Raw genomic sequence first — 57671 nt, 5'->3', positions numbered from 1 at the left:
ACAGGAAACGGTCGACAAGATAGAAGCCGTCACGCGTGAAGATATCTGCCGTGCAGCGGCCCGCATTTTTGCAGGCGCTCCCACGCTTGCAGCCCTTGGCCCCATAGGCCACATTCCGTCCCTGCAAAGCATCAAGGAGACACTGGCAGCATGACGCAACAGCCCCTCGACCTTATTGCCGATCTGGTTGCCCAAGCCCGTGCCAGCGGAGCGGATGCAGCAGACGCCGTTTTTGTCAGCAGCACCGCCGTAGGTGCGGGCGTGCGCAATGGCGTAACCGAAGAGCTTGAACGCTCGGAAACGACAGATCTGGGGTTGAGGGTTTTTGTTGGCCGCAAAAACGCCATTGTCTCCACCACCACCCCTGACCGGGCCAAGCTTGGCGCACTGGTGGAGCAGGCACTGGCCATGGCCCGCGTTCTGCCCGATGACCAGTACGCAGGCCTTGCCCCGGAGGCCATGCAGGGCACGTTCAGCACCAACACGCTGGAACTGGCAGACCCCGCTGAGCCTGATACCACGGCCCTGCTCGCACGCGCCAGAGCGGGGGAAGAGGCTGCTCTGGCCATAAAAGGTGTTACCAACAGCGCCGGCAGCAGCGCATCATGGGGGCGGACAGATATTACTCTGGCAACCTCCGCCGGATTTGCTGGCACTTACAGCCGCACCAGCCATTCCAACTCGGTTTGCGTTCTTGCTGGCACGGGTGATGCCATGCAGCGTGATTATGACTACCACGGCACAGTCTGGCTCCATGACCTCAAGAACGCGGCAGAACTTGGCCATAGCGCCGGGCAAAAAGCCGTGGCCCGCCTTAACCCCGGCCGCCCGGCAACGGGGCGCTACCCTGTTGTGTTCGACCCAAGGGTTGCGGGGAGCTTTCTGGGCCATTTTGTAGGGGCTATCACGGGCACCTCCATTGCCCGTGGCACATCCTTCCTCAAGGACAAAATGGGGCAGGCCATTTTTGCCAGCACCGTTGGCATTACCGATGACCCAACCCGCATAAAAGGCCTACGCTCCCGCCCGTTTGACGGGGAGGGCATGGCTGTGGCCCCCCTCTCCCTCGTGCGGGACGGGGTTTTGCAATCATGGGTGCTCGACAGCCGCAGCGCACGCCAGCTTGGCCTGCAAAGCAATGCCCGCGCAGCCCGTGGTACTGCGAGCCCTCCCGGCCCGTCCGCGAGCAACCTGTTTTTTGAACCCGGAACCCTCTCCCCCACCGCGTTGATGGCTGACATCAAAGAAGGGTTGTATATTACGGAAATGATGGGGTCCTCCATCAATGGTTTGACGGGGGATTACAGCCGCGGCGCCTCGGGCTTTATGATCCGTGACGGACAGATTGCCGAACCCGTTGCTGGCTTTACCCTTGCAGGGAATCTGCTGGAAATTTTTGCTTCCATCACATTAGCGGACGATCTGGTATTCCGTTTTGGCACCGATGCCCCCACATTACGGACAGATGCCCTGAACACCGCCGGGGCGTAACTGTTAGCCGGAGACCAAAATACAGTGAAACCACGTCTGCTGCGATCTGCCTGAGTGCGTTTGTCGGCGCAAGTCTGCTGGTCGGGCCTATGGCCATGCAGGCCGATGCCCGCCCAGGTCAGGGAGGCTCCATGGGAAGCCGGGGCAGCCACACATGGAGTGCGCCACCTGTTACGCGCACAACCCCCTACAGCACCGCCCCCATGGACCGCTCCATAACACCGCGCACAGCACCCACACCGGGTTTTGGCGCACCGCAGATGGCGGCCCCCTTTGCCCGCCCCATGGGCTACCCCAACCGCCACCCGTTCCTGACTGGTCTTGCCGGGGGCTTTTTGGGCGCCGGGCTGTTTGGCATGCTGAGTGGGCACGGTTTTATGGGCGGGATGCATAGCTTCTTCAGCCTGCTGGGTCTGCTGCTCCAGATCGGCTGGTGGTCATGTTTGTCATGTGGCTGGTACGGCGCTTTGGCCGGGGAACAACCGGAAGCAACGGCTTTGGCATGGGTGGTGCTCCGCGTGGTAGCATGCCCGGAGCAGCCCCTTCCCCCACTGCTCCTGCGGGTGGTGGTACGCCAGTCCAGATTACCACGGCGGATTACCAGTCCTTCCAGCAGACCCTGGTGGATATTCAGACTGCGTGGAACCAGCAGAACATTCCGGCCATGCAGCAAATGGCAACACCGGAAATGGTCTCTTACTTCAACGAGCAGCTTGCTACGCTGGCTAGTCAGGGGGCACGCAATGTTGTCTCCGATGTACGCTTCCTTCAGGGTGATCTGGCCGAGGCATGGCGTGAAAATGGCATGGACTACGCCAGTGTGGCCATGCGTTACAGCCTGATCGACCTGACAACCAACGCAACCGGGCAGGTTGTGGATGGCAGTTCCACTACCCCTGTCACCATTACAGAAGTGTGGACATTTGTCCGACCTTCTCGCGGTGGGCGCTGGCTGCTCTCCGCCATCCAGCAGGCCCGCTGAACACCAACCGGGCAGCGCCTCTCTGCTGCCCACAAAAAAGCCCGCCATCCCATAGGACGGCGGGCTTTTTATTATGGTCAGTCATACCACGGGCAAACCCGTAACAAATATCACGACAGCATGGCGAAAACGCTGTCTTACGGGTGCAACAGCGCCAGACCAAACATAATGCCTGCCAGAACAATCATAAACACAACCATACTACGTACCCGCAAGGCCTGGCGCTTTTGCCGCTCAAGCTGCTCCGGGGTGTGGGGCATGGAAACTGTCGTCATGCTCAGTGCATCCATATTTGTAAAAAGTGGTCGCCCAACAAACCACAGAACAGAAAAAAGAGATACGCCAGCGAAAAACGGAAGGATATACGCGCGGCCTTATCCCCCTTCTGGCTTGCACCATTCTGGGCCTGCGGTTCAAGCAATATGCGTACGGCGCAGGCAACAAAGCCAAGCCCCAGCACCACCGCAGTCACTGTATAAAGCCAGCCACTGGCACCGACAAAAGACGGAATAAGCGACACAGCAAGCAGCACCAAAGTGTAGAAAAATATCTGCCAGCGCGTATGCCGCACGCCGCGCACAACCGGCAGCATGGGAATACCCGCACGCCCATAATCCTTGCAGGCATACAGCGCCAGGGACCAGAAGTGAGGTGGTGTCCAGAAGAACACAATACCAAACATGACAACCGGCATGACCGCCATATGGCCTGTGGCTGCGGCCCAGCCGATCATGGGGGGGAAAGCCCCCGCGGCACCGCCGATGACAATATTCTGCGGCGTGGAGCGCTTGAGCCACATTGTGTAGATGACAGAATAAAAGAAAATGGAAAAAGCCAGAATAGCAGCAGCCAGCGTGTTGGTTGCAATCCACATCAGGCAGACAGACAGGCAGGAGAGCCCAACGCCGTAAGCCAGTGCCTCGTTTTGCGGAATGCGGCCCGAGGGAACCGGGCGGGTAATGGTCCGCTGCATGATCGCGTCAATATCGCGGTCATACCACATGTTAATGGCCCCGGCCGCACCAGATGCCAGACAGATGCAGAAGATGGTCACCAGCCCGATAAACGGGTTCAGATGCCCCGGCGCCATGAACATTCCCGCAGCACCCGTAAAAACAACGAGCGAAATCACGCGGGGCTTGAGCAACGCCAGCCAGTCACGCGCCTGCGTACCAACCTGTTCTGTTTGAAAACGGGGGCGTCTGGGCTGCGGGGCAGAAAGACTGGCTTCGCTCATACAACAGCACTCCCTGCCGTACTGGCCTCAGCCACGCCCACACGGCTATCCGGCATGGGAATAGCGCGCTGGAAGCTAATGGCCGCCGCCAGAACAAACACCACTGCCGCCACGCCAAACAGGGCACACCCCAGCACCTGCATGCCAGAGCCAAACACGCAGAGTGTTGCGGCCGCAGTCAGCGCAAAATGGAGTTTGGCCAGAGACTGCGGGTACCAAAAACCACAGGCCTCGCCCCGCCACAGGTAAAAACCACCACAAACCGCATAGAGAGCGCCAAGCTGCAAAGCGGGGTGCAGGCCTGTACCCTGCACAAGCTGCACCACCCAGCCACCAGCCACGACCGCTAAAAATCCCATCCCCCACAACAGCGGTGTGTGGAGAGAAACACGCGCCCGCCACGTACCGGAAAGCCACAGCCCAGCAAGACACACAGCCGACAGGGAACACAGCGCCAGACCAGCATTGCCGATAAGCAGTGCGTTCTGGCTATCGCTCCCATGTGCAAGGCTGCTCTTGGCCCATGCCACCACACCAATGGCGGCGGTTGTCGCCATAATATAAGCAACAGGCCGTGTCTGCACCTGCCCGATCCGCGCTGCCATCTCAAACACAATGCCAAACCCGGCGAGCAGCACAATCAGGCCAACAGGCCCTGCAAAATACTCAGCCCCGACAACCGGGCTGATCGCAGGCCACAGCCACGTACGCAGCACAGCAGCCGCAAAAACAGGAGCGCACAACAGCACAACCGTGGCGGAGAGCATTTCCCCCCAGACAAAGGGGGAGAAGGATGCCTGCGTCCGACTATCCGCACAGCTATCAAAAATTGTGGCCAGCAGCACCATGGCTGACATGAGCGCACCCACCGACCATAATACATGCGCAAAGCGCGCATCGGCCAGTGCGCAGGTCAGCAGAAAAGACAATGCAAGAACAGCAACACCCGCCAGATTCAGCCGCCCCAGCACCATGTGCTCGCGCCCAAGAGCCCGAGGTAGCCAGAGCGTGCCAAAACCGCTGACCAGAGCAGGCACCACCACATAAAGCAGCATCAGTGCCGGGTGTGCCTGCGTCAGCCTGCCGCACAGGTCTGTGGCGGGCAACATGCCCAGACCTGCCAGAACGGACACCCCACCCCCAACAAGCGCCGCAAGGGCTGCAAGCAGCAGGTAGGCTGTTCCGACGGCGGAATCCTGCCGCTGGCTGGGGGTTTTACCCACCGTGGCAGATTGCGGGATAGGCTGGCTATGCGCGGAGATCATGCTCCATGTTCCATATTCTGTGCAGGCTGATGATGGAGAACTGTGAATCCTGCTAGACAAAAAACGACCATATTTTAGCGTTTTATGGCATAAAAACGCCCTACCAAGCCACGCATGTCTAGCGCCCCTGCCAAAACAGGAGCGCACATGTTTACGTTTTCGGCAGGTTTTCCAGCGTTACCAGCGTAAACAGGCCAAACGGTCGCACAGGCTGGATGTAGGCCCGTGCAATATCCTCCTGCGGGAGCAGCGATTCCATTGCAAAATCCGGGTGCCAGCCAAGAGAGTGGGAGGCACGCGCCATGGCGTGTTCCACTGCACCACGGATGCCACCGGGGGCCAGAAAGTGGTTGACGAACAGAATATACCCGCCCGGACGGACAACCCGCTTGAGCTCACGCAGCAGCTTGCGCGGGTGTGGCACCACAGATGCAACAAACATGGCAACCGCAATGTCGAAGGAGTTGTCCTCGAACGAGGTTTCTTCCGCGTCCATTTCGAGCAGAGCGTTTACGTTTGTCAGGTTGTCATGCTGTGCGCGCTCACGGGCTTTGGCCAGCATATCGGTCGAGAGGTCAATGCCGGTAATGGCCTTGGCCTTGGTATAATGGGGCAACGCCAGACCTGTACCCACCCCGACTTCGAGCACATTTGTGCCGGGTAGGCCATTGACCGCATCCACCGCCCGCAGGCGGCCAAAGCGGGAAATACCACCAAAGGCCACGTCGTAAACATTAGCCCAACGTCGATAGGCCTGTTTGACCGCCTCTGCATCAAGCGCGGAACGCGAGGGAGGAGGTACGGGGCTTTCCCCTCCGCCGGAGGGGTATTCTTGGAGAACGTCACTCATGTTGTCTCTCTGCCCGCTGACGGACATTTCTTCAAGAGCCACTATACTCTCTTCCTTCCTGCTTGCAGCACACACCACCAAAGCGCCTTTGTGTGGCAGCATCGTTTTACCGGCATGGCACCACCCAACAGGGCCAGACGGCTCTTATCGGACAGACAGCTTGCGTTCAATACAATCCCATATGCTGGCGGCACCATTGATGCCGTCAAACCGCTCCAGTTCCTGCAAACCGGTAGGTGACGTCACGTTGATTTCCGTCAGATACTGACCAATAACATCAATGCCCACAAAAATCAGCCATGTTCTTTAAGAAACGGCCCAATTGCATCACAAATCTCACGATCACGCGCGCTCAGCTCCACTTTGCACGCAACACCGCCCACATGCATGTTGGAGCGGTGGTCCTCCCCCGAGGGTACGCGGTTGATCGCACCAATCGGCTCGCCATCCACTAAAATAACGCGCTTGTCCCCCGCAGTCACGGCGGGTTCATACCGCTGAATCATAAGAGGCTCGCGGGAGCGGGCAAAATGCATTTCCAGCAGGGCATTCAGGTTCTGGTCATCCGCCTTGATCCGGAAAACGCCGCTGCCGCCATTACCAAACAGCGGTTTGACAATGATGTCTTTCCATTTGGCCCGGAACGCCCGAATCTGGTCGACATCCCATGTCACCAGTGTCGGGGGCATAAGCTGGGGAAAATGCGTGACCAGCAATTTTTCCGGGCAGTCACGCACCCACTGCGGGTCATTGACCACCAGAGCCTGATCAGGGCCTGTGCCATGAATATGGTCGAGCATATGCGTGGCGGTAATATAAGCCATGTCAAATGGTGGGTCCTGGCGCATGAGCACCACATCCATGGACCGCAGGGAATGCCGTACGGGTACGCCAAATGTAGCGTGCCGCCCTTTTTCCCGCCGGACGGTTACCGGGCGCATCAGCGCGGTAACGTCCGTGCGCGTGGGGCCTCCGGCTTCTACCGTGCCTTCATCAAGGGCCATGGAGTTTACTTCGTACACAAACAGGCTGTGCCCGCGTGCCTGTGCCTCCAGCATCAGGGCAAAGGTTGAATCCCCATCAATATTGACATGCTCAAGTGGGTCCATCTGGACCGCCACAAGCCGTGGAGAGGCCATAAACTCGGGTTCCTGTTCTGCTGCTGGAGCGATTGTTGGGCTATCCTGCCTTTTTTCAGGTCAACACGCAAACACCCAGACCTTAACGCCCCCGACCGGGCAGAAATGCCGCACCATAGACCTGCCCCGGAGCCGGGCAGCGCAGGCGTACATGGAAGAGTGCGTAGGTGTCGGCCACAATACCGCCGCGCGTACGCGCCTGCTCCGGCAGTGTCTCAAGCACCTCAAACAGATGGTCATCTGGCGGGCCTGCACGCTTATGGCTCAGCACAAGATAGGCCTGTGTGCCACAAGCTGGATGCGGCAGACTGAACAGCCGCCAGCGGGGTTCGGCCCCCAGCACCACACGCTCAGGTGCGTAAAACGCCAGTTCGGACGCAAGGCCGTATTCATCCGCAACCAAAGGCGCGCCTTCAGGCACACGGGCAGAAACAGAACGGGCGAAATCCGGCCAGCCCCCCATCTGCCGTAAGGTCATGTCCAGATGCGGGGAGAGGCGTAAGGGCATGAACGCCGCCTGCACGCCAACCACACCTGCCAGCCCAATGCCGACAAAACCTGCACTCCGCCACCATGGCCATGCCACCTGTGCTGCGGCCAGCGACAGAACAGGGTACAGCACCACCGGCCAGTTGGCCTGCACCCGCGCGCCCAGCGCATGCTGCGCAAACACGACTGCGGGCAGCGCAACCATGCACAGCAGCAGGATGGCAAAACTGCTCCGCCGCTGCCACAACAACCAGACCGCACCGACAAAAAAAACAAACACTAAAGGGGACGCAAGCCCCACCTGCCCGCCCAGCAACTCCCCCATAAAAGCCAGAGCATGTGCGGGGTTCCAGTCCCCTACCCGGCTACCCTGCTTGGCAAAACTGGCCCACGCATGCTCGGCGTTCCACCAGATCACGGGTACGGTGCACACGAGCGCAAGACCAGCGGCGTAGTACGGCCACGGCGTGCGCAACCACGACCGCCCTTCTTTGGTAGCAAGCAGCCATAAGCCCAGACCGGCCAGCGGCAAGAGCATGGTATATTTGCTGTCAAACCCCAACCCGGCAGCCAGACCGGCAAGCAGCCACATGCGCCGCTGCCCCCCGATGCAGGCACGCACCAGCCCCCACAGCAAAAGCGCCACAAAAAACAGCAACGGCGTATCCGGGGTCATGACCAGCGTGCCCAGGCCAACACTCAGCGTGCCATTAAACAGCAGACCTGCGCGCAGCCCCCCTGCACGCACCTGTTCCGGCGTTACCTGCCCCTGTAACCAGCACCACGCGGACTGAACAACCAGCACCGAGGCCAGACAGGTGGAAACAGGCCCCAGAAGGCGCACCCCCAGAGCGGTATCCCCAGCAAGGAGCATACCCATACGCGCCCACAGCGCCACCATGGTGGGTGATCAAGGTATCCGCCAGCCGGAGCCAGCGCCCATATCCGGTAATAAGCCTCGTCCGGTGAGAGTGGAATACTGGCAGCCAGCACAAGGCGTACAAGGGTAAGGCAAGCAAGCCCCCACCACCAGTACGTGCAGGGTGCCAGAGCGGCCCGCAATGTTAGCGGGACCGCCAGATAATGGTGGAAGACATGGTGTAATTCCAAACCACAGCCAGCACAGCGCCCGCCAGACTGGCCTCGTTAATCCGGTAACTCTGCGCATACATCATATGCGCCACACCCACATCCGCCAGCGCTCCAACTGAGCAGACCAGCATGAACACCAGCAGCCCCCACACGCAGCGCCGACCATGCAGGCGACGGTCCCTGTAGGTAAAATTATTGTCCAGATAAAAGTTCACACCCATTGCCGCTATGGTGCCTATGGCCTGCGCTGTGGAAAAACTGCCCCAGAACAGCCGCACCAGATGCATGACCCCCAGATTGGCCCCTACCCCGGCAAGCCCAACAAGGCAGAATGCCACAAAGCGTAACGGCACCAGACCACGGGAGAATTTTTCTAAAAGCAGGGCCGCAAACTGGATCATCACCAACGTGTCCAGCTTGCTCTCACCCGCCACGCGGGGGCGGAAGCCACAGGCGATTTCCTGCACTTTGAGGGGCTGTTTTGAGGACAGTAGCAGGTCCAGCAAAATCTTGAACCCCGCCCCGGACAGGCGCGGCGCTATGGCCTCGAACGTCTGTTGCCGCAAGGCAAAAAAGCCGCTCATGGGGTCACTCAGCCTGACCGGCAGAAAACGCTGTGCCAGCCATATGCCCCCATCAGAGAGAGCATGCCGCCATGCATTGGCCAGCCCTTCGTTACTACCACCCTCAACATGGCGGCTGCCCACGGCAATGTCGCACGCGCCGCCACCAACGGCATCTATCAGCGCAATCAGGCGGCTTTCATCATGCTGGAGGTCACCATCCATGACCGCCACAATCTGCGCGGAGGAGGACAACGCCCCTTCAATAACCGCTGTGGACAGCCCTCTGCGGCCAATCCGGCAGATGCCACGCACATACGCCTTCTGCCGTGCCAGCGCACGGACTGCGTCCGTTGTTTTGTCGGGCGAATTATCATCAACAAAAATAACCTCCCACCGCCTGCCTTCCAGTGCTTTTTCCAGCATAGCAACAAGTGGGGCTACATTGGCAACTTCGTTGTAACACGGTACAATAATACTGATATCAGGGCTGCCTGCTGGCACATGACTCTCCAAAACATCTGAACCGGGCATTACTCCGGTGCCCCCTCCCTGATGAGCGGCAACGGCACACCCTCACGTTCCAGACTGGTGCGGATGGTTTGCAGGGTCTGCACCCGAATAACGTGGGAGGCCTCCGTCAACTGCCGCGTCAGGGCGTTTTCATGCGCTGCGTCACGCGCAATCAGGCGGACAAGAAAATCCCCACCACCCCGGATCATGTGGCACTCACGCACCTCCGGCCATTCGGCAAGCTGGCGCTCAAAAGCCGAAAGCACTGTCTCTTTCTGGCTATCCAGCCCGATCAGGGCAAAAAATATAATCGGCCAGCCAAGGGCCGTGGCATCCGGCTGGGCATGGTAGCCACGAATAATACCCTCCTCCTCCAGCCGCCGTACGCGCCGGAGACAGGGCGGGGCCGAAATGCCAACACGCCGGGCCAGTTCGACATTGGTCATACGACCATCATCCTGCAGCTCGGCTACGATACGAAGATCAACAGCGTCCAGATCCGTCACCTTATCCGACCCATCCTGTGCAAGATGCAACTCCCAGAAAAGAGTGGCGAGTATATGCCACGCTCCCCGCCATGCCGCAAACTCCTCTCTCAACACTTGCTCAACGCAAACGCACCCGTCATATCCTTTTCTCCAACGTAATCGGAACCACGCCTGCGCGGCATAACTGCACCCGCACTTCTTGCTTTGGGGAACTCTTCTGGCATGACTGAAACCATCACAACCGACCTGCTTGTCATTGGCGCAGGCCCCGCAGGCTATACCGCCGCCATTTACGCGGCCCGTGCCAACCTCTCCCCCGTTCTGGTGGCGGGGCTGCAACCGGGCGGGCAACTGACCATTACAACCGACGTGGAAAACTACCCCGGTTTTGCCAAGGCCGTGCAAGGCCCCTGGCTGATGGAGCAGATGGCCGAACAGGCGCAGAATGTTGGCACCCGCATTGAATACGACATTATTACCGAGGTGGATTTCAGCTCCGGCTCACCCTTCCGTCTGATAGGGGATTCCGGCACGACCTACATCGCGCGTGCCGTCATTATTGCCACGGGCGCACAGGCCCGCTGGCTTGGCCTGCCGAGTGAAAAGCGCCTACAGGGTGGTGGCGTATCCGCCTGCGCAACATGCGATGGTTTTTTCTATCGTGGCAAAAAAGTTGCCGTGGTTGGCGGCGGCAATACGGCCGTGGAAGAAGCCCTGTACCTGACCCACCACGCAGCCCACGTGACCCTGATCCACCGCCGCGACTCCCTGCGTGCGGAAAAAATCCTGCAGGACCGCCTGTTCAACCACCCCAAAATTTCGGTCATATGGAACAGTGAGGTTGCCGATATTCTGGCCACCGGCACGCCAGAAGTGGTCTGCGGCGTGCGCCTGCACAACCTTGTGGACCAAAGCGAAACCACCATTGATATTGACGGCCTGTTCATTGCTATTGGCCATGCCCCGACCACTGGTATTTTCCATGGGCAGATCACCCTCGACGCCGAAGGTTACATTCAAACCACCCCCGGAACGACCCGCACATCCGTACCCGGTGTTTTTGCTGCAGGCGATGTACAGGACAAAATATACCGTCAGGCGGTAACGGCTGCGGGCAGCGGGTGCATGGCAGCCCTGGACGCGGAGCGGTATCTGGCAGAACTGCCCAAAACGTAACGCTGCCCATACCTTGACCACGTGCAGTAATTACTGCACGTAGTAGCTTCGAAAGCATGGTATTGTGCTTTTGTAATTTCAGTCAATTTAGCAGGAGGCGTGCGTGGACTGGGACAAACTCCGGGTTTTCCATGCCGTAGCGGAAGCCGGTTCCTTTACCCACGCGGGGGATGTGCTTAACCTAAGCCAGTCTGCCGTATCCAGACAGATTTCTGCGCTGGAAGATGTTCTTCAGGTGCCCCTATTCCACCGCCATGCGCGTGGATTGATCCTGACTGAGCAAGGGGAAACCTTGCACAAAACGGTTCGGGAAGTGTTCTCCAAACTGGAGATGACACAGACCTTGCTGACGGAAAGCAAGGAAAAAGCCGCAGGCCGCCTACGGGTTACAACCACAACCGGATTTGGTAACTGCTGGCTTATGCCACGACTCCATAAGTTTATGGAGGCCAACCCCGAGATTGATATCTGCCTTATTCTGGAAGACAATGATCTGGATCTGGGTATGCGTGAGGCCGATGTGGCCGTGCGCATGCATGCTCCGCGCCAGCCGGACCTGATCCAGCGCCATCTGGCGGACTTCAATCTGCCAATTTTTGCAGCGCCTCAGTATATTGAGCGCCATGGCATGCCATCCAGCCTGGAAGACATTAAAAACCACCAGTTGGTTCTGTTTGGTGAGCACCACCCGCCGGTAGCCCATATCAACTGGCTGGCCGAAGCAGGGCAGACCAACAACCATAGCCGCCCGGCACGGCTGGAGGTCAACAGCATGGCAGCCATGGCCTCCGCCATAGCTGCCGGTCTGGGCATTGGCTCCATTCCTTCTTATGCTGCCAGCAAATTTCCGGACCTGGTACAGGTTCTGCCTGAAATTACGACCCCGACGGTCGATGCCTATTTTGTCTACCCCGAGGAACTGCGCAGTTCCAAACGGGTAGCCGTCTTCCGTGACTTCCTGATGAGTGAACTCGGCATCCGTTGAGTTTACTCTAACGGTATTTGAAAAACCCCGGCTTTTTCCATACAGGAACAGGCCGGGGTTTTTCTTTTGATACGTACTATACTGTAAAAGCAAACCTGATATTCCCAGAATACAGTTCTTGCAAATAACGAAATATCCTGAAAAATCAGCACTCTATTGCAATATGGCTTTGAACTTTTCTCAAGTCTGGATTGCAAAGATCACAATATTATCAACAAATTGTTATAACCAGAGAAGACATCACTTCAGAATACGCCCCCTTTTACAGATGCAGATACTCGTTTGAACAATGATCGTATATTATTAACCAAATATTACGAATAATTTATACAATTTTATCTCAATATTGAAAAAATCGGCAGGCCATTACGGCACTTTATACCACTCCGGTCTTATTTTTGCTTTTTTGTATATTGGCAGTTCACAACGATTAAATAATTGAGTATGGTTCTTATTATTCACACTGAATTTTTAATTAGGCCTGCCATGAGTGAGATCCAGAACTATTCGCCTCTCCTAGATCTTGTATCCGAGATCGTGTCCGCGCACGTCTCCAACAACCAGACGGACCCTGCTACCATTCCGGCTCTGATCAAGGACGTTTCCAAGCTCTTAAAACGGCTGACCAGCCGCAGAGCGAGCCTGAAAAGCTCCAGCCGGCTGTGCCCGTCAAGCGTTCGGTTTTCCCGGACTATATCGTCTGCCTTGAAGATGGTAAAAAGCTGAAGATGCTCAAGCGGCACCTCCAGAGCGCTTACGGCATGTCCCCCGAGCAGTACCGCGAACGCTGGAACCTGCCTGCGGACTACCCCATGGTTGCCCCCAACTATGCGGAACGTCGTTCCACCCTTGCGCGTGAAATCGGCCTTGGCCGCAAAATCCATGCCGCAGGCGATGAAGACGATACGTCCGGTCGCGCAAAGCGTGGTAAAAAGGCAGCTGCAGTCTAAGATAACATCCTATGCTCTGACGTGTCTGGTATTCTTACCAGACTGTCAGGCATTTTTATCTTGACGCCCTGCCGTGGAGCGCGGAATGCTTGTATCTGTCTGGTACAGATTCAGCCAGACCTCCTATCTCTACCCTAATCGGCAGGGGGCTCCATGACGCGGTCTGAACTTATTGCCATTCTGATTGAAAAAAACCCGCACCTTCAGCTTAGAGAGGCTACGCTGCTGGTGAATACGGTTTTTGGCGGCATAACAAGCAGCCTGGCAGCAGGGAACCGCGTTGAGTTGCGAGGGTTTGGTGCTTTTTCTGTTAAGGAACGGGAGCCACGCCTGGGCAGGAACCCCAAAACAGGGGAACAGGTTCAGGTCAGCAAAAAACTCGTTCCATTTTTCAAAACCGGAAAAGAGCTTCACCAACGCCTGAACAAGGCGGGCTTGGCCTAGCCCGCCTTTATTCTTCCGTAGCGCACTGCTCTGCCTGACCAATGTAATTGGCAGCCAGACGTAAATCCTCCACAAATCGTGCATATTCTCTCTGTCGACTTGCCTCATCTGGCAATCGCAGCAAGTAAGACGGATGCACAGTCACCAGCCCTTGTGTCTCCCCTTCCAGATGGAACAGGCGCGAGCGGGTGGCAGAAATTGTAACCGGCTTTTTTAGAACGCTTTGGGCAGCGGTTACCCCCAGCATAACCAGCAATGCGGGCCGGACCAGACGGCGCTCCGCATCCAGCCATACACGGCAGGCGGCTACATGCTCTGCCTGTGGCTTCTGGTGCAGACGGCGACTCCCTTTCCATACAAAATGGAAATGCTTGACCGCATTGGTGACGTAAACCTGATGGCGCTGCAACCCGGCATCCTGCAGGGCCTTATCCAGCACTTGCCCGGCAGGCCCAACAAAAGGCCGCCCCTGTAGGTCTTCCTGATCGCCCGGCTGTTCACCCACCAGCATGAGCGCAGCGTTTTGTGGCCCCTCACCAAAAACCGTGCGCGATGCAGGCTCCCACAAGGCACAGGCCCGGCAATCCATAGCTCGGCACCCAGCAATGCCAGATTGGGAGCCATGTCCACATCCTTGCGTTGGGGTGGTACTACACTCAGGGCGTAGCCACGCCAGATGCCAGTGCCATCCACCTGCCACTGCACGGCAGCCTCATCCCGCACAACGTCTGTCCCAGCGGCAAAACGCAGCGTATCGCCTGTCCACTCCATACGTCGGTAGGGGGTCACAACCTGCCACGGCCGCACATTACGCTGTGTGCAATAGCGGGCATTCGCCTCCAGAATATAATGCTCGGGAGCACTCTGTAAAATTCCAGAAGCCTGCTGTTGCGCGCTGAAGGCTGAAAAAGCCTCTCTGAACCGCAATGTAGTCGCCCGCACAGCCGCCATGGACTGCCTCAACCATACCAGATCGGGGTCATGCAGATCGGTCAGTTCCAGACCATCATGCGCCAGACGGTACATAATGCGATAAAGGCGCGCAAACCGTTCAGGATCGTGCAGTTGCAAAGCCTGCCCCAGCGCCAATGCAAACCGGCGAGACAGATTCATGACCGGAGCAGGTGCCGGGTACTGGGCTGTGCCCGCGCCGTATTGTTGCGCCGCCCCTATGGACGCGACCGTCCAATGCAGTGCCTCGGGCTCAGTACCCAAGTGAACAAAATACCGGCTTGCGCTGCGCCACGTGGCAAAATCAACCTGATGCGCAAGAACAACCTCAGGCATGCGTTCTCCCTACTTTATCCCGCCCTACGGCGCAGCCGCCCACGAATGCGCGCAAGCATATCGGGCAAGTCCGCTACGCCAAAAGCATGTAAAAGAACCGCATAAAGGGCTGCCCCACCCATGACCATGCCAGTCAGCCAGACGGCTCTGGTCACAAAAATGGCCGGGAGCGTTACAATACTCCCCACGCCCCAGAGACCAAGCCCCATAAAAAGAGCCGCAAGACACACCCGCCCCATGTGCAACAGAGTTGTCCCATACACGACCAGTGCGTTTTTACGCAGCAGCAGCACAACCAGAAACGCTACGTTGACGCACGCCGTAATGCTGCTGGCCAAGGGGGGGCCCGACATGCGTCAGAGGCACCATGAACAGCAGATTAAGCACAAAGTTCAACACAAGCACGCCTATGCCCACGTAAACCGGAGTCCGTGTATCCCCACGCGCAAAAAATGCGGGGGAGAGCACCTTGACCAGAATGAACGCTGGCAAACCTACGGCATAAGCACGCAGGGACTGGGCAGACAAAAGCGCGTCATGCTCGGTAAAAGACCCGTGCCCGAAAAGTACGATCATGATCGGGCCAGCGAGAACCAGCAACCCGGCAACGGCTGGCAGGGTCAGCAGAATAACATATTCCACCGAGCGGTTCTGGGCCCTATGCGCAGCTTGTATATCACCAGCACTCAGGTGCCGAGTTAGCACCGGCAGGAGTGTTGTACCCGCCGCCGCACCAAGCACACCCAGCGGCAACTGGTTGATCCGGTCAGCAAAATACATGAGCGAAACACTGCCCGCAGGCAGCAAGGTGCCAATAATGGTGTCCACGGTCAGATTGATCTGGCCAACGCCACTCCCGATGAGGCCGGGCACCATACGCCGCAACAACTGGCGGATGCGTGGCGTCAGGCGGGGCCATAAGGCATAAGGCCAAACTCCGCCTTCTCGCACGCCCAAGCCAGCAGGCCTAGTTGCACAACGCCCGAAACCGTAACCCCCCATGCTGCGGCATAAGCCACGGTTGGCAAAAACGGAGACGCACCAACAATGGCAAGAATACCCACCACATTGAAGGCCAAATAGGCAGCGGATGCCATGCCAAACCTGTGCAGGCCATTCAAGACGCCTGCCAGCAGAGCCGCCGCACAGATCATAACCAGATAAGGGAAGGTAATACGGCTCAGGCTGACCGCCATGGCATAGCGGTCACCATGCTGTAAAAACCCCGGGGCAATCACCCGCAGAACCTGCGGCATGAACACCTCACCCAGCACACACAAAAACACCAGCCATGCCAGCATGACCCCAAGTGTCCGGCGCGCGAACAGCCGGGCCTCATCGCGCCCCTCCTGCACCATAACGGTGGAGAACATGGGAACAAAGGCTGCGTTAAATGCTCCCTCGCCGAACAGACGGCGAAACATGTTCGGCAGGCGGAAGGCGACCTGATACGCGTCCTGCAGGGGGCCAGCCCCCATGAAGGCCGCCAGAAGCTGGTCTCGTACCAGTCCAAGAATGCGGCTGAGCATGGTCCAGCCGCCAACTGTCAGAAAATTTCTGAGCATGGGATATCCGCTTTGAATGTGCAGGCAAGCAGCGGAACACTAGAGATAAATCTGGAAAAAGATACTGCCAATTACCCACCAACTCCTTGTCCCGCATATGGGTGGGCGCCGGATACGCTATATTATTCACCCACAACACAGTATGCTGCCTACAGAACATAAAGAGCGGTCTGCACAAAACAGAACCATTGGAAAGACACATCGCGCATGCCCAATACGCCCCCATCTTCATTAGTGCCTGCTCACCAGCGTTGTGGCCTTATAAAGGCCAGCCAGCGCTCCAAGCGGGGGCAGGAAATGGCGCGCAGTCTTCTGGCTCTCTTTATTGTGGGTATGGCGCTATACACCATACAGGGCTTTTTACCCGCTCTGGCGTGGGGCGGCGTTTTTGCCATTGCCACATGGCCCCTTTACAGCGGCGCGTGCCGCATGTGGCCCAATGCGGCGCGGGGCACCTTGCTGCCACTCCTGTTTACGGCGGTTATGGCACTTCTATTTGTCATTCCCCTGACCCTGTTCACGCTTGAAGCGATTGGAGAGGCACAGAGTGCTCTGGAATGGCTGGACCATGCCCGTAAATTTGGCGTCCCGGTCCCAGAGGTTCTTCAACAGTTACCTCTGGGGGCCACAACCGTTACGCATCTGTGGGAGACGCATCTGTCCAACCCGCGTGATGTCTCGGGCCTGCTGGGAGCGCTGGACAACAAGGGTGTTATGGTTACGCGCGCACTCGGGAGCCAGATCGCGCACCGGGGTACGCTGTTCTGCTTTTCTATTCTGACCCTGTTTTTTCTCTACAAGGATGGTGTCTCGGTCATTCGTCAGTGCCGCGTTGCTTCAAGCCGGGCATTTGGCCGCAGGGGGGAAAGTATAGCCCGCCAGATTGTGGCTTCCATCCATGGTTCCGTGCAGGGGCTGGTTCTGGTCGGCATTGGCGAAGGCGTGCTGATGGGCCTTGTCTACCTTTTTGCCCATGCGCCACACCCTGCCCTGTTTGGCGTCATGACTGCCGTTGCCGCCATGATCCCTTTTTGCGCCATGATCGCCATTAGCCTTGTGTCCCTGCTTATTCTGGTCTCAGGCGCATCTGTTGCGGCCATTGTGACGTTCTGCATTGGTGCAACGGTTATTTTTGTCGCTGATCACTTTGTCCGCCCCACCCTGATCGGAGGCACCACCAAGCTACCATTCCTGTGGGTGCTGCTTGGTATTTTAGGGGGGGCAGAAATGTGGGGGTTGATTGGCCTGTTTATTGGCCCTGCTGCCATGGCCGCCCTCAACCTGATCTGGCGGCGCTGGACATACGGAAATAATGCAGAAGTCTGAAAAGACTTTTGCATTTCCTCCCCCAAGAGGGGTTACTTAGCATTCACATTTTCAGAAAGAATATCGGGCAGGCGGGATTCGAACCCACGACCCCCAGTCCCCCAGACTGATGCGCTACCAGACTGCGCTACTGCCCGTTAAGTGTGAGGGGTATGTAGCAGCCCCTTAGGCAGGGAGCAACCCACTCAAACTGTTTTTTTTGCCTTTTTTATCAATCAGGCCAAAATCTTGCGGCGCATGGCCTCCAGCTCAACCAGCACATCGGCCAGGTCGGCGCGCAAACGGATATTCTGTCCCATAACTGCAACCAGCGCTTCTTCCAGACCAGCCTCAATAGCAGCTGGCAGTTCGGCGGCTACAGCCTCAATCTGCTGGTAATCCCCAGTTATCGAGTCTTCGATAGCGGGGTGTGCTACCGGGGCGTCCACCAGCACAGTGGCATCCTCTTCCTCCACACCGCCCAAAGCCCCGGATGACGGAACACTGGCCAGAGTTCCGTCACGCAGCAGGCGCTGTACACCTTTAACGGTGTAACCCTGATTATAGAGCAGGTCAGCAATGCGACCGAGCAGCACGACATCATCAGGCCTGTAATACCGCCGCCCGCCCCCTCTCTTCAGGGGACGTACCTGCTGAAACTGCGTCTCCCACAAACGCAGGGTATGTTGGGGAACATGCAGTTCATCCGCAACTTCACTAATTGTCCGGAATGCGTGGGGGCCTTTTTCCATACTGCCCGACTCCAGAGCCTCCAGGCCAGAATCTGGCACGTCATACTCGTCGTCATGGGGAATGGATGTGCCATCAATCGTCATACTCGACTCCCGGCTCTGTCTCCTCATGGTTGACTTCGCCTCTTAGCAACTGGCTGGAGCGAAACACCAGAACGGAGCGGGGAAGAATAGGCACTTCCTCCCCTGTTTTGGGGTTGCGCCCGCAGCGCTGCCCCTTTTTACGGACTGAGAACGTGCCAAAACCGCTGATTTTGACACTTTCGCCCCGTTCGAGCGCCTGCATGACTGTCTCCAGAACATCTTCTAGGAGCACAGACGACTCTTTACGAGACAACCCTACCTGCTGATAGATCTGCTCTATCAAAGATGCACGTGTGACAGTTTCCATGTGAAGAAAGGTAACACGCCTGTGCGGCGCGTCAATTCATTCACAATGATGTCACCTGTCTGTTATCAGCCGGTTACAGGCGTACCAGCACAGAACCCCAGGTCAAACCGCCCCCCAGAGCCTCCATCAGCACCAGTTCGCCTTTCTGAATCCGGCCATCACGCACGGCTTCATCCAGCGCAAGAGGAATGGAAGCGGCTGAGGTATTGGCGTGCCGGTCAACAGTCACAACTACACGCTCGGCAGGCAGGCCCAGCTTTTTGCCCACACCTTCAATAATACGGATATTGGCCTGATGCGGCACAAGCCAGTCCACATCCGCGTAGCTCAGCCCTTCTGCCTGAAGAGCTTCGTCCACGGAGGAGGACAGTTTGGCAACGGCATGGCGGAACACATCGCGCCCGCTCATTTTCAGGTGTCCACTTTTATCTGGCTGGCCGACTGCGCCGTCCACGTACAACAGGTCACCCGTTGTACCATCGGAGTGCAGATGGGTGGACAGAATCCCCCGCGCACCGGATTCGTCATCAGAGGCGGAGACGACAACGGCCCCTGCCCCATCACCGAACAGGACGCAGGTGCCCCTGTCCTGCCAGTCCACAATGCGCGAATACACCTCGCTGCCAATAACCAGCGCGTTGCGTACCTGCCCGGAGCGAATAAAGGAATCCGCTGTTGCCAGTGCAAAAATAAACCCGGAACAGGCGGCGGCAATATCAAACCCAAACCCGTGGGTCATGCCCAGAGCAGCTTGAATACGCACTGCTGTTGCGGGAAAAGCCTGATCGGGGGTGGATGTAGCCACCAGCACCACATCAATATCATCAGCACTCAGCCCGGCGTAGTCGAGCGCGCGACGCGCGGCCTCGGCCCCCATGCTTGTCGCGCTGTCATCCGGGCCAGCCAGATGGCGGCGGGTAATGCCGGTGCGGGTTTTTATCCACTCATCCGATGTGGCCAGCCTGGTCGCCAGCTCTTCGTTCGTGACAACTCTTTCTGGCAGAAATCCACCAAAACCCACCAGAAGCGAACGTTTCGCCATGACCGTTCTTTCATTATCCGCCAGTACAAACCGCTCTGCGGCCTGCACACGCAATACATTCGTTCCGTCTATTCAGGAAACCGGGAGGGCTGGTGCGCAGTCTTCCTCCACCTGAGGACGCATCAACAACGCCCCCATATGGGCAAGGCGCTCACGAATGCTTTCGTTAAAACCATGCGTGACCATATCCATGGCCACATCGACCGCAGCGGCAAAGCCCTCGGCATCCGTGCCGCCATGAGATTTGACCACCACACCATTCAGGCCCACAAAAACGGCACCGTTATAACGGCGTGGGTCCAGCCATTCCTTCATCCGCTCCAGTCCGGGGCGGACGAGCAGATAACCAAGGCGGGAAATAATCCCGTGCTGGAACACCCGGCGCAAAAGGGTTGTGGCCATTTTAAGCACACCCTCGCCGGTTTTCAGCGCAACATTGCCTGTAAATCCGTCAGTAACCACAACGTCTGTGGTACCAGCGGTAATATCATGCCCCTCCACAAAACCGTGGTACTGTGAGGCAAGAGGACTTTCGCGCAGGATTTCAGCCGCCACGCGCAGTCTTTCATCACCCTTGAGTTCTTCCGCGCCAATATTGAGCAGGCCTATGGTTGGCGCAGGCAGCCCCAGCACGGACTTGGCAAACGCCTCGCCCATAACCGCGAATTCCACCAGATTGCGCCAGTCGCAGGCCACATTGGCCCCGAGGTCGAGCATGACAACATCGCCCTTGATGGTCGGGCTGATGGCGGCCATGGCCGGGCGGGATATGCCGGGCAATGTTTTGATAACAATTTTGGCCAAAGCCAGCATGGCGCCACTGTTGCCTGCGGACACAACCCCCTGGGCGCGCCCACTGGCCACGGCATCCATGGCAAGTCGCATGGAGGACTGACGCATCCGCAATGCGGATGTTGGCTTCATGTCCATGGAGACGGACACATCCGTATGCCACACCGTGCATATGGACGCAGCCTTGGGATACTTCGCCAGCAAAGGCAGCAGGCGCGCTTCATCCCCGATCAGAAGCACCTTGATATTGCGGTGCCGTTCGGCGGCAACGGCAAGCCCGGCAACAACCACTTCTGGAGCCCCATCACCTCCCATCCCATCCACGGCAAGGTTGAACACCTCGTCCGGATCGGAAGGAAAACTTTCTGGAATCTCGGTCTTGCTCATGCCTGCTTCTCTGCCATGCCGCAGATGCCTTACCCCCCATTACCCCGCGTGCTACGGATGCAGCACGCGTTAACTCACGCCTGAAAAAATCAGGCGCGAACGGCGACCTTGAGTGCCTTGCCTGCTGCAATCACTTCACGCCCGTCATAATGACCGCAGTGACTGCAAACATTGTGGGGGCGCTTCAGTTCGCCACAGTTGGAACATTCAGCATGAGCTTCTGCGCGCAGAGCTTCATGCTGCGACGCATGCCACGACGTGAAGGCGAGGTTTTCTTTTTGGGTACAGCCATAAGCCCAGCCCCTTCTCATAAAAATGGTTTGAACAACACGCCTGACCACGCATTCACGCACCCAGACGACATAACAGGTTTAACACCAGCACTGAGCCGCGGCCTCTAGCAGACAGCAAGCGTTTTCGCAAGCAATCCTAAAAGAAAACCCCACAGACGCGCATGAGCGGTTATGCGTTTCCGCCCCGCCAGCGCGCCAGACCGGCAAACGGACTGGCCTTTTTCTCGGCCTCTTCCTCAAGGCCAAGACGATCTGCCTCCTCCTCATCCATGATCAGACCGGGAGGGAGAGCAACATCCGGCGCATGAGGATAAGGCTCCAGATCAAGGGCAAACTGCTCAACAACAGCTTCCCCCAGATCAATGTCCTGCCCGTCATACGGAATTTCATCAATCGCGTCCATATCGGGCACGTCGGGCTCCACAAACTGTGCTGCGGGCACAAAGCGAACAACAAACGATCCGGCCATCATGTCCTCAAACGCTTCCATGCTGACAACGCAGGTCTGCGTAAAATGGACGGCCATTGCCCCTTCGGCCGTAACAACGCCCCGACCATCATCTTTAAGCCGGTAGCGGCAGCGGAGCATGGCCACATCCTGCAACCCCAGCCGCCGGGCCACTTTGCTGCATTCATCCGGCGTGGCTTCCACAGTCATATCCGTACCCAGCATTCCGATTCGGCGCACGGCCAGAGGGCGAAAAAATTCTGGTTTTTCGGTCATGGAAGTCTCCTGATGTAACGCTGAAACACGCAGACGGGGCACACTCGGGACAAAGTGCCTGCTCACCGTGCACACAATCTACCACACAAGCGTGACTTTATGGAGTAAGGACTGATAGATGGAGCCAACAAAGCCCGTATTTTTGCCATTCAGCAATTGACGCCTCGCAAGCGTTGGGGCATCGGACAGAAATGGCCGTTGCCAGTTGGATGACGATCATGGATCACAATCTTACGCTTGGGACACCCTGACCAGATGACGCCGCCACGCACGAACAAGATGACGCGCCTTAAAAGTGCCTGTGGGGCGCTCGCCACCGTTCTTGTGCTTTCTGGCTGTCAGGTTTTTGGCCCCACCCCAACGCCGCGTGGTTCCATTCTTGAGCCGGAAGAATACGGCCAGCTTGAACCCGGCACCAGCACCCGCGCTGACGCGCTGGACGTTATGGGCTCCCCCACGACCAAAGGCGCTTTTGACGATAACACGTGGATTTACATTTCCATGACCACCCATCTGGTGCCCATGGATTTTCCCGGCGTTATCAAACAGGATCTTGTTGTTCTCAAGTTCAACAATGCTGGAACGCTGGAAAGCATGCGCACGCTCAGCCGCAAGGACGCCAAGCATGTTGCCATGATCCAGCAGATTACCCCCACGCCGGGCACCAAAATTAACGCACTCCAGCAGATTCTGGGTAATGTCGGGCGCTATAACCCGATGCAGAACATGATGGGCTCAGGTGCTGCTGGTGGGCAGGGCGGCATGTTCAACAGCAACTCCGGCCCCGGTCACTTTGGTTCGGGCAACTCGCTGTAACATACAGCCGCAGGCTGGCATGACCGGCTAGTCCGGCAGGTACAGCCTGACGCGCAACCCACCTTCGGGCGCACTTTCCAGCTCCATTTCCCCGCCATGTGCACGCACGATATCGCGTGCAATGGTCAGGCCCAGCCCCGTGCCACCACCGTGCCCGCTTTCAAACGCACGCAGCACCTTTGCACGCCGCTCTGGCGGAATGCCGGGCCCGTTATCATCCACCACAATGCTCACCCCACCCGCCACTGCGCGAGCACTCAGCACAACACTGGCACCGTGTCTGCGGGCATTATCAAACAGGTTCCCCAGCGCGCGGCGCATGGCATCCGGGCGCATGTGCGCAAAAAGCCCCGGCTCCACCACTACGGCGCGCACATGCACATTGGCACGACGCGCGGCGGCCACCACATCCTCCAAAAAAGGCTGCACCTCAACGCGCTGCACACTCTCCGACCCCTCTCCACGGGCAAAAGCGAGGTAGCTGTCGATCATATGTTCCATTTCGGCAATATCACCGATCATCTCGTTCAGGTCCTCGGTCATGACTTCGGCACATACCGCCCCTTCCCGCGGCATCATGGCCAGAGAGAGCCTCAAGCGGGTCAACGGGGTGCGCAGATCGTGCGAGACACCCGCCAGAACGCCCGTACGTTGCGCCACAAAGCGGGTAATCCTGTCCTGCATGCGGTTAAAGGCCACAGCAGCCTTACGCACCTCCTGCGCGCCTGCGGGGCGTATGGGGCCAATGTCGCGCCCCATGCCAAACTGCTCCGCCGCCAGAGCCAACTGCCGGATGGCGCGCACCTGATTGCGCATGAACAGCCCGGCAATTGTAAACAGCAGCAGGGTGCTGCCCACGGTCCATGCGACAAATAGCCATATCTGCCCCATATCCAGCCGTTTACGCGGTGTATCAATCTCCAGCACCCCATCGGGTAGCTGAATGTAAATACGCACCGTGTGGTGAAAATGCCGCCAGCTGATAAAAAACGGGTAGCTGATTGCCTGACGAAGGGAGCGCACAAGGTCATCATCCATCGGGCCCAGAACATGCGTGGACCCGACGCGGGAGAGTTTTGCCCCCGGTCGCCAGATTTCTATGAGCTGCAACTGCTCACGCGCCTGCGCGACAAACCATTCCTTGTCCGCCGGGTTCTTCAGGCGTTCCAGCGCGTTGAGAGAGAGAACGATTTCCGCCGTAACAGAACTGGTCAGCCGCCGGGACACAACTCCGAGAAAATTACCGTAATACAGCTCAAGCGCTATGCCCTGCGTAATCAGCAGCGGAAAAAGAACAATCAGCAGCGACCGCCCCAGCAGGGAGCGCGGCAGCACGCGCCTGACCGATTTTTCCACCCGGAGCGCGCGCCACCGCTCCCGCGGAAAAAGGCGGAACCCCTTGCGCGCGCCCATACTGGCTTACAAACCCGGCTTGAGCACGTAGCCCCGCCCACGCACCGTATGCAAAAAGCGCGGCTCACGCGGGTCGGGTTCTATGCAGCGGCGCAGGCGCGTAACCTGCACATCCACCGCGCGCTCGCCAATTTCGGTCATGTCCAGAGCTTTGGCTATGTCTTCACGCGTGAAGGTTTCGTTCGGTTTACGCGCCAGGACGCACAGCAGGGCCGCCTCTCCACCGGTCAGGTGGACATTGCCCTCAGGGCCGCTGAGCAGCAGCCTTACAGGATCAAACTCCTTGTCACCCAACCGGACAATACGCAGGTTATCCGTGGGCGGCGGGGGCTGGTGCCGCCTAAGGTGCGCCTTGAGCCGCAACAAAAGCTCCCGTGGCTCAAACGGTTTGCCCAGATAATCATCCGCGCCCGCCTCCAGCCCGGTAATGCGGTCCTCTGGCTCCCCCCTGGCGGTCAGGAGCAAAATGGGCAGGTCCTGCCCGGACTCGCGCAGGGCACGGGTCAGTTCCAGCCCGTTCTCTCCCGGCATGGTCACATCCAGTACAAGGGCATCGGGCTGAATACCCTCCAGCGTATGCCGTGCCTCGGTCGCATTGGCTGCAACACTGACCCTAAACCCATGCTCGAACAGATAGCGCTGGAGCAGGCGACGCAGGCGCGGGTCATCATCCACCACCATGACGTGGGATGCGACCTCAGCCTCGGTGCCTGTTACATGCTCAGACATATCAACGCCCTTCCCTTCGTCCTGCGCCCTCTTCGCTCAGCAGCTCCCTGCTATGCTCGGACAACATACCCCCTATAACACGCCGAAAACCTTCCACCGCAGCACCTCCTGCCTCCCGGTAGGCAGCGACCAGCCTCTGGCGGATAACGGCAAACAGTCGGGCTTCGGCCGCCTTGCCCTCGGGGCTTAAACAGAGCAGCTTCTGCCGTCTGTCCTGCCGCCCTACGCTGCTCTGGAGGTAGGCTCGCGCGTCCAGCTCCTGCAATGTGCGCCCCAGACTCTGCTTGGTCACACCCAGAATATCCTGCAAACGGCTGACCGGAATGCCCGGACTAAAAGCCAGCACCTGCAACACACGGTAATGCGCACGGCCCAGACCATCCTCCTCCAGCACCGGTGCTACAGCTTCCGCCATATCCCGCGCAGCCAGAAACATAAGCGTTTGCGCCAGCCTCAGGCTTTCCTCGCGCAGAAAAAGCAGGTCAGAGCCTGCCCGTTCATGAGATGAGGGCATGGCCATGGCTGTGCCTACCCTGCCACGGTTTCTGGTTTCGCCGTCGCCACGCCAAAGCGGGCCTTGAGCCGCCCGATGCGCAGCACATCGGCCAGTCGCCTGTCCACAAATGCCTCAAAACCGGCAGAATCGCTCCCCCGGCTCAGCCAGTACAGAAAAACCGACGCATACAGCCCGCCCAGTGTCAGCCTTTTGCTCACATACGTCAGGCCCGTCGAATCATCCTGAGCGGCCTGCCATATGGCGTTGACCGTACGCACCCATGACCGGCGAAAAGCCTTTTGCCCCCGTATGGACATGAACACCGCCATCCCCCGCTGCGCGGCAAGACGCCGCTGCTCGTCGGGAGGAAGGCGCAGCAGAATGGCCTGTCGGACCCTCTGGCTCAGTCTGGGCTCAAATGTGTCCTGCATGGCTTCAAGCATGGTGCGGTCACACAGGTCGGACCATGCCTCCACCATTTCCACCACCCCTGCGGGGAACAGAAGGTCTGCATCCGGCCCGGCTACGGACCGGGAGCGTGTGCATGCTCCACCCGCACTCCCCCGCAACAGCCGCAAGCTTGCGCAAGGCCGCGTCGCGCTCCACATCCCGCTCCATGGGGGCTGGCATAACGCCCGCAGCCAGCGTGGCCACCGCCAGAGAAAGTGCCTGTTCCAGTTTTCCCGGCAGTACGCTCATGCTTTTACCCCATACCGTGTGATTTCCGCCTCAAAACCAAAGCGGGCCATATCCGTCATACGCATGGGATAGAGGATTCCGTCCAGATGATCCATTTCATGCTGCATGACATTGGCGCAAAAGCCTGAAGCCACACCCTCCACCCGTGTGCCATGCTCATCCCACCCGCTATAGCGCACACGGCGGTAACGCGGGACCTCCCCCCTAAAGCCGGGAATGGACAGGCATCCCTCCAGCCGTGGCATCATCTCCGTGCCATCGGGCGCGATCGTGGGGTTTATCAGCACCTGCACGGGGCGGGGCGGGTCATCCTCCCCTTCACTGCGTGCTGGTGGAACAGAATAGAGGAATATCCGCAAAGGCACATATACCTGCGGGGCGGCAAGCCCTACCCCCCCGCTCTGGGTCAGGGTTTCGCGCATGTTCTGCAACAAATCCCTGATCTGCGGCGCATTCATATCCTCCACCTCAGCCGCGCGCTGCAACAGAACCGGGTGGCCCATACGGGCAATAGCAAGAACCGACATGCTGTTTGTTGTCCTGTTTTTATGCACAACCACAATAAAACACACGGAAGTGCGGTTCTGATACGCAAGAACGAATTGTATCTTGTCTTAAGGCCGTGTTATAGAGACCGCCAACAGTGGAATCGGCAGCCCGGAAGGGTAACGCGGATCTCCTTCCATAATGGCTTCCCAAAAACCGGGTTACCGGATTTTTTTGAAACAGGGGTTAGTGACCAAGTGCACGTTCTAGTCCGTGACAACAATGTCGATCAGGCTCTTAAAGCGCTCAAGAAAAAAATGCAGCGCGAAGGCATCTTCCGTGAAATGAAACTGCGTCGGCACTTTGAAAAGCCGTCCGAACGCAAAGCGCGTGAAGCGGCTGAAGCCGTACGCCGCGCACGCAAAATGGAACGGAAGCGTCTGGAACGCGAAGGCTTCTAATTCAGCCTCCTCCTGTTTTGCAGGCATAAAAGGTCGGTTACCCGCTGGGTACCGGCCTTTTTGTTTGCCCATACCTCCCCTGCCCCACAGCTTTTGTTCTAGCAGGCATTAAAAAAGCCGCCACGCAATGTGTGGGCGGCTTTTTTTGAACAGTATTTTAACCAGTTTTAGCTGGCCTGAAGCTTGTCCAGCTCACGCACAATGGCTTCGCCCATAACGGACGTGCCAACACGGGCCATCCCTTCGGCCATAATGTCCGCCGTACGCAGGCCACTGGCCAGCACGTTGGAGACGGCCTGCTCAATCATATCCGCCTCGGCCTGCATGTTCAGCGAATAACGCAGCAGCATGGCAAAGGAGAGAATCTGCGCAATCGGGTTGGCAATACCTTGGCCTGCAATATCTGGCGCACTGCCATGAATTGGCTCATACAGCGCCGGGCGGCGACCATCGGCCTGCTCTGCCCCCAGTGTGGCGGAAGGCAGCATGCCAAGGCTACCTGTGAGCATGGAGGCAAGGTCGGACAGGATGTCCCCAAACAGGTTGCCCGTTACCAGCACGTCAAACTGGCGCGGGTTGCGCACCAGCTGCATGGCGCAGTTATCGGCCAGCATGTGGGAGAGTTCCACATCAGGGAACTCGCGGGCGTGCACATCGGTCACGACCTCTTTCCACAGCAGCCCGCTTTCCATCACGTTGCATTTTTCTACCGAGCACACGCGGTTGTCACGCTTGCGGGCCAGATCGAATGCAACGCGGGCAACGCGCTGGATTTCCGATGTGGTGTACACTTCGGTATTGATGCCACGCTTGGAACCATCGGGCAGGGTTTCAATCCCGCGCGGGTTGCCAAAGTAGATGCCCCCTACCGTCTCACGCACGATCATAATGTCCAGACCGCGCACAACGTCGGGCTTGAGCGTGCTGCTGTCCACCAGTGCGTCAAACACCTTGGCGGGACGCAGGTTGGCAAACAGCCCCAGCTCCTGACGCAGCTTGAGGATGGCCACCTCGGGGCGCTTGTCAAAACCGACATGCCCCCATTTGGGGTCCCCCACCGAGCCAAACAGCACGGCGTCTGCCGCCCATGCTTTCTCAATCACTTCATCACGGATAGGCACGCCGTATTCGGCCAGAGACGCACCGCCCACCAAGTCTTCGGTCAGTTCAAACGTCAGGCCACGATTTTTTTCCAGCCATGCAATAATCCGGCCGACTTCACGCACAACCTCGGGGCCGATGCCATCTCCGGGCAGGACAAGAAGTTTAACGGGCTGCTTGGGGTCTGTCATAGCGGTGCTCCGTATGGGTCTGTTCAGTCAAAATGAATGGTCGGCAGCCAGGACTTGTCCTGATCGAGCCGTTTTTCAAACGTCGCAATACTGGCTTCATGGTTCAGGGTCTGGCCAATATCATCCAGCCCTTCGAGCAGCAGGTGCTTGCGGAAGGCGTCAATCTCAAACGGGACTTCCTCCCCATCCGGGCGAATAACCACCTGACGCGGCAGGTCCACCGTAAGACGCGCATTGCTGCCCATCTGGGCATCGCCCATCAGCTCATCGCAGATCTCCCGCGGGAGACGAATGGGCAGGATGCCGTTCTTGAAGCAGTTGTTAAAGAAAATATCGGCAAAAGACGGCGCAATCACGCAGCGGATACCAAAATCCAGCAACGCCCATGGCGCATGCTCGCGCGAGGAGCCGCAACCCAGGTTGTCGTACGTGACCAGAATCTCGGCTTTGCGCCAAGGCTGCTGGTTGAGCACAAAGTCCGGGTTTTCCGTGCCATCGGGCAGGTAGCGCATGGCGTCAAACGCATGCTTGCCAAGACCCGTGCGCTGGGTGGTTTTAAAACCGGGCCGGAATGATCTTGTCCGTATCAATATTGGCTTCCGGCAGAGCCGCAGCAACAGCAGACAGCGTGACAAACTTTTCCATTATGCCAGTTCCCTCACATCGGTCAGGCAACCCGTGACTGCGGCAGCCGCAGCCATGGCGGGGGAGAGCAGATGCGTGCGCCCACCCGGCCCCTGCCGCCCTTCAAAATTACGGTTGGAGGTGGATGCGCAACGCTGGCCGGGGGTCAGGCGGTCAGGTTCATGCCAAGGCACATGGAGCACCCGGCCTCCCGCCATTCAAACCCCGCATCCAGAAAAATACGGTCCAGTCCTTCTTCCTCGGCCTGACGTTTGACGTTGCCCGAACCGGGAACGATCATGGCGCGCACACCCGGAGCAACCTTGCGCCCTGCGGCAATCTGGGCCGCCATGCGCAGGTCTTCTATCCGGCTGTTGGTGCAGGAACCGATAAACACTACATCCACAGGCGTGCCAGCAATTTTCTGCCCGGCCTTGAGCCCCATGTAGTCAAGCATGCGCTGCATCTGGGCTTTTACAGCCTCGTCCGTTTCCTGCGCAGGGTCGGGCACAGTATCGGTAATGGCCAGAACCGTCTCGGGGCTGGTGCCCCATGTCAGGGTTGGGCCAATGTCTTCTGCCCGCAAGGTCACTTCACGGTCAAAATGCGCGCCCTCGTCAGATGCAAGGGTCTTCCAGTACGCCACAGCCTGATCAAAGGCCTCGCCCTTGGGGGCGAAGGGGCGGTTGCGCACGTATTCAAACGTGGTCTCATCCGGGGCCACCAGACCTGCGCGAGCTCCGGCCTCGATCGCCATGTTGCAGATGGTCATGCGGCCTGCCATGTCCAGCCCACGAATGGCCGAACCGGCAAATTCTATAACGTGGCCCGTGCCACCAGCCGTGCCAATGTGGCCGATAATGGCCAGCATGATGTCCTTGGCCGAAACGCCTGCTCCGGGCGTGCCTTCCACGTTTACACGCATGTTCTTGGCCGGGCGTTGCAGAATGGTCTGCGTTGCCATGACATGCTCGACCTCGGACGTGCCGATGCCAAATGCCAAAGACCAAGTGCGCCATGCGTGGAGGTATGCGAGTCACCGCACACAATGGTCATCCCCGGCAGGGAAATACCCTGCTCCGGCCCAACCACATGCACAATGCCCTGATTGGAAGACAGGAGCGGAAAATAAGGAACACCAAATTCCTTCACATTGCGTTCGAGCGTTTCGATCTGGTTGCGGCTTTCCGCTTCCTCAATCGGCTGGCTCCGGTCGGATGTGGGCACGTTATGGTCCACAACGGCCACGGTCCGCTCCGGATGACGCAGTTTGCGCCCGGCCAGACGCAGCCCCTCAAACGCCTGTGGGCTGGTGACCTCATGGACAAGGTGCCGGTCGATATAAAGAATGGAGGTGCCGTCCGGAAGGGTTTCCACGACATGATCGTCCCAGATCTTGTCGAACAACGTACGCGCAGCCATGCGCATCCTCCTTACCTTTATATCTGTGTCAACAGCACGGAATAGCTGCTGCACACACCCTGTTTATCACAAAGACCCGACTGGCCACAGACCAGTCGGGTTCACACAAGCCATGTCTGGCATCGTGCCCAAAAGCCTTGTGGCTTTTAGCCTGCTGCTGCCGGAGCAACAACGTCACGCGGACGTTCTGCAATACGGGCAGACTTACCGCTACGGCCACGCAGGTAGTACAGCTTTGCGCGACGCACTTTACCACGACGCACAACCTTGATTTCGGCCACGGTCGGGGCATACAGCGGGAACACGCGTTCCACACCTTCGCCGTTGGAAATCTTGCGCACCGTAAAGTTGCTGTTCAGGCCCTTGTTGGAGCGGGCGATCACAACGCCTTCGAATGCCTGAAGACGAACGCGCTCGCCTTCCTTGACCTGCACGGAAACACGCACGGTGTCACCTGCATCAAAAACGGGCACTGCGCGTGCGGCTGTCAGACGTTCAATTTCTGCAGCTTCGTACTGCTGGATAATGTTCATATCGGTATCCTTCTCAAACCCCTAGGTCTGCCTGTGTGGCCCCGCCCACAGCTTCAGTCCTGTTTCCATTCTTGCGAGCCAGCCAGGCAGACCACAGATCCGGCCTTCTTTCCCGCGTTGTCTCTTCAGCCTGCGCCTGCCGCCACCGTGCTATGGCGGCATGGTTGCCCGAAAGCAGAACTTCCGGCACCTCATGCCCATCCCATACGGCCGGACGGGTATAATGTGGGTACTCAAGCAGCCCGTCGGAAAAACTTTCCTCAACGCCGCTCTGTTCACTCCCCATTACACCGGGGAGCAGACGCACACACGCATCCAGCAGAACCAGAGCCGCAGTTTCCCCACCCGAGAGGATATAATCCCCGATGGAAACCTGCTCGACACCCCGCGCCTGCAAAAAGCGCTCGTCCACTCCTTCAAACCGACCGCACAGCAGCATGACACCCGGCCCTGCCGCATAACGCCGCACGTCGGCCTGCGCTAATGGGCGCCCCCGTGGCGTAAGATATACACGCGGAATGTTGGCACCGGCCTGTGTTGCCGCAAGAGCAGCATCCGCCACATCCGGGCGGATTACCATACCTGCACCACCACCAAACGGCGTATCATCCACAGCGCGATGGCGGCCCAGACCATGCTCACGCAGGTCTTCGGTACGGCATGACCACACCCCGTTCTCCAGCGCACGCCCTGCAAGGGACTGCCCCAAAGGCCCCGGAAACATGTCCGGGAAGAGTGTGACAACGGTGGCCTGCCAGCTCATGCTGGCACCCCCGTCTGCCGCTTGCCAACGCCACGCCCTTCTTCCCCCGCAATTTCCTCGGGACGAACAATCACAACGCTCCGCTCATCCAGCCGCACTTCCGGCACGCAGGCCTTGGTGAAGGGGATAAGGGAACCATCGCTCAGTTCAAGGCTGGCACCGGCACCGTAATCATGCACCATGATGACACGCCCCAGAGAAAGACCTTTTTCGAACGCTTCCATACCGATCAGATCGGCGTGGTAGAATTCCTCTTCCTCTGGCTCAGGCAGGCTGGAGCGCGGCACATACAGGCGGGTATTCACCAACGCCTGCGCCGCAGTCCGGTCCGCCAGCGGCTTACCATCCGCGTCTTTTATCTCGGCAACGCCATCCGCGCCGCACCAGCGCAGCGACCATGTACGACCCTGCGTATCCTGCAGAACCGCATAATCCTCCAGCGCCGCAGCGTCTGCCGCGTAGGAATGCACGCGCACAAGGCCGCGCACTCCATGCGGTTTACCCACAACACCAATCAGGATCAGGTCAGGCTGCATGGCTGATTCGGTTCAGCTCAGGCTGCGGCTTCTGCTGCTTTAGCGGCAGCGGCTGCACGTTCCTGTGCCTTCTTCTTCGGAGCAGACTGCTTGGGCTGCTCGTTGTAGCTCGGCTTGGCGATCAGGCCAGCGTTACCAAGGAAGCGTGCGACACGATCGGTCGGCTGCGCACCCTGGGAGAGCCAGTGCGTGATCCGCTCGCTGACCAGACGCACGCGTTCAGCATGGTCAGACGGCAGCATCGGGTTGTATGCACCCACTTTTTCAATAAAGCGGCCATCGCGCGGGCTGTGGCTGTCGGCCACAACAATGTGGTAGTAAGGACGCTTCTTGGCACCAGCGCGGGCAAGACGAATTTTAACACTCATTCGGAATACTCCAGACCGAAAAACAAAACCCGGAAAACTTAGGCAGAAACAGGCCGCATCAGCGGAAGGGAGAACCGCCGGGACCACCCGGAGGACCTCCACCCATTCCCTTAGGCATGAGCGCAGACATTCCCTGGCGCATGAGACCTTTCACGCCCAGTTTGTTAAAACGCTTCATCATGGTGGACATCATGTCGAACTGCTTGAGCAGCTTGTTGACGTCCTGAACTGTTGTCCCCGACCCTGCGGCAATACGCTTTTTGCGCGATGCCTTGATGATCCCCGGCGCGCGGCGCTCACCACGGGTCATGGAACCGATAATGGCCAGATGCGTCTTGAGGACGGACGTATCAAGGTCCTTGTCCCCCAGCGCTTCCTTGACCTTACCCATACCCGGCAACATTCCCAGAATACCGGAAATGGAACCAAGCTTGTTGATCTGGCGGATCTGGGATGCGTAGTCATCCAGATCAAACTTGCCAGCCATCATGCGCTGGGCCAGACGCTCGCCTTCCTCGTGGTCCAGCGTATCGGCCGCTTTTTCCACAAGACCGGCAATATCGCCCAGACCCAGAATACGGCCAGCCACACGCTCGGGATGGAATTCATCCAGCGCGTCCAGCTTTTCGCCCGAACCGGTCAGCTTGATGGGCGCGCCGGTAATAGCCTTCATGGACAGGGCCGCGCCGCCGCGCGCATCACCGTCCATACGGGTCATGACAACACCGGTCACGCCCACGGCCTCGTTAAACGCTTTGGCGGTGTTCACCGCGTCCTGCCCGGTCATGGCGTCCACAACCAGCAGTGTTTCTGCCGGGTGTGTTACATCCCTGATCTGGCGGACTTCCTCCATCAACGCTTCGTCAATGGACAGACGACCCGCCGTATCAAGGATAACGACGTCATACCCTTCCTTACGCCCGACATCGAGCGCGCGCAGGGCGATTTCCACCGGCGCCTGCCCTGCGATAATGGACAGGGAAGTAACACCCGCCTGCTGCGCAAGCTGGGCAAGCTGCAACTGGGCGGCGGGGCGCTGGGTATCGAGCGAGGCCAGAAGCACTTTTTTACGCTCACGCGTAGAAAGGCGCAGGGCCAGCTTGCCCGAAGTTGTAGTCTTACCAGAACCCTGAAGCCCGACCATAAGCACAGGCACGGGCGGAATGGCGCTCAGGTTAAGCGGGGCAACACCCGCACCACCGAGCGCATCGATCAGGGCATCGTTAACAATCTTGGCGACTGCCTGACCGGGGGAAATGCTTTCGAGCACCTCATGGCCGACTGCGCGCTCTTTAACCTTGTTAACGAAATCCTTGACAACAGGCAGCGCGACGTCCGCATCCAGCATGGCCAGACGGACTTCGCGCATGGCTCCATCACATCGGCTTCAGACAGCGCGCCACGTTTGGCGAGACCATCAAAAACCCCGGAAAGCTTGCCTGATAGAGCTTCGAACAAGAGCAACACACCCCATAACAAGACGCGCCACTGCGCGAACACTCGCGGAGTGGCGGGCCTGATTTGTTGCAGGGCTTACGGCACAACCGCGCCCTGAGTCAAGGAACTTCTGGTTTTTACTTTTTCTGCGTATCGGAAGAAATCTGCTGGGCGGGGTGCTGCAACGCATTCAGCTCCCCAAGCAGCGCATGGATGCGCTTCTGCCGGTCGCGCATCTGGGCAAGCTGGTCCGGGGTCAGCACATCATGAATCCGGCTTGCCGTCTGGAGGTGCCGTGCCTCACGCTCAGCCCGCAGGGCGGCCATCTGCTGCTGCACCTGCGCAATTTTGTCCTGATCCAGCGGGCCGGGCGCGCTCAGCAGGTCCTCTATCTGGGCATGCAGGTTTTCAAACTGCTCCTGCGTGTCCTGCGCCTGATCCTGATCGTGCGCTTCCTTGAGGATGGTCGCGATCTGGTTACGCTGCTTGCGGGTCAAATCCAGCCCGTCCAGCGCGTTGCCACCCGGACCACCAAAAGTGGAGCCGACACCCATGCCGCCCCCCATACCCCCCGGCCCTGCCGCATGAGCCGACAGACCAGAGAGAGAAAGCCCCGCGACCAGTGCCGCGGCCAGTACACCATTGCTGATCTTCATGACCTGATTACTCTCCTGCAAAAACAGATGCCGTTCCCTGATGTGACCAGAAAAACCGCAATGCGCCAAGTGCGCGCAACACGACCCACCCCCAGCACATGGGCATTGGTGGGCCAGTGCTCACGCCTTAACGTGTTAACGCATTAAACCGTGCCGCTGTTTCCAACTCCATCTGCATACTGGCAATGCGGTCCGTGACCTCGGTATCCTGCCCCCATACGGCCATCTGGTGGCGCTCATCCACCGTGGCACTGGCAACCAGTTCTTCCACCGCAGCACCACCCATCAAGGCCAGCCCCAGTACCAGACTGCCCAGCGCAGGCACTGCCACCCCCAACACAGCCAGTTGGGCATCTGTCATGCCCTGCATAACCGCGCCAAGCGCCTGCAGATCCTGCCCGGACTGGCGGATGGGCATAACCCCATGTGTTGTGTGGAAGGCAACACCATAGGTTTTGCCAAGCCATGCCAGCCACGGGTCCCACAATGCTGCCTGTTGGGCTGCCAGTTTGCCCTGCGCACCATCACGGTAGCAGACCAGATCGCTATTGGCGTAAGCAGCAGGCTCTCCAGCACACCATCCCGCGCCTGCGGAATACGCTCGAGCATGGACCCTGCAATACCGGTCAAAGGCAGGTCCTCTGGGGTGAAATATCCTTCCGCTCCCTGCCCGGCGGCCTGCCATTCGGCCACAAGAGCCTCCGCCAGCGCGCGGGAAGGAACACACAGGGCCGTTTTGCCGGGCAGGCGTACGCAACGCCCATCCAACTCCACAGCAAAAGCCCCGTCCTGCGGAACAAGCTGGGCCTGCTTCCAGAATCGTTTGCGCCCCGCTGGCGCACGGGCAGGCATGCCGGTCGTGCCCCCGCTCACCGGAACAGCCCCAGACCGTGCAGCATATTCATGATTTTTTCCTCCCTGCTGGCTTTTTTGGCTACCGTGGTCGGGGCCGGGCCATCCGCCCCTTCCCGCGCAGCCGCAAGAAGTGCTGTGCAGGACGTGGCATCATCCCCGCCACCACCGCCGATGGTAATGCCGAAGCGCCCGTCTCCTGCCGCTGCCATACTGACCTGCGGGTTATTCCATGCCCCGGTAACATGCAGGGAGGACGATGCAGACGCCCCACCCAGCAACACCTGTGGGGCCAGTTGCATGTTCAGTTCATGCGTGGCCAGCGTCACCGTACCCTGCCCCCGCAGGTGCAGAAAATCACTCTCCAGCCCCAGTTGGTCAATATGGGCAACACCATTGGCAAACTGGGTATGCAGACCAAAGCAGCGGATGGGCATCTGCCCCTTGACGGGCACCTGTGGCCCCAGCATCCGGCGCAGTAATGTGCTGCCCACGCTGCCATCCACCACAGATGCGCCAAGGTGGCCTGCCAGAGTGTTACTGCGCTGTTGCGCATTTTCGCCCTGAGCCGAAACCGCTCCCACAAGCTGCACTGTGCCGTGCATGTCGGGTGCCACATGCATCCACGCCTGCACCACAGCCAGCGGCAGGAATATGGAGCGGGCAGATGCCTCCACCACAGGCTGCGGGCCAGAAATATCATACACAAGGCGGGCCACCTGCTGCTGGCCGTTCCCTACGGCATGGATCGGGTCCAGCGCCAGACGGCCATTGCCGAGCACCACATGGGTCTGCACCTGCGACCACGCAACGCCCTGCCAGTTCATGGCCTGCACCTGCACATCCCCCGTCAGGCGAGGGCGTTCAGCACATCGGCCAACCCATGGTTTTTGTAAAGAAACTGCGTTTTTCCGCTTTCTAAGTGACCGGTCACGGCAAGCCCTGTGGCGTCTGGCCACTGCTGGCCAAAACTCAGGTGCTCCAGCCGCCCCTGCACATCCAGCGCGGAGTGGGTCGTGCTCAGCACCCCCTTGACCTGCATAGACGAGCCACCCTGCGTTAACGCCAGATCTACCGGAGCTTCGGCCTGTGGCTGCATGGGCACAAGCTGCGCCAGAGTGCCTGCTGTTCCGTTTATGCCAATGGGCTGGTCACCCAGTTGCCCCTCCACATGTACGCTCAGCGGGTCTGTGGGGTTGGTGCGTCCACGACCACGCGCGCCAGAGCAGCCTGTGGGAGCCAACGCCCCACATCCACCCGACCCGCGCGCAGATGCAGGCTTTGCAGTTGCGGTGCATCCCCACTGCCACCCACACTCAGATCAACCGAAAGGTTCTGCCCATCGGGCAGGCTGGCATGCGGGAAAAAAGCGTTCAAATCCTGCATCTGGCCCACAGAGCCACCCAGATGCAGGGCATACACCCGCTCGGCCCCGGGGGCGTTGATCACCCCGTCCAGATGAGCAAGTCCGATGGAGTGTCCACCGTTGTTCAAGCTCAGGCGGAGTTGCAGGGGCAATTGTGCGCCCAGCGGCCAGAGCGGGCCTGTCTGCCCGCTAAGGGTAAAGCTCGCGCCACCCTTCTGCCCCTGTATGTCCAGATCGGGGGCGGTGCCATCCAGCCCGCGTATTGTTGCACGGTTCAGGGCAAACGTGCCGGAGTGGTGGGTCTGCGCGTCGTCCCACGTCACCTGTGCCTGACTGATGCTCAGTCCGTCACGCCCACATTCCAGTGCATATGCACCGGGCCGGAGGGAGTGCTCGCGCCCACCTGCTCCGGCGGAGATGGCGGCGTAAGCAGCCAGTCTGCCCGCCCATCGGCCAGACGGCGCAGGGTCAGCTGTGGGCCAACCACGCTCACATCACGCAATGCAATACGGTGGGAGAACAGCGGCATAAGAGCAAGCCGCGCCCGCACCTGCCGGACCACCAGCGCATCCGGCCCCGCGTTATCCACCCCGGACAGGCGCACATCCTGCGCCTCCACCCAAGGGAAAGGCAGAACCCAGACATGCAGCGCACCAATGCTCAGGTGCCGCCCCGTACCCTGCTCCACAGCATCACACAGCCGGGTTTTGAGCCACGTTGCGTCCTGCGTTGCGGAAAAAATTGTCCCGCCCCCAACAGCAATAGCCACAGCACCCGCGAGCAGGCCGATTTTCCATTTAAGACGCATGTCCGGTTTTCTCCCGCGCAGGTTGTGTTACCGCTCAGCCGCCCTTGCGCGCAGGGGGAGGCGTTGTGCCGGGTGTAAAGCCAGAGCGCGGAAGGTCTCGCGCATATGGGGGGGGAGTTCCGCGCTGACAACCAGCCTGCCTCCAGCAGGGTGTGGCATATCCAGCTCACGCGCATGCAGGTGCAACTGGTCGGTAAAGCCCGAAGGATGCGCTGTAGCGCCACCATATTTGGGATCGCCCAGAATGGGGGTTCCCAAAGACTCGCAATGCACGCGCAACTGGTGCGTGCGCCCCGTAAGCGGGGAAAGCCCGAGCCATGAGAACTTGCGGGCTGCCGAATCCAGCACCTCGTACACCGTGCGGGCGGACTGTGCGTCCTCATCCTTACGGTCGGCAGCTACCGTAATGGCCCCCGGGCCTGCGCCAAGGCGGGCCAGAGGCTGGTCAATCTCGCCCGAAAGGGGGTCGGGCCGGCCTACAACAACTGCCCAGTATGTTTTTTTAACATCCCGCCCACGGAAGGCCGCAGCCAGCTTGGCGGCAACGCCGGGGGTTCTGGCCAACAGCAGCAGACCGGACGTGTCCCGGTCGATCCGGTGGACAAGCCTTGGACGCGGGTCCTCGGGGTTTTCACGCAGGCCATCGAGCATCATATCCACATGGCGGGTAATGCCCGGACCACCCTGCACGGCAAGGCCGGAGGGTTTGTTGAGCACGATCAGGTGCTTGTCCTGATAGACGACCATGCGCTGGATTTCGCGCACCAGCTTGTCATCCAGCGGGCGTGGCACATCACGCGCGGGCTTGGCAGCCATGGGAATGGGGGGAACGCGCACGCTCTGCCCCGGCTCCAGCCGGGTGGAGGCATCCACCCGCTTGCCCTCAACGCGAATCTGGCCCGTACGGCACAGTTTTTGCAGCGCGCCCTGGGTCAGGTGCGGGTAATGACGGCGGAAATAACGGTCGAGGCGGATACCGGCCTCGTCCTCGCTCACGGTAAGATTGACAACACTCATGCGCTGATATTCACGACTGGCGCCGTTCCCGCAAGCGGGACCATGTTTCCAGCCTGTGTTTAACCTCCCGTTCGTAGCCTCTACCTGTTGGATTATAAAAGGTCTGGCGGCGCATACCATCGGGGAAATAATTCTGCCCCGAGAAGCCTTCCTCCGCATCGTGGTCGTATTCATACCCCTTGCCGTAGCCAATATCCTGCATCAGCCTGGTGGGGGCGTTGAGAATATGCGCGGGGGGAATAAGGCTGCCCGTCGCCTTGGCCGCACGCCGCGCTGCGCCATACGCCTTATAAGCCGCATTGGATTTGGGGGCAGTGGCAAGGTGCACCACAAGCTGGGCCAGAGCCAGTTCACCCTCGGGGGAGCCCAGCCGCTCGTACGTCTCCCACGCAGCCACGGCCAGCGGGAGCGCGTTAGGGTCGGCCATCCCCACATCCTCGGTTGCAAACCGGGTCAGCCTGCGGGCCAGATAACGCGGGTCCTCCCCACCTTCGAGCATACGGGCAAACCAGTACAGGGCTGCATCAGGGTCCGACCCGCGGAGTGATTTGTGCAGGGCGGAAATAAGGTTGTAATGCTCCTCGCGGTCCCGGTCATACAGAATGGCCCTTTTGGCCAGCAACCGGGCCAGCGCCTGCGCATCCAGCGGTTTTGTGTTCTTCAGGCTCAGCACCTGCTCCACCATATTCAGCAGGTAGCGACCATCCCCATCCGCCATGGCGCGCAGGGTGGCGCGGCCGTCCTCCGTAAGGGGCAGGGGGTGGCCTGTCTCCTCCTCCGCGCGCACAAGCAGGGCCTCAAGCGCTGGGTCATCCAGCCGGTTCAGCACCATGACCTGACAGCGTGAGAGCAAAGCCGAGTTGAGTGCAAAGGAGGGGTTTTCTGTCGTGGCTCCCACCAGCACAACGGTGCCATCCTCCACCACGGGCAGAAAACCGTCCTGCTGCGCGCGGTTGAAGCGGTGGATCTCATCCACAAACAAAAGCGTGCCAATCCCGCCCTGAGCGAGCTTGCGCGCCGCATCGAACGCTTTTTTAAGGTCCGCAACACCCGAAAACACGGCCGAAATCTGCATGAACCGCAACCCAGCCGCCTGTGCCAGCAGGCGGGCAATGGTGGTCTTGCCGACCCCCGGCCCACCCCACAGGATCAGGCTGGGCAGAGTGCCGCGCTCAAGCATAAGGGTCAGTGTGCCCTCCGGCCCCAGCAGGTGCCCCTGCCCCACCACATCAGCCAGACAGGCCGGGCGCAGGCGGTCCGCCAGCGGCTGGGTCGGGGTGGGTCTGCCACCGGCACGCGCGGGAGTATCCTCCTGCGGTGGCGGTGCAGCGCCAAACAGGTCCTCCCCCGTCATACTCTTCTGTGCCGTGTGGTCATGGCGTTCATCCCCCCACTATCCCCCAATCCATCATGCTGGCCTTTATATCGCCATGCGGCCCCTGTTTTTCCAGTGGGTCTGTTTGCAGCAGACTCGGCCACGCCTGCACCCAAACGTCAGTCTTCCGGCTGAGCAGGTAGGTCAAACAGGCTTGCGGGAATGTCTGCTCCCGGATGCACGTCCGACAGGGTCACGCGGGTCTCGCGCCCCTGTGCGTCCACCACGCTCCATGACCGCAGGGCCAGCGGGTTTTCATAAAAAACCAGCGTCAGGCTGCCATCCCCCGGCTGGGCGGTCCGCACCAGCTTGACCGCAACCAGCCCGCCTTCGTGGCGGAACGCAGTCACGACCACCCCATCGGACAGGCTGACATGCTGGGCCAGCAGCAGCCCAAGCGGTGTGCGGTCCATGGGAATGACCGAAGTCTGGTCCAGCTGATTATCGCGGAACACGACCTTGCCCTGACTGGCAACCAACAGCAGAGGCGATGGCGGGTCATAAGCAAGGCGCATCTGTCCGGGGCGCTTCATCCAGACCGTGCCGGTTGTGCGTTTGCCCTCGGCATCTATCTGCTGAATATGCGCCTCAAACGTGAGCGAACGGTTGAGTGCCTGCTCGATTTTGGCCACCCATGCCCGATCGGAGGTGGAAAGACGTGCAGGTACAACAGCAGATGCCGCAAGGCCCTGCCCCTCTGCCCCACCCGCATCCTGTGCATGGGCAACCCCTGCAAACAGGGCCAGACTGGCGCACAACGGCGCAACCGCGCGGAAAATAGTCTTCATGATCGTGGCATCTCACCTTGACTGCCAGCCCTTGGTGCCAGCAAAAAACGCAACAACATCAAACAGCCAGCAACCCAAGTGCAAGCGCCAGCGCAATAGTCAGCCCGATTTCGCGGTTGGCCCGGAACTGCGCAAGACACAAAGCCGGTTTGGCCGGGTTAACCGCCACCACCTGCCGCCAGAACAAAATAGCGGGCAGCAACAGAGCGGGCCAGAACAGCACACCAGCCCCGACCAGCAGGCCAGCACCTGCCAGCAGCACAACCGTCAGCCCGTAACACACTCCTATAAAGGAGCGTGCCCGCCCTGCCATAAGGCGCGATGTGGATTTAACGCCTATCCGCGCGTCATCTTCCATGTCCTGAAAGCCGTAGATCGTATCAAACCCAAGCTGCCAGACAATCGTGGCAGCATAAAGGGCAGCCTGCGCCCATGCCAGTTGCCCTGCCGCAGCCGCATACCCCATGGGAGCACCAAAACCGAAGGTAAACCCCATGACAAGCTGCGGCCACCACGTAAACCGTTTGGCCAGCGGGTAAAGACCCACAAGCACCAGAGAAGACACACCCAGCACCCACGACAGGGCATTAAGCTGCACCAGCACGCCCAGCCCCATGGCCAACAGCAGGAGCAAAAAGCCCGCAGCCTGCCCCATGCTCAACGCCCCGGAGGCCAGTGGCCGCCCCGCCGTGCGCGCGACCTGGCGGTCAATATCACGGTCCCACATGTCATTCACAACACAGCCAGCAGAGCGCATGACCAGACTACCAATGCCAAACAGGGCAATCAGGCGCAGCCGCTCCATGGGAGCAACCCCCTGTGGCAACAGAATACCCCACATGCCGGGGAGCCACAAAAGCCACGTCCCCACAGGCCGGTCCAGCCGCGCCAGCAATGCATAGCCTTGCAGGGAAGGAGGAAGGCGGGCGATCCATCCCGTAACCCGGATGTCGGTATGGCTGGGGGAAGCAGACACGATTCTGATAAAGCCTCTGGTCAGGGACAACACACACCATGGTGCGCAGCCCCCTATGCCACAAACCGGCGCGCGCCATAACCTCCCCACCACGCCTGCCTTTGCAAAACCGGGTGTTTCGTGCGTAAACCGGGCCTGTTCTTCCGTTACGTGAGCAGATGCAGGATAAATGACCGGCATGAATGGCCTCTCCCGCCTCCCCCGCCTGTATGTGGACCCAGCCCTTGTGCCGGTGCCAAATGCAGGTGCAACCTGCCCGATCCCGCCCGAGCAGGCCCGCTACCTTGGCACCGTCCTGCGCAGGAAAGCAGGCGATCAGGTGCGCGTCTTCCACGCAGGTATGGGCGAGTGGCTGGCCAGCATTGCCGACATTCGCAAAGACCGGGGCAGTCTGGCCCTTGAGCGCCAGATCCGCCCGCCCCAGCCCTGCCCGCCGCTGCAACTGGCCTTTGCCCTGCTCAAGCGCGATGCTACTGATCTGGTCATCCGCATGGGTACGGAGCTGGGGGTCAGCACGTTTCTCCCTCTTGTGAGCGAGCGCACCAACACGCACCGCGTCAACCCCGAACGGCTGCACGCCATAGCGGTGGAAGCCGCCGAACAATGCGAGCGGCTGGACATACCCACCATAGCCCCGGTGCAGACCCTGCCCACCCTGCTGGGGCAGTGGCCGCAGAGCAGCACCCTGTTTGCCGCCATTGAGCGGCTGGGCGAGCGCACGGCGGAACCCACCCACACGCCCCCGCAGGTACGCGCAGGCGACGGACTCCTGATCGGGCCGGAAGGTGGGCTGAGTGAGGCCGAATGCCAGACCCTGCTCCAGCGCCCCTTTGTTGCCCCGTTTTCCCTTGGTTCGCTGGTGTTGCGGGCCGATACAGCCGTGGTGGCGGGGCTGGCCCTGCTGGGCAATGGCTTGCGCTCTGCCACCGTTTCATCACAATAAGGCAATTGCTCCTGTCTTGCCCCACGACCGCAAGGCTGTTTTTTGGGATACAGAAAACCTCATGTCCAACCCCGGCGCCTCAGACACAACGCCCATCCATTCCATTGCACAGCTTGTCGACGTGCTGGCACAGGGCTGCAAACCGCGTGATGCGTGGCGCATAGGCACAGAACACGAAAAATTCGGCTTTATCCGCCCCGAAGCCATAGCGGGCGACAACGCCCCGCAGGCAGGTGGCGCGGCCTACGCCACCCCGCCCTATGCCCCACAGGGCATTGAAACCCTGCTCCGTAACCTCCATAAATCCGAACCCGATGACTGGACCTCCGTGCTGGATGAGGGGAACATCATCGGGCTTAAAGGTCAGGGGGAAGCAGCCGGGGCCGCCATATCGCTCGAACCTGCAGGGCAGTTCGAACTCTCGGGCGCACCGCTGCGCACCCTGCATGACACGGCGGAAGAGCTGAGCAACCATTTTGATTCCGTACGCCCGCTGGCGCGCAAACTCGGGCTAGGCTTTGCCCCTCTGGGCTTCCACCCCACCGCCACCCGTGCCGCACAGCCATGGATGCCCAAAACCCGCTACGGCATTATGCGTGACTACATGCCCAAAGTTGGCACCATGGGGCTGGACATGATGCAGCGCACCTGTACCGTGCAGGTCAATCTGGACTTCGGCTCCGAGCAGGACATGGTGCGCAAGATGCAGGTCTCCATGGCGCTGCAACCTGTAGCCACGGCCCTGTTTGCCAACTCCCCCTTTGTGGAGGGCAAACCCAATAACTTCCTCTCCAACCGCGCACGGGTCTGGACCGATACGGACAACGCCCGCTCCGGCATGCCGCCCTGCGTGTTTGAAAAGGACTTTGGCTTTGAACGCTACGTGGAGTGGGCGCTGGACGTTCCCATGTACTTCATCATGCGTGAAGGCCGGATGCGTAATGTAGCGGGCCGCTCCTTCCGCGCATGGATGAACGGGGAACGTCAGGACGGGCTGGAGGACGTAACCCCCACGCTGGGCGATTTTGAGGACCACCTGACAACCGCCTTCCCCGATGTGCGGCTCAAGCAGTTCCTGGAAATGCGCGGGGCCGATGCCGGATCACCCGAAATGATGATGGCCCTGCCCGCCCTGTGGACCGGCCTGCTGTATGATGATGCAGCCCTTGAGGCCGCATGGGAACTGGTGCGCGCCCACCCGTGGGAAGACTACGTCAAACTGCGCGAGCTTGTCCCCATGATGGGGCTGGACACACCATGGGGGGAAGGCACGGTGCGCGATCTGGCGGCCCATATGCTCTCCATCTCCATGGACGGCCTGCAAAACCGCGATATGGTGGACGAGCAGAGTCAGACGAGCGAATGGGTATACCTTGCCCCCCTGACCGCCCTTGCCGCAGGTGCGCCCACACAGGCCGAACACTGGCTGGAGCGCTATTACGGCCCGTGGATGGGCGATGCCTCGCGCATTTTCCTTGAAAGCGAAATCTGATTACAGCACGGACAAAAGGCGCTGCTCCAGCCTTACGGACTGGACAGACGCCCTAAGCCGCTCGCGCGCAACCCTGCGCGCCGCCTGCCCCATACCTGCACGCACCCCCGTGTGCAGCACATGGGCAAGGGCATCGGCCAGTGCCTGCGCATTCCCCGCAGGCACCACCATGCCCCCACCATCCAGCATGGCGTCATCCAGCCCGGCCTCCGCCGAAGCCACAACTGGCACACCGCACATCAAAGCCTCCGCCGCCACACTGGGCAACCCTTCCTGGTCGCCCCCTGCTGCGCGCACGCTCGGCACAACAAGGGCTATGGCATGCTCAAGCTGCTGACGTAGCTGCGCGGCTGCCAGCCAGCCGGTAAAACGGACATGCTCCAAACCCTCCGCAGACTGCTCCATGGCCGCACGCATGGGCCATCCCCCGCCAGAACCACCTGTGGGGTCAGCCCCTGTGCCGCCAGAAGACGCAGGGCGTCCAGCAGAACGGGCAGACCTTTTTTTTCCACAAACCGCCCGGCAAACACCAGCCGGTCGAATGGTCCACGCGCTGGGGGCACATCTTCCGTACCAATGTTGAGCACGTCCAGCTTATGGTCTGGCACACCACGCTCAGCCAGCTTATCCCGCACCCCATCAGAGACACAAATAAACACGGAGCTATACGCCACCAGCGCCTGCCACCGGCGCTGAAAAATGGGGGGAGGAAAACTACTGGTGTAATGCCGCTCCTTAAAAGCGTCCCCACCATGGAACGTTACAACCAGCGGCAACCCCAGTTGCTGGGCAATGGGGAGCGCCAAAGCGCCACCCCGGCCAAACTGGGCATGCACCACAACAGGTGCCAGATCAGCCACGGCAGACCCTGCGCCCCACCCCATCTGCCGGAACACCAGCCGCTGCAACCCACCCAGCACATGCCCCTCACCAATAATACGCATGGTGCTGGTCAGATCAGCCGGAGGGTTGTCGCGGTGACAGCCAACCCAGAAGGGTTTGAGACGGCTGAAGGCCATATACTGCCTGCGCATGAACGCATGCTCGGAAGCAGGCAAAATCCTGTCACGGTAAACAAGGCATGTTTTCATCCTTGATTACTCCAGCACACTATGCCGCCCGCCCCACCAGCAGGCGGCTGGCACTCAGCAGTGCTGCAAACAGGGCAACACACCCCGCCACCAACAGGCACTCACGGTTAGCGCCACTGGCCCAGAAGGTAAAAAAGGCGGCCACACCCATGGCCCCCACCGTCTGCCCGGCCTGACGGGCCACCTGTACCATGCCACTGGCCCCACCAGCCCTGTGCAGGGGGGCGGCAACCATCATCGCTCTGTTGTTGGGGGGCTGAAAACACCCAAACCCCCACCCAGCAAGAGCGGTACGCCATGCAATATCCCACAATGCAGGGTGGGCTGGCAGCTGCCAAAGCAGAAAAAAGCCCGAAGCCGTCAGCCCCAGCCCAATGGAAGACAGAACCCCGGCCGAAATCCGGTCCGCCACCCGGCGGATAACCGGGGCGGAAAGGATAATGCCAATAGGCCACGGCGTAATGAGCAGCCCGGTCTGGGCCGAGCTAAGGCCCAATGCGTCATGCAAGGTAAAGGGCATGGACACGATGTAGAAATTGGAAGCAACAAAACCGCAGAACCCGGTCAGGAACGCCACCGCAAAATCGGGCCGCCGCAAAAGGTCCACCGGCATAATGGGCTGCGCCAGATGCGCCTCACGCCGCACCAGCCACGCGCCCGCCATAAGCCCACAGGCCAGCAGGAGCAGTGCGCTCACCCAGTTCTGGGCATGGGCCAGACCATCCCCACCCATAACGCAGGCTCCAAAAGCCACCACGCACAGCACGCTGCCTGTTATGTCGGGCATATGGGCAGCACGGGGCGTGTTAGGCAGGGCATAAAACGCCATGCCAAGTGCGACCGCCCCCAAAGGCAGATTGATCCAGAACAGCCACGGCCATGAGGCAAAGGTAAGAATACCCGCAGCAGCCGTTGGCCCAAGTGCTACGCCTAACGCCACGACCAGACCATTCAGCGCCATGCCGCGCCCGATTTCCGCCTGCGGGTAGATAAACCGCACCAGAGCGATGTTCACACTCATGATGCAGGCGCCACCAATGCCCTGCAACACCCGCGCTCCAGCAAGCACGGGCAGGCTGGTAGCCGTGGCACACAGGAGTGATGCCACCATAAAGAGCAGAATCCCCGCCCGGCACAGCCGCGCAAACCCTACCCGGCTCCCAAGGGCCGCCAGTGGCAGCAGCGAAACCAGACTGGCCATCTGATACGCATTGACAATCCATATGGACGAGGAGGACGAGGCCCTGAGGTCACGCGCAATGTCGGGCAGGGCCACATTGGCAATGGCGTAGTCCAGCAGCGCCAGAAAAACCGAGAGCGATACCGCCAGCATGGCCCAGTTTCTGGCCGGGCCATGCAGACCATTGGGCTGGGCTGGCTGGCGGGTCGGGGGCTGTGGCTGCGGGGGCGTCATGCTCGGCTCTGGCTCCTTGTTGGGGCGCCATACTGCCTGCGGCAGACCTGCCAGCCCATGACAAAGCCGCAGCAGACGCCCTTTTGTGCAAATCCTGACCTGTTGGGGTCAGGTGTTCGCATACGGGTTTTTGGTGCCACGCGTTTGCAGGCGAATGGGCACGCCCGGCAGGTCAAACGCCTCACGCAGGCCATTGACCAGATACCGCTTGTAGTCATCAGGCATCTGCTCGGCACGTGTGCCAAACACCACAAAGGTTGGTGGGCGGGACTTGACCTGCGTCATGTAACGCAGCTTGAGCCGCCTGCCATCGACCAGAGGCGGCTGGTGGCGTTCAAGCATTTCCTCAAACCAGCGGTTCAGCGCGCCGGTGGGGACACGGGCGTTCCACACGGTCCATGCTTCCCGCACGGCGGGGAGCAGCTTTTGCACGGCAGAGCCGGTCAGAGCCGAGAAAGTGACAACCGGCACACCCCGCATCTGGGCAAGCGAGATGCTCAACCTGTCCAGAATGGCCTTGCGCGTGGCTGTGCGGTCTTCCACCGCGTCCCACTTGTTCAGCGCGAGTACGCAGGCACGCCCTTCACGCTCGATCAGGCGCGCAATCTGGAGGTCCTGCTCATGCACACCCAGTGTTGCATCCAGCACCAGCACGGCGACTTCCGCCATTTTGAGCGCCTCGATCGAAGCGGAGACCGACATTTTTTCCAGAGCTTCGTCAATACGAGCCTTTTTGCGCAGGCCAGCCGTATCAACAATTTCAAACGTATCGTCCCCGTCATGGAGCGTTACGGCAATGGAATCGCGCGTAAGGCCGGGCTCGGGGCCGGTAATCATACGTTCTTCACCCAAAAGGGTGTTCAGCAGCGTGGACTTGCCCGCGTTGGGGCGACCGACAATGGCAACCTTGAGCGGACCGGTCGGGCGGACTTCCTCCTCATCCGTCAGTTCCGGTTCGGGGGCCCATTCGTCCTCCTCTTCCTCGGGACCGAGCTTGTCGGCAGGCAGACGCTCGGCAATTTCCCACATCAGGTCGGTCACGCCATCACCATGCTCGGCGGACAGGCCGAGCGGGTCCCCCAGACCAAGCCTGTAAGCCTCCAGCGCAGCAGCAGTGCCCTGCCGCCCCTCCGCCTTGTTGGCAATCAGCAGCACAGGGCGGTTCTGGCGGCGGACCCACTGGGCAAAATGCTCATCCGTTGGGGTCACACCGGCACGTGCATCAATACAGAACAGGATAAGGTCGGCTTCCTGCACCGCACTTTCGGAGGAAGCGCGCATGCGGCCAAACAGACTGTCGGGGGCGGCTTCTTCCAGCCCTGCCGTGTCAATCAGCCGGATGTGGCGACCACGCACAAGGGCAACCCCCTCCTTGCGGTCACGGGTTACACCGGGCGTATCGGCCACCAGTGCCTGCCTACGCCCGACCAGACGGTTGAACAGGGTGGATTTACCCACATTCGGGCGACCGGCAATAACAACAACCGGAAGGTCCCCCGTTGGTATGGGCGGGAGGGGGCGCATGGACTTGCGACGTTCAACCATAGGAGATCAGGTTTCCGTCATTTGTTACGATAAGCATCTGGTTGTCCACAACAATGGGAGGCACGAAGGAGACCGCCTCCATGGCATCAATAGAAATAATTGCGCCGGTCTGCGGGTTGATACGCACCATCGTTTTCTGGCAGGGTGCTCAGGCACACAATCTGGCCAGCCGCCATAATGGGCCCGAACCATGTGACAATGTCCTTGCTTTCCTTGATCTTGCGGAAGCGGCGGAGCTGGGTAATCCAGCGCACATGGCCCGAAAGACGGTCAATACAGGCGACCTGCTGGTCGAGGGAGACAATATACAGCCAATCCCCCACACACAGGATGCTGTCCTGACTGGCAACGGAGCGCTCCCACACACGGCGGCCGGTACGGATATCCACCGCGGCCAGCACCTGCGCCATGCTGATGGCATAGACCACGCTTCCCACAATAACTGGCAGGCCGCGTACGCAGTTCAGGTTAAGGGTGCTGGCCTGTGCGCCAACATTGCCGAGCATTTCGCTCCACACGACCTCACCACTTTCGGCACGGAAGGCAATCAGGTCCCCCCCACCAAAGCCTGCCACCACAACACCGTTGGCATAGGCGGGCGCCGCCTGACCAAACACCGTGGTTTCAGCCGCAGTGGCCGCATATGTCCATATCTGGCGGCCAGTCGCCGCATCGAGCGCAAAGAACCGCTCATCAATGGTGCCAAAATAGACGCGGCCTTCAGCAATGGTCGGGGCGGAGCGGCCGGGGGTGCCCACATCGGTCCGCCATTTGACCTTGCCTGTTGCGGCATAAACGGCAATGGCCTGCGAAATGCCATCCACAATATACAGCACGTCCCCATCCACCCCGATGCCGCCGCCGGTGTTGCTGGAGTGGGATTTTTTTGGCCGGGGGTTAAAGGTCCATACATGCCGCATGGCAGGCCACGTAAAGGCCCGCACCACGCCCTGTGCGTCCAGCACAAACAGTCGCCCGTTATGCACGACAGGCACGCAGGCCAGCATACCCCGCCCAAGCGAGCCAAGGGCCGCCCATGCCATAAGGTCAGGCTCGGAAATACCAGCGCCAATGCTGTGCTTCCAGCGCCGTTTAAGCCCGCCCCACGCGTAGTTGCTCCCTGTATGGGCAGGCACCCGGCCACTGATCGGCCATTCGGAGACCGTAATCGGGGCAGGCAGGGTTATGAGCGTATGGTCTTCCTTGTCCACCATAAGCCCCGCGCCCGAAGACAGCACATCGGTACGATGCCCGGCCAGAAGGGGTTTTTTGTCGTCGTCATCACCGCAGGCGGCCAGCGTGGGGGCCAGAGCGGCACCGGCCAGCAGGCTCCTGCGGGTCATGCCGGACAGGGGGGCGGCGCCAGTATGTGTGTTGCTGCTCATGGTTTTATCCTGCTGACGGATCAAGCGCCTGCATCATGCCCTGCGCCCTGTTGCGTACCCCTGCGGGTGTTTCGGCCGAGTCCACAAGAGCAGACAGTTTTTTGCGGGCTTCGTCCGCATGCCCTTCACGCACGTCCAGCACAGCCAGTGCCTCCTGCGCAAGGCCGTTCCATGCTCCACCCTGCCCGCTCAGCAGGGACAGGCGTGAACGCAGGGTGGGAATATCACCCGTATCAAGCTGGTGCTGGCACCACAGCAAAGTGGCAATGTGCCGCAAGGCGGGGTCTGCTGCGGGGTCATCCTGCACGGCATTCCACGCTGCCAGAGCGGCTTTTGCATCGCCCCGCGCAGCCTGCACCGCAGCTTCTTGCATACGGGCCAGTGTGGCAACACCCCGATCACCCGAGGCAACCAGAGCCTGTAAAGAATCCAGACCACTCAGCGCCTTGCCTGTCAGGGGGACCGTGGCACCCCCGACCTGATCTGGCAGATGGTCGGTCTGGCGCAACGCGGCCAAATATGTGCCTGTTGCTACCTGATCCTGAGCCTTGTGCCGCGCCAGTTGCCATGACCACAGGCCCGCGCCAGCCACAACGACCACCACAGCCGCAACGGCCACACCGGCATAACGCCGGGCCACCGCACGCATGCGTTCAGCCTTGAGCTCTTCGTCAACTTCCCGGTAAATATCCTCTGCCACGATCCGGCCCGTTCCTGTTCCTGCCAATGCATGCCTGTCCGTTATTATGGCATATCTGCCCCAGCCGGACGCATCATACAAGGCGCAGCGTGTCTGTTGCGTGCCTGTTATACCGCCTTGCGGGCCAACAGGCAGCACTCAAAGCCCCAAAATACGATTTAATGGGCTGCTTTTTGCAGCTTTGCCCCCCCGGCCTTAAGCGCGGTTGTCAACTGCGTAAAATTGGCACCAATACGCTGCTGCACGGCTGTGCTGCCTTCATGAATATACGCAATTTTTTCCCGCGCTTCATTGCTGATCGCGGTTTCATCCTTCAGGGCAGTTTTGGACACGCAGGCATTGTAGGTGCGGGCCGCTTTTTCGTACGCGCTGACCTTGTCCACGCTGGCATTATATTTTTCCACGCTGGACACATCAACTGCCGGGGCTGTGGGCTCCGTACCGCAGGATGCCGGCAGCCAGGACCGCTCCGCCGCGTGGGCAGGCGCACACACAACCACAGCTAACAGCCCCCCGATGGAAGCCAGCAAAAAACCTTTCCGCACCATTGCCAAAATACCCTTACTGCCTGAACAGCGAACCAAGGTGCCGCCCCGCTCCATGCGTCCATGCGCCTTGCACCGCAACGGCTCATCTTCTGGCATACGCGGCGCAAAAGTCCATATCTGCCTCGCTTGGAAAAGACACAAAGAGACAGTATAGCCTGTGGGCATGCGCATTCTTTTCATTACGGCTACACGTCTGGGGGATGCGGTAATCTCCACCGGCATTCTCAACACCCTGATCCAGCAATGGCCCGATGCGCGCATAACCGTTGCCTGCGGGCCGGTTGCCGCCGGGCTGTTCAGCCATATGCCCGGACTCGAGCGTGTTCTGGTCATGCGCAAGCGCCCTTATGACCTGCACTGGCTGGACCTGTGGAAAGCCTGCGTGCCCACCCGATGGGACATGACCGTGGACCTGCGCGGCTCGGTCATCAGTTTTGTCCTGCGCTCGGGGCGGCGGTTTGTCATGCGTGGCGGACGCAGGCCCGGCCGCCGGGTTGGCCATCTGGGTGCACTGCTTGGCCTGTCCCCCGCTCCGCACCCTACGGTCTGGCTGAATGACGCGGACAGGCTTACCGCAGAACAGACCATTCCAGCCCCCTCCCCCGGCGCTCCGGTCATAGCCCTTGGCCCTACGGCCAACTGGCACGGCAAGGTCTGGCCTACAGAGAATTACCTGCCGCTGTGGCAACGGATAACCGCAGACTACCCCAACGCCAGAGCAGCGATATTCTATGGTCCTGGCACGCAGGAGGCCGAACTGGCCCAGCCCGTGCTCCATGCTCTGCCCGATGCCGTGGATGCCGGGGGCCGATTTAGCCTGACCCAGACCGCCGCCATGCTGGCAAGCTGCGCACTCTATATTGGCAATGATTCCGGGCTGATGCATCTGGCTGCCGCAGCAGGCACCCCCACGCTGGGGCTGTTTGGCCCGTCCCGCGCATCGGAATATGCACCCACAGGGGCGCTGACACGTTGGGTAGAGGCACCGGGGCCGGAAGGCCAGGCCCCCATTGCCGGACTAAGCGTTGAATGCGTGGCCAATGCGGCGCTCGCACTCCTGCGCCAGACACAGGCGTGAACACGGACCCTCTGGCCCCCATGCACACTCCGGTCTAGGGTTTGCCATTATGGCCTGTTCGTGCAGCCAGCGCCGCGCTCACAAGGAAAACCATACTATGTCCATGCCAGCCCCATCCCATATCACCCGGCTAGACGGCCGGACCATCATCAAACTTTCCGGCGCGGACCGCGTAAAGTTCCTTCAGGGACTGGTCACGGCGGATATTGCCAGCGTACAGCCCGGTCAGGCGGTATGGGCTGCATGCCTGACCCCACAGGGCCGCTGGCAGGCAGATTTTTTTGCCATTCCCGACCCCGATGACACCTGCCTGCTACTGGACTGCGCGACCGAGCAGGCCGAAGCCCTGCGGACGCAGCTCATGCGCTTCAGGCTGCGTTCGGATGTGCAGATGGAACTGACCGCGCTCTCCACCTATGCCGCATGGGGCAACAGGCCAGACGCCGCAGTGCTTGAAAACGCCATATGCGTTGCAGACCCCAGACTACCCAATGCCGGATGGCGGTTGATAGACCCGCCCCCCGGCACCGAGCAGAATGCAACCGAACTCGACTATGACCTGCACAGGCTGGCCCTTGGCCTGCCCGACGGTGTGCAGGACTGCGAGCCCGGCCGCACACTGGCCGCAGAGGCCAACATGGACCTGCTCGGTGGCATTGCATGGAAAAAGGGATGTTACATGGGGCAGGAAGTCACGGCCCGCATGCACTACCGCACCCTGCTCAAACGCCGCCTTGTGCCCATTGCCAGCACGGCACCACTCCCCGCGCCCGGCACGCCCATTCTGCACGGCACGCAGGAGGTTGGCCTCCTGCGCTCCTCGCGCGATCATATCGGGCTGGCGCTGCTCAAGGTGGACATGGCAGACAAAACCCTGACATGCCTTGGCCATAACGTGGTTGCCCGCCCACCCGCGTGGCTGCTACCTGCCCTTGGCACCCCACCAGAACCCACCACCACACCGGACTGAACAATGACCTACACCGCCCCCGACGCCGCAACGCTTGATGCCATGCTCAGCACGGTCAAATACGACGCCTCCGGCCTGATTGCCGCCATTGCCCAGCAGCACGACACGGGCGAAGTGCTGATGATTGCATGGATGAACGCCGAGGCCCTGCGGGAAACACTGGAAAACGGGCGTGTCTGTTACTATTCACGCAGCCGCAAAAAACTCTGGCGCAAGGGCGAAACATCCGGCCAGATCCAGCACCTGAAGGAAGCCCGGCTGGATTGCGATGCCGATGCCGTTCTGCTGCTGGTCGAGCAGATTGGCGTTGCCTGCCACACCGGTCGCAGGAGCTGTTTTTACCGCGCCTTTACCCCCACCGGCCTTGTTGAACTGACAAAGCCCGAAATTGACCCCGCCAAACTCTATCACACCCGCGGCTAGGGAGCGGGCCGAACGCTCCCCTGCGCTGCCAGCAGGTCCAGCACGGCACTGGCCGCAGCATCTGCTGGCAAAACACCCCCCGGCCCTTCCAGCCCATGCAGGACCGAAGCAAAGGCCGTGCGCTGGGCCTGTGCTGCTGCGGGGTTATCAAACAGTCTGCGCACTTCACGCGCCAGCACGTCTGGTGCGCAGTTTTCTTGCAATAATTCAGGAACAACCTTGCGCCCGGCCAGCAGGTTGACCATGGCCACATAAGGCACACGGATAAGCCTGCGCGCCATAAACGCCGTAATCGGATTAACCCTGTAGGTCACGGCCATGGGTACGCCCGCCAGCGCCAGCTCCAGCGTGGAGGTGCCCGACTTGGTCAAGGCAGCCCCCGCTGCGGCAAACGCATCGTGCTTGTCCTGCACATCGGTCACAATAACCGGGCGAACAGGCCAGTCCTGTACCGCCCGCTCCACAGTAGCCGCCACCACGGGGGAGACAGGCACAACCGGCACCACATCGGGCATACTGGCGCGCAGCAGGGCCAGCATACGCCCGAACACCGGCAGCAGTCGCGGCACCTCCGAGCGGCGGCTGCCGGGCATAAGCACCAGCACACGAGCACCCTCCGCCACCCCGTGGCACGCCCTGAACCGGGCTGCATCCCCCTCCTGCGCACCGGATTGCAGGACCGGGTGGCCCACAAAGCGGGTTTTTAGCCCATGTGCGCCAAAAAACTTTTCCTCAAACGGCAGCAGGCACAGCAGTTCATCCCACAGTCCGGGGAATTTGCGCACACGCTTCTGCCGCCATGCCCAGACCTGCGGCGCCACATAATGCACCCGCAAAACCCCCATGCCCGCAATCCGCCGTAACAGGCGCAGGGCAAAACCGGGGCTGTCTATGGTTATGACCAGATCGGGCTTGTGGGCTGCAATATCCTCCACCGCCTGATCGAGCCTGCGTGCAAGCTGGCGCACACGCGGTAGAATTTCCACCAGTCCCATGACCGCAAGGTCACGCATGGGAAAGAGGCTCTCAAACCCCACCTCCACCATGCGCGGGCCACCCACCCCCGCAAAGCGGATATGCGGGTTACGCGCACGCAGGGCAAGCATAAGACGCGCGCCCAGCACGTCTCCACTCGCCTCTCCGGCCAGTATCCATATCAGGGGGGATGAGGGAGAAAGACCAACCATAATCCGTGCACCTAGAACACAACGCCCGCACCACCATTCCGGCCAAGGAAGGGATGCGCAACCCGTGATGCGAAAAGAAAAACCTTTCCGCCCATAAAAAGTCCGGTTTATGCGTGGAGCACCAGACCCTTAACCCCATCATACAGGATATTGTCCGCCTCGTGAGTGTTCAGCAGTATATGCGTGAGTGGACGGAACAGCCCGTCCGCAACGTTCTGGCCGGCATGGTCGGCACCTTTGCCCTTATTCCCGAAGTCATTGCTTTTTCCTACGCTGCGGGAGTCGCACCAGAAGTGGGGCTTTTTGCCTCGTTTGTCATCAGCATTGCCATTGCCATAACCGGGGGCAGGCCGGGCATGATCTCGGGGGCGGCGGGTTCGGTTGCACTGGTTGCGGCAGATCTGGTGCATGGGCACGGGTTGCAATACCTGCTGCTGGCTACCCTGCTGGCGGGGGCTTTTCAGGTCCTGTTTGGCCTGCTGCGGCTCCAGAGCATGATGCGCTTTGTCTCGCGCGAGGTGGAGACGGGGTTTGTCAACGCGCTGGCTATCCTGATTTTTTCTGCCCAGATTCCACAGATGCTGCACGTCACATGGCACACCTACGCCCTGATCGCCCTTGGGCTGGCTATTGTCTACCTGCTGCCACGCCTGACCACGGCCATTCCCTCCCCCCTGATCTGCATTGTGGTGCTGACGGGGGTCAGCTTGGCCATACCCATGCCCATCCATGTTGTGGCTGACCTTGGCGCACTGCCCACCGGCCTGCCAAGCCTGAGCCTGCCCCACCTCCCCCTGACATGGAACACCCTGCAGATTGTACTGCCTTACGCTTTCGCCATGGCCATGGTCGGCCTGCTGGAATCACTCATGACCGCAGCAGTTGTGGATGAGCTGACAGACACCCACTCCAACAAGCGCATGGAGTGCACGGGGCTTGGCATTTCCAACATTCTTGTCGGCCTGTTTGGCGGCATGGCAGGCTGCGGCATGATCGGCCAGACCGTTGGCAACCTGCGCTATGGCGGGCGTGGGCGGCTGTCCACCTTTACGGCTGGGGCCTTTCTGCTGTTGCTTTTGGTGGTCCTGCACCGCTTTGTGGCACAGGTACCTGTGGCAGCCCTTGTGGCTATTATGATTATGGTTTCCATCAGCACGTTCTCTTGGTCCTCCGTGCGCGAGGTCGTGCGCCACCCCAAGCTGGCCTCCACGGTCATGCTGGCAACCGTTGTTGTGGTGGTGCTCACGCATGATCTGGCGGCAGGTGTGGCCTGTGGCGTGCTGCTCAACGGGCTGTTCTTCTCGTTTCAGGTCATGGCGCTGGTGCAGGTCAGCACGCAGGACGCACCCGATGGCACCACCCGCACCTATGGCGTGCATGGCCAGCTCTTTTTTGCCTCAACCAGTGTGCTGACAGATAGCGTGGATTTTCAGGCCCCGGCCACACACGTGGTGATTGATCTGGCCGACGCCCATCTGTGGGACATCAGCGCGGCCAGCACTCTTGAAAAAACCGTGACACGGCTTGAAAAACGCCGAAAAACCGTCAGCATCATCAATGCAGATGCCCGCGCGGCAAAACTGCTGGCAACGCTTGACCACCCCGGCCTGCTGGCCTGAGCGGGCAAGGCCTGCAAAAAAAAACGGTCTTAACCTTGCCATAGCATCGGGCATTCTATTCATTACGTTGCAAAAACAGATTAGGAGATTCCGGAACCATGAGCACAGCAAAGACAATCGGTTTTATCGGTTTTGGTGCAATGGCCAGCCGCATGGCCATTAACCTGAAAAAAGCCGGATTTGCGACCGTAGCCTACACACCATCCGGCAAAGGAGGGGACGAACATACCGCCTTTTTACCCAGCCCTGCGGATGTAGCCAAAACGGCAGATATTGTTCTTGTCTGCGTTCCGGATGACGCGGCCCTGTCCGCCAGCATGTATGGACCACAGGGCGCACTTGCTGGCATGCCAGAAGGTGGACTGCTGCTGAATACAAGCTCCATCTCCCCCGAAGCCGCACAAACGCTGCTTGATGCGGGTGAAAAGCAGAAGATCAGCGTTGTGGACTGTCCCGTATCAGGCAGCACACCCGAGGCAGACAGCGCCAATCTGGTTGTGCTCGCAGGCGGTAGTGAGGAAGAGATGGCCCGCGCCAAACCCGTGTTTGACGCCATTGGCCGCCTGACCATCCATGCCGGTCCCGCAGGCTCTGGCGCGCGGCTCAAGCTGGTGATCAACGGCATTATGGGGGCTGGGCTGGCTGCTGTGGCCGAGGGCATTGCCTATGGGCTGGCCGCAGAGCTGGACCGCTCCATGCTGTTTGACGCACTGGACGAAATGGCCGTGATCTCCCCCCACCACAAGCGCAAAATCAAAATGGCCAAAGCGGGTGATTTTTCGCCCCAGTTCCCCACCCGGCTGATGCAAAAGGATATGCGCCTGCTTATGGATGCCTGTGCGCGTCTGGCAGTCCCCACCCCCACCATGGCGGCCGTCACACAACAGCTCTCCCTGACCCGCCGCGCCGCAGCAGATGCCGATTATTCAGCCCTGATCGGGTGATGGAAAACATTGTCGCCAATGATCCGTAAGGGCTGGCCCTTCGTACGGTTCAGCCCCGCTCAAAGGCGCGCAGGGCCATCAGCCCGTGGCACATGACCCTTGCCCTGTCGCCGAGCCCTCTGGGTTGGGCGGCCTGTGTGCTCCCACGCAGCAGGTCCCGCCGCGCCAGTACAGCAGGCAGGGCTGCAAGCCGCTGGGCTGGGGCAGCCCTGACCAG

General features: G+C 59.9%; 53 protein-coding genes, 1 tRNA gene and 12 pseudogenes (1 of these 66 running past the window's edge). 17 read left to right on the top strand and 49 right to left on the bottom strand.

All coding sequences use genetic code 11. From position 1 onward, the window contains the following. From JCM25146_RS04195 to JCM25146_RS22820, 3 genes and pseudogenes are all read left to right on the top strand, one after another. Positions 1–154, top strand: partial view of a M16 family metallopeptidase gene (locus JCM25146_RS04195; RefSeq protein ID WP_025826109.1) — the final stretch only. Its footprint begins 1112 nt before the window's first position; only the last 154 of its 1266 coding nucleotides appear in the window; the start codon falls outside the window, past its left edge; it ends in the stop codon at positions 152–154. Beyond that, positions 151–1491, top strand: coding sequence for a TldD/PmbA family protein (locus tag JCM25146_RS04190; protein ID WP_025826107.1), 1341 nt, complete (start codon positions 151–153; stop codon positions 1489–1491). Before JCM25146_RS04195 ends, JCM25146_RS04190 begins: the two co-directional genes overlap by 4 nt. Before the next feature lie 24 nt (positions 1492–1515). Then, positions 1516–2473 (top strand): annotated as a pseudogene (locus tag JCM25146_RS22820) (Tim44 domain-containing protein). Between the two features lie 137 nt (positions 2474–2610). Here the strand turns inward: JCM25146_RS22820 and JCM25146_RS22815 are convergent. The 8 genes and pseudogenes from JCM25146_RS22815 to JCM25146_RS04145 form a co-directional block, all read right to left on the bottom strand. Next, complete coding sequence (locus JCM25146_RS22815) at positions 2611–2748, bottom strand: hypothetical protein (RefSeq protein WP_199897700.1); 138 nt, start codon at positions 2746–2748, stop codon at positions 2611–2613. Positions 2749–2750: 2 nt separating this feature from the next. Beyond that, on the bottom strand, positions 2751–3710 hold the full coding sequence (locus JCM25146_RS04175; RefSeq protein WP_025826105.1) for a heme o synthase: 960 nt from the start codon (positions 3708–3710) through the stop codon (positions 2751–2753). Next, a complete protein-coding gene (locus JCM25146_RS04170; RefSeq protein ID WP_025826103.1) occupies positions 3707–4975 on the bottom strand; it encodes a heme-copper oxidase family protein in 1269 nt (422 codons plus the stop codon). The genes JCM25146_RS04175 and JCM25146_RS04170 overlap by 4 nt, the downstream gene beginning before the upstream one ends. 151 nt (positions 4976–5126) lie before the next feature. Further along, on the bottom strand, positions 5127–5825 hold the full coding sequence (locus tag JCM25146_RS04165; RefSeq protein WP_035371976.1) for a class I SAM-dependent methyltransferase: 699 nt from the start codon (positions 5823–5825) through the stop codon (positions 5127–5129). A gap of 144 nt (positions 5826–5969) precedes the next feature. Then, positions 5970–6964: pseudogene (gene gshB / locus JCM25146_RS17105) on the bottom strand (glutathione synthase). 82 nt (positions 6965–7046) lie between these two features. Next, on the bottom strand, positions 7047–8354 hold the full coding sequence (locus JCM25146_RS17100) for a glycosyltransferase family 39 protein (protein WP_242400916.1): 1308 nt from the start codon (positions 8352–8354) through the stop codon (positions 7047–7049). Between the two features lie 163 nt (positions 8355–8517). Further along, complete coding sequence (locus JCM25146_RS04150; RefSeq protein ID WP_025826099.1) at positions 8518–9642, bottom strand: glycosyltransferase; 1125 nt, start codon at positions 9640–9642, stop codon at positions 8518–8520. Beyond that, a complete protein-coding gene (locus JCM25146_RS04145) occupies positions 9642–10157 on the bottom strand; it encodes an Lrp/AsnC family transcriptional regulator (protein ID WP_025826097.1) in 516 nt (171 codons plus the stop codon). Before JCM25146_RS04145 ends, JCM25146_RS04150 begins: the two co-directional genes overlap by 1 nt. A gap of 174 nt (positions 10158–10331) precedes the next feature. On the opposite strand from JCM25146_RS04145, the gene trxB reads away from it, so the two are divergent. The 4 genes and pseudogenes from trxB (at position 10332) to JCM25146_RS04125 (ending at position 13664) form a co-directional block, all read left to right on the top strand. Further along, positions 10332–11285, top strand: a complete 954-nt coding sequence (gene trxB / locus JCM25146_RS04140) for a thioredoxin-disulfide reductase (RefSeq protein ID WP_025826096.1) — start codon at positions 10332–10334, stop codon at positions 11283–11285. A 103-nt stretch (positions 11286–11388) separates the two neighbouring features. Beyond that, on the top strand, positions 11389–12270 hold the full coding sequence (locus JCM25146_RS04135; protein WP_025826095.1) for a LysR family transcriptional regulator: 882 nt from the start codon (positions 11389–11391) through the stop codon (positions 12268–12270). Positions 12271–12714: 444 nt separating this feature from the next. Next, positions 12715–13220, top strand: a pseudogene (locus tag JCM25146_RS17095) (MucR family transcriptional regulator). A gap of 153 nt (positions 13221–13373) precedes the next feature. Continuing rightward, entirely contained in the window at positions 13374–13664 is a 291-nt protein-coding gene (locus JCM25146_RS04125; RefSeq protein ID WP_025826094.1) for an integration host factor subunit beta, read from the top strand. A 7-nt stretch (positions 13665–13671) separates the two neighbouring features. Here JCM25146_RS04125 and JCM25146_RS23425 read toward each other — a convergent pair whose 3' ends face one another. Beyond that, positions 13672–14253 carry a UdgX family uracil-DNA binding protein gene (locus JCM25146_RS23425; protein WP_081774749.1) on the bottom strand — a complete coding sequence of 194 codons (582 nt, stop codon included), beginning with the start codon at positions 14251–14253 and terminating at the stop codon, positions 13672–13674. Between the two features lie 712 nt (positions 14254–14965). Further along, positions 14966–16516 (bottom strand): annotated as a pseudogene (gene murJ, locus JCM25146_RS17085) (murein biosynthesis integral membrane protein MurJ). Between the two features lie 207 nt (positions 16517–16723). Here murJ and JCM25146_RS04110 point away from each other — a divergent pair. Next, positions 16724–17842: an AI-2E family transporter gene (locus tag JCM25146_RS04110; protein ID WP_025826092.1), complete on the top strand. Its 1119-nt coding sequence runs from the start codon at positions 16724–16726 to the stop codon at positions 17840–17842. A 63-nt stretch (positions 17843–17905) separates the two neighbouring features. On the opposite strand, the gene JCM25146_RS04105 is transcribed toward JCM25146_RS04110, so the two are convergent. From JCM25146_RS04105 to JCM25146_RS04075, 7 genes and pseudogenes are all read right to left on the bottom strand, one after another. Then, positions 17906–17979 (bottom strand) — tRNA-Pro (locus tag JCM25146_RS04105). 78 nt (positions 17980–18057) lie between these two features. Continuing rightward, positions 18058–18573, bottom strand: coding sequence for a MerR family transcriptional regulator (locus JCM25146_RS21225; RefSeq protein ID WP_081774753.1), 516 nt, complete (start codon positions 18571–18573; stop codon positions 18058–18060). Positions 18574–18646: 73 nt separating this feature from the next. Further along, positions 18647–19000, bottom strand: a complete 354-nt coding sequence (locus JCM25146_RS04095) for an integration host factor subunit alpha (protein ID WP_257640801.1) — start codon at positions 18998–19000, stop codon at positions 18647–18649. Between the two features lie 37 nt (positions 19001–19037). Next, positions 19038–20006, bottom strand: coding sequence for a beta-ketoacyl-ACP synthase III (locus JCM25146_RS04090; protein WP_025826087.1), 969 nt, complete (start codon positions 20004–20006; stop codon positions 19038–19040). 72 nt (positions 20007–20078) lie between these two features. Next, positions 20079–21185, bottom strand: coding sequence for a phosphate acyltransferase PlsX (plsX, locus tag JCM25146_RS04085; RefSeq protein WP_025826084.1), 1107 nt, complete (start codon positions 21183–21185; stop codon positions 20079–20081). 89 nt (positions 21186–21274) lie between these two features. Next, positions 21275–21477 (bottom strand): annotated as a pseudogene (gene rpmF, locus JCM25146_RS17080) (50S ribosomal protein L32). A gap of 170 nt (positions 21478–21647) precedes the next feature. Further along, on the bottom strand, positions 21648–22202 hold the full coding sequence (locus JCM25146_RS04075) for a YceD family protein (protein ID WP_025826082.1): 555 nt from the start codon (positions 22200–22202) through the stop codon (positions 21648–21650). A gap of 255 nt (positions 22203–22457) precedes the next feature. Here JCM25146_RS04075 and JCM25146_RS04070 point away from each other — a divergent pair, with 255 nt between their 5' ends. After that, on the top strand, positions 22458–23018 hold the full coding sequence (locus JCM25146_RS04070) for an outer membrane protein assembly factor BamE (RefSeq protein WP_025826079.1): 561 nt from the start codon (positions 22458–22460) through the stop codon (positions 23016–23018). 27 nt (positions 23019–23045) lie between these two features. Here the strand turns inward: JCM25146_RS04070 and JCM25146_RS04065 are convergent, their stop codons facing one another. The 6 genes from JCM25146_RS04065 to def are packed head-to-tail and all read right to left on the bottom strand — an operon-like array spanning position 23046 to position 26882. Then, positions 23046–24431 (bottom strand): ATP-binding protein, encoded by a 1386-nt coding sequence (locus JCM25146_RS04065; protein ID WP_025826077.1) that lies wholly within the window; start codon positions 24429–24431, stop codon positions 23046–23048. Between the two features lie 6 nt (positions 24432–24437). Beyond that, positions 24438–25160: a response regulator gene (locus JCM25146_RS04060; protein WP_025826075.1), complete on the bottom strand. Its 723-nt coding sequence runs from the start codon at positions 25158–25160 to the stop codon at positions 24438–24440. 1 nt (position 25161) lies between these two features. Further along, positions 25162–25674: a MarR family winged helix-turn-helix transcriptional regulator gene (locus tag JCM25146_RS04055; protein WP_408734905.1), complete on the bottom strand. Its 513-nt coding sequence runs from the start codon at positions 25672–25674 to the stop codon at positions 25162–25164. A 14-nt stretch (positions 25675–25688) separates the two neighbouring features. Further along, a complete protein-coding gene (locus JCM25146_RS17075; RefSeq protein WP_242400915.1) occupies positions 25689–26135 on the bottom strand; it encodes a ubiquinone biosynthesis protein COQ9 in 447 nt (148 codons plus the stop codon). Further along, the gene (locus JCM25146_RS23420) at positions 26107–26355 is read right to left on the bottom strand and encodes a hypothetical protein (protein WP_242400914.1); all 249 of its coding nucleotides are present in this window, start codon (positions 26353–26355) and stop codon (positions 26107–26109) included. The genes JCM25146_RS17075 and JCM25146_RS23420 overlap by 29 nt, the downstream gene beginning before the upstream one ends. Then, positions 26352–26882 carry a peptide deformylase gene (def, locus tag JCM25146_RS04045; protein ID WP_025826071.1) on the bottom strand — a complete coding sequence of 177 codons (531 nt, stop codon included), beginning with the start codon at positions 26880–26882 and terminating at the stop codon, positions 26352–26354. The genes JCM25146_RS23420 and def overlap by 4 nt, the downstream gene beginning before the upstream one ends. A 216-nt stretch (positions 26883–27098) precedes the next feature. Here def and rpsU point away from each other — a divergent pair, with 216 nt between their 5' ends. Next, a complete protein-coding gene (gene rpsU / locus JCM25146_RS21215) occupies positions 27099–27302 on the top strand; it encodes a 30S ribosomal protein S21 (protein ID WP_003623949.1) in 204 nt (67 codons plus the stop codon). A gap of 167 nt (positions 27303–27469) precedes the next feature. On the opposite strand, the gene leuB is transcribed toward rpsU, so the two are convergent. The 18 genes and pseudogenes from leuB to ubiA all read right to left on the bottom strand — a co-directional run bounded on the left by leuB (position 27470) and on the right by ubiA (position 42115). Further along, positions 27470–28594, bottom strand: coding sequence for a 3-isopropylmalate dehydrogenase (gene leuB / locus JCM25146_RS04035; protein WP_025826068.1), 1125 nt, complete (start codon positions 28592–28594; stop codon positions 27470–27472). 23 nt (positions 28595–28617) lie between these two features. Then, positions 28618–29239: pseudogene (gene leuD, locus JCM25146_RS17070) on the bottom strand (3-isopropylmalate dehydratase small subunit). After that, a pseudogene (gene leuC, locus JCM25146_RS17065) lies at positions 29239–30640 on the bottom strand (3-isopropylmalate dehydratase large subunit). The pseudogenes leuD and leuC overlap by 1 nt, the downstream one beginning before the upstream one ends. A 146-nt stretch (positions 30641–30786) precedes the next feature. After that, entirely contained in the window at positions 30787–31173 is a 387-nt protein-coding gene (rplS, locus tag JCM25146_RS04020) for a 50S ribosomal protein L19 (protein WP_025826065.1), read from the bottom strand. A 13-nt stretch (positions 31174–31186) separates the two neighbouring features. Beyond that, positions 31187–31936 carry a tRNA (guanosine(37)-N1)-methyltransferase TrmD gene (gene trmD, locus JCM25146_RS04015; RefSeq protein ID WP_025826063.1) on the bottom strand — a complete coding sequence of 250 codons (750 nt, stop codon included), beginning with the start codon at positions 31934–31936 and terminating at the stop codon, positions 31187–31189. Beyond that, entirely contained in the window at positions 31933–32472 is a 540-nt protein-coding gene (gene rimM / locus JCM25146_RS04010) for a ribosome maturation factor RimM (RefSeq protein ID WP_025826061.1), read from the bottom strand. Before rimM ends, trmD begins: the two co-directional genes overlap by 4 nt. Positions 32473–32489: 17 nt before the next feature. Further along, the gene (gene rpsP, locus JCM25146_RS04005; RefSeq protein WP_025826059.1) at positions 32490–32840 is read right to left on the bottom strand and encodes a 30S ribosomal protein S16; all 351 of its coding nucleotides are present in this window, start codon (positions 32838–32840) and stop codon (positions 32490–32492) included. 58 nt (positions 32841–32898) lie between these two features. Beyond that, positions 32899–34298, bottom strand: a pseudogene (gene ffh, locus JCM25146_RS17060) (signal recognition particle protein). A 116-nt stretch (positions 34299–34414) separates the two neighbouring features. Next, a complete protein-coding gene (locus JCM25146_RS03995) occupies positions 34415–34933 on the bottom strand; it encodes a Spy/CpxP family protein refolding chaperone (RefSeq protein WP_025826057.1) in 519 nt (172 codons plus the stop codon). A 127-nt stretch (positions 34934–35060) separates the two neighbouring features. Continuing rightward, positions 35061–35785 (bottom strand): annotated as a pseudogene (locus JCM25146_RS24805) (ATP12 family chaperone protein). Positions 35786–35802: 17 nt separating this feature from the next. Further along, positions 35803–36612, bottom strand: coding sequence for an AsmA-like C-terminal region-containing protein (locus tag JCM25146_RS23405; RefSeq protein ID WP_242400911.1), 810 nt, complete (start codon positions 36610–36612; stop codon positions 35803–35805). 23 nt (positions 36613–36635) lie between these two features. Beyond that, entirely contained in the window at positions 36636–36956 is a 321-nt protein-coding gene (locus JCM25146_RS23400; protein WP_242400910.1) for a hypothetical protein, read from the bottom strand. Between the two features lie 8 nt (positions 36957–36964). After that, positions 36965–37474, bottom strand: coding sequence for a hypothetical protein (locus JCM25146_RS23395; RefSeq protein WP_242400909.1), 510 nt, complete (start codon positions 37472–37474; stop codon positions 36965–36967). A 17-nt stretch (positions 37475–37491) separates the two neighbouring features. Further along, on the bottom strand, positions 37492–37959 hold the full coding sequence (locus tag JCM25146_RS23390; protein WP_242400908.1) for an AsmA family protein: 468 nt from the start codon (positions 37957–37959) through the stop codon (positions 37492–37494). 34 nt (positions 37960–37993) lie between these two features. Further along, positions 37994–38976, bottom strand: a pseudogene (locus JCM25146_RS17045) (RluA family pseudouridine synthase). Positions 38977–38986: 10 nt separating this feature from the next. Next, positions 38987–40330 (bottom strand): replication-associated recombination protein A, encoded by a 1344-nt coding sequence (locus JCM25146_RS03975; RefSeq protein ID WP_025826054.1) that lies wholly within the window; start codon positions 40328–40330, stop codon positions 38987–38989. Between the two features lie 140 nt (positions 40331–40470). Next, positions 40471–41139 carry a LolA family protein gene (locus JCM25146_RS03970; RefSeq protein WP_025826053.1) on the bottom strand — a complete coding sequence of 223 codons (669 nt, stop codon included), beginning with the start codon at positions 41137–41139 and terminating at the stop codon, positions 40471–40473. Between the two features lie 58 nt (positions 41140–41197). Further along, entirely contained in the window at positions 41198–42115 is a 918-nt protein-coding gene (gene ubiA / locus JCM25146_RS03965) for a 4-hydroxybenzoate octaprenyltransferase (RefSeq protein ID WP_025826051.1), read from the bottom strand. A 169-nt stretch (positions 42116–42284) separates the two neighbouring features. Between ubiA and JCM25146_RS03960 the strand changes: the two genes are divergently transcribed. Continuing rightward, a complete protein-coding gene (locus tag JCM25146_RS03960; RefSeq protein WP_408734904.1) occupies positions 42285–43058 on the top strand; it encodes a 16S rRNA (uracil(1498)-N(3))-methyltransferase in 774 nt (257 codons plus the stop codon). A gap of 61 nt (positions 43059–43119) precedes the next feature. Further along, positions 43120–44550, top strand: a complete 1431-nt coding sequence (locus JCM25146_RS03955) for a glutamate--cysteine ligase (RefSeq protein WP_025826047.1) — start codon at positions 43120–43122, stop codon at positions 44548–44550. On the opposite strand, the gene JCM25146_RS23385 is transcribed toward JCM25146_RS03955, so the two are convergent. The 7 genes and pseudogenes from JCM25146_RS23385 to JCM25146_RS03925 all read right to left on the bottom strand — a co-directional run bounded on the left by JCM25146_RS23385 (position 44551) and on the right by JCM25146_RS03925 (position 51233). Next, positions 44551–44934, bottom strand: coding sequence for a glycosyltransferase (locus JCM25146_RS23385; protein WP_242400907.1), 384 nt, complete (start codon positions 44932–44934; stop codon positions 44551–44553). It lies immediately after the preceding gene. Further along, positions 44865–45641, bottom strand: coding sequence for a glycosyltransferase (locus tag JCM25146_RS17040; RefSeq protein WP_242400906.1), 777 nt, complete (start codon positions 45639–45641; stop codon positions 44865–44867). Before JCM25146_RS17040 ends, JCM25146_RS23385 begins: the two co-directional genes overlap by 70 nt. A gap of 19 nt (positions 45642–45660) precedes the next feature. Continuing rightward, positions 45661–47055 (bottom strand): MFS transporter, encoded by a 1395-nt coding sequence (locus JCM25146_RS03945; RefSeq protein ID WP_025826045.1) that lies wholly within the window; start codon positions 47053–47055, stop codon positions 45661–45663. Positions 47056–47163: 108 nt separating this feature from the next. After that, positions 47164–48600 (bottom strand): ribosome biogenesis GTPase Der, encoded by a 1437-nt coding sequence (gene der, locus JCM25146_RS03940; protein ID WP_051544001.1) that lies wholly within the window; start codon positions 48598–48600, stop codon positions 47164–47166. Further along, positions 48593–49985: pseudogene (locus tag JCM25146_RS17035) on the bottom strand (PQQ-binding-like beta-propeller repeat protein). Before JCM25146_RS17035 ends, der begins: the two are co-directional and overlap by 8 nt. 4 nt (positions 49986–49989) lie before the next feature. Continuing rightward, a complete protein-coding gene (locus JCM25146_RS03930; RefSeq protein ID WP_025826041.1) occupies positions 49990–50685 on the bottom strand; it encodes a tetratricopeptide repeat protein in 696 nt (231 codons plus the stop codon). A 158-nt stretch (positions 50686–50843) separates the two neighbouring features. Continuing rightward, entirely contained in the window at positions 50844–51233 is a 390-nt protein-coding gene (locus tag JCM25146_RS03925; RefSeq protein ID WP_025826039.1) for a hypothetical protein, read from the bottom strand. A gap of 163 nt (positions 51234–51396) precedes the next feature. Between JCM25146_RS03925 and JCM25146_RS03920 the strand changes: the two genes are divergently transcribed. The 3 genes from JCM25146_RS03920 to hisI all read left to right on the top strand — a co-directional run bounded on the left by JCM25146_RS03920 (position 51397) and on the right by hisI (position 53704). Beyond that, positions 51397–52311 (top strand): glycosyltransferase family 9 protein, encoded by a 915-nt coding sequence (locus tag JCM25146_RS03920; protein WP_025826037.1) that lies wholly within the window; start codon positions 51397–51399, stop codon positions 52309–52311. 103 nt (positions 52312–52414) lie between these two features. Next, positions 52415–53281, top strand: a complete 867-nt coding sequence (ygfZ, locus tag JCM25146_RS03915) for a CAF17-like 4Fe-4S cluster assembly/insertion protein YgfZ (RefSeq protein WP_025826035.1) — start codon at positions 52415–52417, stop codon at positions 53279–53281. Positions 53282–53284: 3 nt separating this feature from the next. Then, entirely contained in the window at positions 53285–53704 is a 420-nt protein-coding gene (hisI, locus tag JCM25146_RS03910) for a phosphoribosyl-AMP cyclohydrolase (protein WP_025826033.1), read from the top strand. On the opposite strand, the gene lpxB is transcribed toward hisI, so the two are convergent. After that, entirely contained in the window at positions 53701–54891 is a 1191-nt protein-coding gene (gene lpxB, locus JCM25146_RS03905; protein ID WP_025826031.1) for a lipid-A-disaccharide synthase, read from the bottom strand. The two genes, hisI and lpxB, sit on opposite strands and share 4 nt — an antisense overlap. A 179-nt stretch (positions 54892–55070) precedes the next feature. Here lpxB and JCM25146_RS03900 point away from each other — a divergent pair, with 179 nt between their 5' ends. After that, positions 55071–56510: a SulP family inorganic anion transporter gene (locus tag JCM25146_RS03900; RefSeq protein ID WP_408734906.1), complete on the top strand. Its 1440-nt coding sequence runs from the start codon at positions 55071–55073 to the stop codon at positions 56508–56510. 98 nt (positions 56511–56608) lie between these two features. Further along, positions 56609–57483, top strand: a pseudogene (locus tag JCM25146_RS17030) (NAD(P)-dependent oxidoreductase). The last annotated feature ends 188 nt before the right edge of the window (positions 57484–57671 follow it).

Origin of the sequence: Acetobacter okinawensis JCM 25146 (genome assembly GCF_000613865.1) — a bacterium.
Taxonomy (GTDB): Bacteria; Pseudomonadota; Alphaproteobacteria; order Acetobacterales; family Acetobacteraceae; genus Acetobacter; species Acetobacter okinawensis.
This window is presented reverse-complemented; position numbering and strand designations above follow the sequence as displayed.

Coding starts and splice junctions, on each gene's coding strand:
- def (WP_025826071.1), bottom strand. CDS start 26,882: ATGTCGGTTCTTGCTATTGCCCGTATGGGCCACCCGGTTCTGTTGCAG.
- JCM25146_RS04125 (WP_025826094.1), top strand. CDS start 13,374: ATGACGCGGTCTGAACTTATTGCCATTCTGATTGAAAAAAACCCGCAC.
- JCM25146_RS03925 (WP_025826039.1), bottom strand. CDS start 51,233: ATGGTGCGGAAAGGTTTTTTGCTGGCTTCCATCGGGGGGCTGTTAGCT.
- JCM25146_RS04065 (WP_025826077.1), bottom strand. CDS start 24,431: ATGGGCGCGCGCAAGGGGTTCCGCCTTTTTCCGCGGGAGCGGTGGCGC.
- JCM25146_RS17075 (WP_242400915.1), bottom strand. CDS start 26,135: ATGGTGGAGGCATGGTCCGACCTGTGTGACCGCACCATGCTTGAAGCC.
- trxB (WP_025826096.1), top strand. CDS start 10,332: ATGACTGAAACCATCACAACCGACCTGCTTGTCATTGGCGCAGGCCCC.
- JCM25146_RS03955 (WP_025826047.1), top strand. CDS start 43,120: ATGTCCAACCCCGGCGCCTCAGACACAACGCCCATCCATTCCATTGCA.
- JCM25146_RS03975 (WP_025826054.1), bottom strand. CDS start 40,330: ATGACGGGGGAGGACCTGTTTGGCGCTGCACCGCCACCGCAGGAGGAT.
- JCM25146_RS04150 (WP_025826099.1), bottom strand. CDS start 9,642: ATGCCCGGTTCAGATGTTTTGGAGAGTCATGTGCCAGCAGGCAGCCCT.
- JCM25146_RS04175 (WP_025826105.1), bottom strand. CDS start 3,710: ATGAGCGAAGCCAGTCTTTCTGCCCCGCAGCCCAGACGCCCCCGTTTT.
- JCM25146_RS03960 (WP_408734904.1), top strand. CDS start 42,285: ATGACCGGCATGAATGGCCTCTCCCGCCTCCCCCGCCTGTATGTGGAC.
- JCM25146_RS04110 (WP_025826092.1), top strand. CDS start 16,724: ATGCCCAATACGCCCCCATCTTCATTAGTGCCTGCTCACCAGCGTTGT.
- JCM25146_RS23405 (WP_242400911.1), bottom strand. CDS start 36,612: ATGAACTGGCAGGGCGTTGCGTGGTCGCAGGTGCAGACCCATGTGGTG.
- JCM25146_RS04190 (WP_025826107.1), top strand. CDS start 151: ATGACGCAACAGCCCCTCGACCTTATTGCCGATCTGGTTGCCCAAGCC.
- JCM25146_RS03945 (WP_025826045.1), bottom strand. CDS start 47,055: ATGACGCCCCCGCAGCCACAGCCCCCGACCCGCCAGCCAGCCCAGCCC.
- rpsP (WP_025826059.1), bottom strand. CDS start 32,840: ATGAGTGTTAAAATTCGTCTTGCCCGCGCTGGTGCCAAGAAGCGTCCT.
- ygfZ (WP_025826035.1), top strand. CDS start 52,415: ATGCCAGCCCCATCCCATATCACCCGGCTAGACGGCCGGACCATCATC.
- JCM25146_RS22815 (WP_199897700.1), bottom strand. CDS start 2,748: ATGACGACAGTTTCCATGCCCCACACCCCGGAGCAGCTTGAGCGGCAA.
- JCM25146_RS03900 (WP_408734906.1), top strand. CDS start 55,071: ATGCGTGAGTGGACGGAACAGCCCGTCCGCAACGTTCTGGCCGGCATG.
- JCM25146_RS17100 (WP_242400916.1), bottom strand. CDS start 8,354: ATGGTGGCGCTGTGGGCGCGTATGGGTATGCTCCTTGCTGGGGATACC.
- JCM25146_RS04070 (WP_025826079.1), top strand. CDS start 22,458: ATGACGCCGCCACGCACGAACAAGATGACGCGCCTTAAAAGTGCCTGT.
- hisI (WP_025826033.1), top strand. CDS start 53,285: ATGACCTACACCGCCCCCGACGCCGCAACGCTTGATGCCATGCTCAGC.
- JCM25146_RS03995 (WP_025826057.1), bottom strand. CDS start 34,933: ATGAAGATCAGCAATGGTGTACTGGCCGCGGCACTGGTCGCGGGGCTT.
- rimM (WP_025826061.1), bottom strand. CDS start 32,472: ATGCAGCCTGACCTGATCCTGATTGGTGTTGTGGGTAAACCGCATGGA.
- JCM25146_RS23425 (WP_081774749.1), bottom strand. CDS start 14,253: ATGGATTGCCGGGCCTGTGCCTTGTGGGAGCCTGCATCGCGCACGGTT.
- JCM25146_RS04060 (WP_025826075.1), bottom strand. CDS start 25,160: ATGTCTGAGCATGTAACAGGCACCGAGGCTGAGGTCGCATCCCACGTC.
- JCM25146_RS03920 (WP_025826037.1), top strand. CDS start 51,397: ATGCGCATTCTTTTCATTACGGCTACACGTCTGGGGGATGCGGTAATC.
- leuB (WP_025826068.1), bottom strand. CDS start 28,594: ATGACAGACCCCAAGCAGCCCGTTAAACTTCTTGTCCTGCCCGGAGAT.
- JCM25146_RS23420 (WP_242400914.1), bottom strand. CDS start 26,355: ATGAGCGTACTGCCGGGAAAACTGGAACAGGCACTTTCTCTGGCGGTG.
- JCM25146_RS04055 (WP_408734905.1), bottom strand. CDS start 25,674: ATGCCCTCATCTCATGAACGGGCAGGCTCTGACCTGCTTTTTCTGCGC.
- JCM25146_RS04075 (WP_025826082.1), bottom strand. CDS start 22,202: ATGACCGAAAAACCAGAATTTTTTCGCCCTCTGGCCGTGCGCCGAATC.
- JCM25146_RS04165 (WP_035371976.1), bottom strand. CDS start 5,825: ATGAGTGACGTTCTCCAAGAATACCCCTCCGGCGGAGGGGAAAGCCCC.
- JCM25146_RS04170 (WP_025826103.1), bottom strand. CDS start 4,975: ATGATCTCCGCGCATAGCCAGCCTATCCCGCAATCTGCCACGGTGGGT.
- JCM25146_RS04090 (WP_025826087.1), bottom strand. CDS start 20,006: ATGGCGAAACGTTCGCTTCTGGTGGGTTTTGGTGGATTTCTGCCAGAA.
- plsX (WP_025826084.1), bottom strand. CDS start 21,185: ATGAGCAAGACCGAGATTCCAGAAAGTTTTCCTTCCGATCCGGACGAG.
- rplS (WP_025826065.1), bottom strand. CDS start 31,173: ATGAACATTATCCAGCAGTACGAAGCTGCAGAAATTGAACGTCTGACA.
- JCM25146_RS23390 (WP_242400908.1), bottom strand. CDS start 37,959: ATGCGTCTTAAATGGAAAATCGGCCTGCTCGCGGGTGCTGTGGCTATT.
- JCM25146_RS21225 (WP_081774753.1), bottom strand. CDS start 18,573: ATGGAAAAAGGCCCCCACGCATTCCGGACAATTAGTGAAGTTGCGGAT.
- JCM25146_RS17040 (WP_242400906.1), bottom strand. CDS start 45,641: ATGAAAACATGCCTTGTTTACCGTGACAGGATTTTGCCTGCTTCCGAG.
- der (WP_051544001.1), bottom strand. CDS start 48,600: ATGGTTGAACGTCGCAAGTCCATGCGCCCCCTCCCGCCCATACCAACG.
- trmD (WP_025826063.1), bottom strand. CDS start 31,936: ATGAGCTGGCAGGCCACCGTTGTCACACTCTTCCCGGACATGTTTCCG.
- JCM25146_RS03970 (WP_025826053.1), bottom strand. CDS start 41,139: ATGAAGACTATTTTCCGCGCGGTTGCGCCGTTGTGCGCCAGTCTGGCC.
- lpxB (WP_025826031.1), bottom strand. CDS start 54,891: ATGGTTGGTCTTTCTCCCTCATCCCCCCTGATATGGATACTGGCCGGA.